This is a genomic window from Kribbella sp. NPDC056345 (assembly GCF_042262745.1).
Taxonomy (GTDB): Bacteria; Actinomycetota; Actinomycetes; order Propionibacteriales; family Kribbellaceae; genus Kribbella.
The window spans coordinates 282,345-338,253 of record NZ_JBHJQQ010000005.1; the positions used below are offsets into that span (position 1 = coordinate 282,345).

General features: G+C 67.6%; 54 protein-coding genes, 1 tRNA gene, 2 pseudogenes and 1 riboswitch (2 of these 58 only partly in view). Of the genes and pseudogenes, 20 read left to right on the forward strand and 37 right to left on the reverse strand.

The genetic code is table 11. The annotated features are described in order from the left end of the window. Nucleotides 1-373: the end of a DUF559 domain-containing protein gene (locus ACFCV3_RS20095; RefSeq protein ID WP_376031829.1), read on the forward strand. Its footprint begins 545 nt before the window's first position; the window shows 373 of its 918 coding nt (coding positions 546-918); the start codon falls outside the window, past its left edge; the stop codon is at nt 371-373. Here ACFCV3_RS20095 and ACFCV3_RS20100 read toward each other — a convergent pair. From ACFCV3_RS20100 to ACFCV3_RS20125, 6 genes are all read right to left on the reverse strand, one after another. Further along, nucleotides 370-1,245, reverse strand: a complete 876-nt coding sequence (locus tag ACFCV3_RS20100; protein WP_376031831.1) for an alpha/beta fold hydrolase — start codon at nt 1,243-1,245, stop codon at nt 370-372. The two genes, ACFCV3_RS20095 and ACFCV3_RS20100, sit on opposite strands and share 4 nt — an antisense overlap. After that, a complete protein-coding gene (surE, locus tag ACFCV3_RS20105) occupies nt 1,242-2,003 on the reverse strand; it encodes a 5'/3'-nucleotidase SurE (protein ID WP_376031833.1) in 762 nt (253 codons plus the stop codon). The genes ACFCV3_RS20100 and surE overlap by 4 nt, the downstream gene beginning before the upstream one ends. A gap of 12 nt (nt 2,004-2,015) precedes the next feature. Next, on the reverse strand, nt 2,016-5,723 hold the full coding sequence (cobN, locus tag ACFCV3_RS20110) for a cobaltochelatase subunit CobN (RefSeq protein ID WP_376031835.1): 3,708 nt from the start codon (nt 5,721-5,723) through the stop codon (nt 2,016-2,018). 36 nt (nt 5,724-5,759) lie between these two features. Continuing rightward, nucleotides 5,760-5,883, reverse strand: a riboswitch (cobalamin riboswitch). Nucleotides 5,884-5,937: 54 nt separating this feature from the next. After that, nucleotides 5,938-6,894, reverse strand: coding sequence for a DUF3500 domain-containing protein (locus ACFCV3_RS20115; protein WP_376031837.1), 957 nt, complete (start codon nt 6,892-6,894; stop codon nt 5,938-5,940). Next, the gene (locus ACFCV3_RS20120) at nt 6,885-7,568 is read right to left on the reverse strand and encodes a phosphoglycerate mutase family protein (RefSeq protein WP_376031839.1); all 684 of its coding nucleotides are present in this window, start codon (nt 7,566-7,568) and stop codon (nt 6,885-6,887) included. The genes ACFCV3_RS20115 and ACFCV3_RS20120 overlap by 10 nt, the downstream gene beginning before the upstream one ends. Beyond that, complete coding sequence (locus ACFCV3_RS20125; protein ID WP_376031841.1) at nt 7,559-8,485, reverse strand: cobalamin biosynthesis protein; 927 nt, start codon at nt 8,483-8,485, stop codon at nt 7,559-7,561. The genes ACFCV3_RS20120 and ACFCV3_RS20125 overlap by 10 nt, the downstream gene beginning before the upstream one ends. Before the next feature lie 75 nt (nt 8,486-8,560). On the opposite strand from ACFCV3_RS20125, the gene ACFCV3_RS20130 reads away from it, so the two are divergent. From ACFCV3_RS20130 to ACFCV3_RS20140, 3 genes are read left to right on the forward strand one after another with little or no spacing between them, the layout of a single operon-like run. Beyond that, nucleotides 8,561-9,355 (forward strand): serine hydrolase, encoded by a 795-nt coding sequence (locus ACFCV3_RS20130; RefSeq protein WP_376031843.1) that lies wholly within the window; start codon nt 8,561-8,563, stop codon nt 9,353-9,355. Beyond that, nucleotides 9,352-10,410: a mandelate racemase/muconate lactonizing enzyme family protein gene (locus tag ACFCV3_RS20135; protein ID WP_376031845.1), complete on the forward strand. Its 1,059-nt coding sequence runs from the start codon at nt 9,352-9,354 to the stop codon at nt 10,408-10,410. Before ACFCV3_RS20130 ends, ACFCV3_RS20135 begins: the two co-directional genes overlap by 4 nt. Continuing rightward, nucleotides 10,407-11,276, forward strand: coding sequence for an NlpC/P60 family protein (locus ACFCV3_RS20140; RefSeq protein ID WP_376031847.1), 870 nt, complete (start codon nt 10,407-10,409; stop codon nt 11,274-11,276). The genes ACFCV3_RS20135 and ACFCV3_RS20140 overlap by 4 nt, the downstream gene beginning before the upstream one ends. Before the next feature lie 6 nt (nt 11,277-11,282). On the opposite strand, the gene ACFCV3_RS20145 is transcribed toward ACFCV3_RS20140, so the two are convergent. The 3 genes from ACFCV3_RS20145 to ACFCV3_RS20155 all read right to left on the reverse strand — a co-directional run bounded on the left by ACFCV3_RS20145 (nt 11,283) and on the right by ACFCV3_RS20155 (nt 13,731). Further along, on the reverse strand, nt 11,283-12,326 hold the full coding sequence (locus tag ACFCV3_RS20145) for a TerC family protein (protein WP_376031849.1): 1,044 nt from the start codon (nt 12,324-12,326) through the stop codon (nt 11,283-11,285). A gap of 252 nt (nt 12,327-12,578) precedes the next feature. Continuing rightward, nucleotides 12,579-13,313 (reverse strand): SDR family NAD(P)-dependent oxidoreductase, encoded by a 735-nt coding sequence (locus tag ACFCV3_RS20150; RefSeq protein ID WP_376031850.1) that lies wholly within the window; start codon nt 13,311-13,313, stop codon nt 12,579-12,581. 64 nt (nt 13,314-13,377) lie between these two features. Further along, on the reverse strand, nt 13,378-13,731 hold the full coding sequence (locus tag ACFCV3_RS20155; protein ID WP_376031852.1) for an MmcQ/YjbR family DNA-binding protein: 354 nt from the start codon (nt 13,729-13,731) through the stop codon (nt 13,378-13,380). A 245-nt stretch (nt 13,732-13,976) separates the two neighbouring features. Between ACFCV3_RS20155 and ACFCV3_RS20160 the strand changes: the two genes are divergently transcribed. Further along, the gene (locus ACFCV3_RS20160; protein WP_376031854.1) at nt 13,977-14,843 is read left to right on the forward strand and encodes a nitrilase-related carbon-nitrogen hydrolase; all 867 of its coding nucleotides are present in this window, start codon (nt 13,977-13,979) and stop codon (nt 14,841-14,843) included. A gap of 97 nt (nt 14,844-14,940) precedes the next feature. Further along, nucleotides 14,941-15,525, forward strand: coding sequence for a dihydrofolate reductase family protein (locus tag ACFCV3_RS20165; protein WP_376031856.1), 585 nt, complete (start codon nt 14,941-14,943; stop codon nt 15,523-15,525). Here the strand turns inward: ACFCV3_RS20165 and ACFCV3_RS20170 are convergent. Then, on the reverse strand, nt 15,522-16,271 hold the full coding sequence (locus ACFCV3_RS20170) for a D-Ala-D-Ala carboxypeptidase family metallohydrolase (protein WP_376031858.1): 750 nt from the start codon (nt 16,269-16,271) through the stop codon (nt 15,522-15,524). The genes ACFCV3_RS20165 and ACFCV3_RS20170 overlap by 4 nt on opposite strands. Nucleotides 16,272-16,433: 162 nt before the next feature. Here ACFCV3_RS20170 and ACFCV3_RS20175 point away from each other — a divergent pair, with 162 nt between their 5' ends. Together ACFCV3_RS20175 and ACFCV3_RS20180 are read left to right on the forward strand one after the other, a co-directional pair. After that, nucleotides 16,434-16,976: a SigE family RNA polymerase sigma factor gene (locus tag ACFCV3_RS20175; protein ID WP_376031860.1), complete on the forward strand. Its 543-nt coding sequence runs from the start codon at nt 16,434-16,436 to the stop codon at nt 16,974-16,976. Next, nucleotides 16,973-17,656, forward strand: coding sequence for a hypothetical protein (locus tag ACFCV3_RS20180; RefSeq protein WP_376031862.1), 684 nt, complete (start codon nt 16,973-16,975; stop codon nt 17,654-17,656). Before ACFCV3_RS20175 ends, ACFCV3_RS20180 begins: the two co-directional genes overlap by 4 nt. A gap of 14 nt (nt 17,657-17,670) precedes the next feature. On the opposite strand, the gene uvrB is transcribed toward ACFCV3_RS20180, so the two are convergent. From uvrB to coaE, 6 genes are all read right to left on the reverse strand, one after another. Continuing rightward, nucleotides 17,671-19,776, reverse strand: coding sequence for an excinuclease ABC subunit UvrB (gene uvrB / locus ACFCV3_RS20185; RefSeq protein WP_376031864.1), 2,106 nt, complete (start codon nt 19,774-19,776; stop codon nt 17,671-17,673). A 47-nt stretch (nt 19,777-19,823) separates the two neighbouring features. Beyond that, the gene (locus ACFCV3_RS20190) at nt 19,824-20,621 is read right to left on the reverse strand and encodes a hypothetical protein (RefSeq protein WP_376031866.1); all 798 of its coding nucleotides are present in this window, start codon (nt 20,619-20,621) and stop codon (nt 19,824-19,826) included. Nucleotides 20,622-20,649: 28 nt separating this feature from the next. After that, nucleotides 20,650-21,540, reverse strand: coding sequence for a hypothetical protein (locus ACFCV3_RS20195; protein WP_376031868.1), 891 nt, complete (start codon nt 21,538-21,540; stop codon nt 20,650-20,652). Further along, the gene (locus tag ACFCV3_RS20200) at nt 21,537-22,532 is read right to left on the reverse strand and encodes a hypothetical protein (protein ID WP_376031870.1); all 996 of its coding nucleotides are present in this window, start codon (nt 22,530-22,532) and stop codon (nt 21,537-21,539) included. Before ACFCV3_RS20200 ends, ACFCV3_RS20195 begins: the two co-directional genes overlap by 4 nt. Further along, nucleotides 22,529-23,731: a PrsW family glutamic-type intramembrane protease gene (locus ACFCV3_RS20205; protein ID WP_376031872.1), complete on the reverse strand. Its 1,203-nt coding sequence runs from the start codon at nt 23,729-23,731 to the stop codon at nt 22,529-22,531. The genes ACFCV3_RS20200 and ACFCV3_RS20205 overlap by 4 nt, the downstream gene beginning before the upstream one ends. A gap of 85 nt (nt 23,732-23,816) precedes the next feature. Then, nucleotides 23,817-24,434, reverse strand: a complete 618-nt coding sequence (gene coaE, locus ACFCV3_RS20210) for a dephospho-CoA kinase (protein ID WP_376031874.1) — start codon at nt 24,432-24,434, stop codon at nt 23,817-23,819. A 71-nt stretch (nt 24,435-24,505) separates the two neighbouring features. Between coaE and ACFCV3_RS20215 the strand changes: the two genes are divergently transcribed. Then, nucleotides 24,506-25,084 carry a hypothetical protein gene (locus tag ACFCV3_RS20215; protein ID WP_376031876.1) on the forward strand — a complete coding sequence of 193 codons (579 nt, stop codon included), beginning with the start codon at nt 24,506-24,508 and terminating at the stop codon, nt 25,082-25,084. 58 nt (nt 25,085-25,142) lie between these two features. On the opposite strand, the gene rpsA is transcribed toward ACFCV3_RS20215, so the two are convergent. The 3 genes from rpsA to ACFCV3_RS20230 form a co-directional block, all read right to left on the reverse strand. Further along, a complete protein-coding gene (gene rpsA / locus ACFCV3_RS20220; RefSeq protein WP_376031878.1) occupies nt 25,143-26,636 on the reverse strand; it encodes a 30S ribosomal protein S1 in 1,494 nt (497 codons plus the stop codon). A 249-nt stretch (nt 26,637-26,885) separates the two neighbouring features. Further along, nucleotides 26,886-27,761, reverse strand: coding sequence for a phosphotransferase family protein (locus tag ACFCV3_RS20225; RefSeq protein ID WP_376031880.1), 876 nt, complete (start codon nt 27,759-27,761; stop codon nt 26,886-26,888). Continuing rightward, nucleotides 27,749-28,633, reverse strand: coding sequence for an SGNH/GDSL hydrolase family protein (locus tag ACFCV3_RS20230; RefSeq protein ID WP_376031882.1), 885 nt, complete (start codon nt 28,631-28,633; stop codon nt 27,749-27,751). Before ACFCV3_RS20230 ends, ACFCV3_RS20225 begins: the two co-directional genes overlap by 13 nt. Before the next feature lie 120 nt (nt 28,634-28,753). On the opposite strand from ACFCV3_RS20230, the gene ACFCV3_RS20235 reads away from it, so the two are divergent. The 4 genes from ACFCV3_RS20235 to ACFCV3_RS20250 are packed head-to-tail and all read left to right on the forward strand — an operon-like array spanning nt 28,754 to nt 31,820. Next, nucleotides 28,754-29,320, forward strand: a complete 567-nt coding sequence (locus tag ACFCV3_RS20235; RefSeq protein ID WP_376031884.1) for a TetR/AcrR family transcriptional regulator — start codon at nt 28,754-28,756, stop codon at nt 29,318-29,320. Continuing rightward, on the forward strand, nt 29,317-29,832 hold the full coding sequence (locus tag ACFCV3_RS20240) for an SRPBCC family protein (RefSeq protein ID WP_376031886.1): 516 nt from the start codon (nt 29,317-29,319) through the stop codon (nt 29,830-29,832). The genes ACFCV3_RS20235 and ACFCV3_RS20240 overlap by 4 nt, the downstream gene beginning before the upstream one ends. A 9-nt stretch (nt 29,833-29,841) precedes the next feature. Continuing rightward, entirely contained in the window at nt 29,842-30,642 is an 801-nt protein-coding gene (locus tag ACFCV3_RS20245; protein ID WP_376031888.1) for a class I SAM-dependent methyltransferase, read from the forward strand. Further along, a complete protein-coding gene (locus tag ACFCV3_RS20250) occupies nt 30,639-31,820 on the forward strand; it encodes an acyltransferase family protein (protein WP_376031890.1) in 1,182 nt (393 codons plus the stop codon). Before ACFCV3_RS20245 ends, ACFCV3_RS20250 begins: the two co-directional genes overlap by 4 nt. 1,138 nt (nt 31,821-32,958) lie before the next feature. Here the strand turns inward: ACFCV3_RS20250 and ACFCV3_RS20255 are convergent. Continuing rightward, nucleotides 32,959-34,224: pseudogene (locus tag ACFCV3_RS20255) on the reverse strand (alpha-(1->3)-arabinofuranosyltransferase family protein); the annotation flags it as partial. A gap of 86 nt (nt 34,225-34,310) precedes the next feature. On the opposite strand from ACFCV3_RS20255, the gene ACFCV3_RS20260 reads away from it, so the two are divergent. Both ACFCV3_RS20260 and ACFCV3_RS20265 read left to right on the forward strand, forming a co-directional pair. Further along, nucleotides 34,311-35,537, forward strand: a complete 1,227-nt coding sequence (locus ACFCV3_RS20260) for a lipopolysaccharide biosynthesis protein (RefSeq protein ID WP_376031892.1) — start codon at nt 34,311-34,313, stop codon at nt 35,535-35,537. A gap of 14 nt (nt 35,538-35,551) precedes the next feature. Then, nucleotides 35,552-36,463, forward strand: a complete 912-nt coding sequence (locus ACFCV3_RS20265) for a hypothetical protein (RefSeq protein WP_376031894.1) — start codon at nt 35,552-35,554, stop codon at nt 36,461-36,463. Here ACFCV3_RS20265 and ACFCV3_RS20270 read toward each other — a convergent pair. From ACFCV3_RS20270 to ACFCV3_RS20280, 3 genes are read right to left on the reverse strand one after another with little or no spacing between them, the layout of a single operon-like run. Continuing rightward, nucleotides 36,449-37,429 (reverse strand): ABC transporter permease, encoded by a 981-nt coding sequence (locus tag ACFCV3_RS20270; protein WP_376031896.1) that lies wholly within the window; start codon nt 37,427-37,429, stop codon nt 36,449-36,451. The two genes, ACFCV3_RS20265 and ACFCV3_RS20270, sit on opposite strands and share 15 nt — an antisense overlap. Nucleotides 37,430-37,432: 3 nt before the next feature. Further along, the gene (locus ACFCV3_RS20275) at nt 37,433-38,338 is read right to left on the reverse strand and encodes a carbohydrate ABC transporter permease (protein ID WP_376031898.1); all 906 of its coding nucleotides are present in this window, start codon (nt 38,336-38,338) and stop codon (nt 37,433-37,435) included. Nucleotides 38,339-38,343: 5 nt separating this feature from the next. Next, entirely contained in the window at nt 38,344-40,104 is a 1,761-nt protein-coding gene (locus ACFCV3_RS20280; RefSeq protein WP_376031900.1) for an extracellular solute-binding protein, read from the reverse strand. Between the two features lie 158 nt (nt 40,105-40,262). On the opposite strand from ACFCV3_RS20280, the gene ACFCV3_RS20285 reads away from it, so the two are divergent. Next, nucleotides 40,263-40,733, forward strand: coding sequence for an NUDIX domain-containing protein (locus ACFCV3_RS20285; RefSeq protein ID WP_376031902.1), 471 nt, complete (start codon nt 40,263-40,265; stop codon nt 40,731-40,733). A gap of 31 nt (nt 40,734-40,764) precedes the next feature. Here the strand turns inward: ACFCV3_RS20285 and ACFCV3_RS20290 are convergent, their stop codons facing one another. The 5 genes from ACFCV3_RS20290 to polA all read right to left on the reverse strand — a co-directional run bounded on the left by ACFCV3_RS20290 (nt 40,765) and on the right by polA (nt 45,997). Then, nucleotides 40,765-41,424 carry a hypothetical protein gene (locus ACFCV3_RS20290; RefSeq protein WP_376031903.1) on the reverse strand — a complete coding sequence of 220 codons (660 nt, stop codon included), beginning with the start codon at nt 41,422-41,424 and terminating at the stop codon, nt 40,765-40,767. Then, nucleotides 41,421-41,963 carry an RNA polymerase sigma factor gene (locus ACFCV3_RS20295; protein WP_376031905.1) on the reverse strand — a complete coding sequence of 181 codons (543 nt, stop codon included), beginning with the start codon at nt 41,961-41,963 and terminating at the stop codon, nt 41,421-41,423. The genes ACFCV3_RS20290 and ACFCV3_RS20295 overlap by 4 nt, the downstream gene beginning before the upstream one ends. 85 nt (nt 41,964-42,048) lie before the next feature. Next, complete coding sequence (locus ACFCV3_RS20300) at nt 42,049-42,558, reverse strand: hypothetical protein (RefSeq protein WP_376031907.1); 510 nt, start codon at nt 42,556-42,558, stop codon at nt 42,049-42,051. After that, nucleotides 42,559-42,963: a hypothetical protein gene (locus tag ACFCV3_RS20305; protein WP_376031909.1), complete on the reverse strand. Its 405-nt coding sequence runs from the start codon at nt 42,961-42,963 to the stop codon at nt 42,559-42,561. 316 nt (nt 42,964-43,279) lie between these two features. Beyond that, a complete protein-coding gene (polA, locus tag ACFCV3_RS20310) occupies nt 43,280-45,997 on the reverse strand; it encodes a DNA polymerase I (protein WP_376031911.1) in 2,718 nt (905 codons plus the stop codon). A gap of 85 nt (nt 45,998-46,082) precedes the next feature. On the opposite strand from polA, the gene ACFCV3_RS20315 reads away from it, so the two are divergent. Then, nucleotides 46,083-46,502, forward strand: a complete 420-nt coding sequence (locus ACFCV3_RS20315; protein ID WP_376031913.1) for a hotdog fold thioesterase — start codon at nt 46,083-46,085, stop codon at nt 46,500-46,502. On the opposite strand, the gene ACFCV3_RS20320 is transcribed toward ACFCV3_RS20315, so the two are convergent. After that, entirely contained in the window at nt 46,465-47,082 is a 618-nt protein-coding gene (locus tag ACFCV3_RS20320; protein ID WP_376031915.1) for a GNAT family N-acetyltransferase, read from the reverse strand. The genes ACFCV3_RS20315 and ACFCV3_RS20320 overlap by 38 nt on opposite strands. Nucleotides 47,083-47,210: 128 nt before the next feature. Here ACFCV3_RS20320 and ACFCV3_RS20325 point away from each other — a divergent pair, with 128 nt between their 5' ends. After that, the gene (locus ACFCV3_RS20325; protein ID WP_376031917.1) at nt 47,211-47,951 is read left to right on the forward strand and encodes a DUF554 domain-containing protein; all 741 of its coding nucleotides are present in this window, start codon (nt 47,211-47,213) and stop codon (nt 47,949-47,951) included. A gap of 18 nt (nt 47,952-47,969) precedes the next feature. On the opposite strand, the gene ACFCV3_RS20330 is transcribed toward ACFCV3_RS20325, so the two are convergent. The 7 genes and pseudogenes from ACFCV3_RS20330 to ACFCV3_RS20360 all read right to left on the reverse strand — a co-directional run bounded on the left by ACFCV3_RS20330 (nt 47,970) and on the right by ACFCV3_RS20360 (nt 54,993). Continuing rightward, on the reverse strand, nt 47,970-48,677 hold the full coding sequence (locus ACFCV3_RS20330) for an ABC transporter ATP-binding protein (RefSeq protein WP_376032437.1): 708 nt from the start codon (nt 48,675-48,677) through the stop codon (nt 47,970-47,972). Between the two features lie 32 nt (nt 48,678-48,709). Then, nucleotides 48,710-49,675, reverse strand: coding sequence for an ABC transporter ATP-binding protein (locus ACFCV3_RS20335; protein ID WP_376031918.1), 966 nt, complete (start codon nt 49,673-49,675; stop codon nt 48,710-48,712). Then, nucleotides 49,672-51,366 (reverse strand): branched-chain amino acid ABC transporter permease, encoded by a 1,695-nt coding sequence (locus tag ACFCV3_RS20340; RefSeq protein ID WP_376031920.1) that lies wholly within the window; start codon nt 51,364-51,366, stop codon nt 49,672-49,674. The genes ACFCV3_RS20335 and ACFCV3_RS20340 overlap by 4 nt, the downstream gene beginning before the upstream one ends. Next, entirely contained in the window at nt 51,363-52,220 is an 858-nt protein-coding gene (locus ACFCV3_RS20345) for a branched-chain amino acid ABC transporter permease (protein WP_376032439.1), read from the reverse strand. The genes ACFCV3_RS20340 and ACFCV3_RS20345 overlap by 4 nt, the downstream gene beginning before the upstream one ends. Before the next feature lie 3 nt (nt 52,221-52,223). Next, a pseudogene (locus ACFCV3_RS20350) lies at nt 52,224-52,679 on the reverse strand (branched-chain amino acid ABC transporter permease); the annotation flags it as partial. An 85-nt stretch (nt 52,680-52,764) separates the two neighbouring features. Next, on the reverse strand, nt 52,765-54,006 hold the full coding sequence (locus ACFCV3_RS20355; RefSeq protein WP_376031922.1) for a branched-chain amino acid ABC transporter substrate-binding protein: 1,242 nt from the start codon (nt 54,004-54,006) through the stop codon (nt 52,765-52,767). Nucleotides 54,007-54,405: 399 nt separating this feature from the next. After that, complete coding sequence (locus ACFCV3_RS20360) at nt 54,406-54,993, reverse strand: ANTAR domain-containing response regulator (RefSeq protein ID WP_376031924.1); 588 nt, start codon at nt 54,991-54,993, stop codon at nt 54,406-54,408. 70 nt (nt 54,994-55,063) lie between these two features. On the opposite strand from ACFCV3_RS20360, the gene ACFCV3_RS20365 reads away from it, so the two are divergent. Continuing rightward, nucleotides 55,064-55,136, forward strand: a tRNA-Leu gene (locus tag ACFCV3_RS20365). A gap of 35 nt (nt 55,137-55,171) precedes the next feature. Next, nucleotides 55,172-55,717, forward strand: coding sequence for a transcriptional regulator (locus ACFCV3_RS20370; RefSeq protein WP_376031926.1), 546 nt, complete (start codon nt 55,172-55,174; stop codon nt 55,715-55,717). Nucleotides 55,718-55,765: 48 nt separating this feature from the next. On the opposite strand, the gene pyk is transcribed toward ACFCV3_RS20370, so the two are convergent. Continuing rightward, nucleotides 55,766-55,909, reverse strand: the 3' portion of a protein-coding gene (pyk, locus tag ACFCV3_RS20375; RefSeq protein ID WP_376031928.1) for a pyruvate kinase. The gene runs 1,308 nt beyond the window's last position; the window shows 144 of its 1,452 coding nt (coding positions 1,309-1,452); the start codon falls outside the window, past its right edge; the stop codon is at nt 55,766-55,768.

Here is a 55,909-nt window from a genome sequence, read left to right on the forward strand (position 1 = left end):
CTTTCTGGAGTCGGTGTTCCGGGGCCTCCTGATCTCGGCCGGGTTCACGGAGTTCGAGCCGCAGGTCGTCGTGCACAACGCGATGGGTTTCATCGGCCGGGTGGATCTCGGGAGCCGGCAGCTCAGGCTGGCGCTCGAAGTCGAGGGGTACGAATTCCACGGCCGGCCGGATGCATTCGCCGCGGACTGCCGGCGGTACGACGATCTGGTTGCCGCCGGCTGGCTGGTGCTCAGGTTCACCTACCAGCAGATCCTCTGGGATCCCACCTGGGTGGTCGACACCGTGCGGGCGGCTGTGTCGCTAAGAACACGTAGTGGTGCACCCGATCAGCCCGGTTCACGCCTGGGTGTGGCTGCGCATCGGGCGGCTTAGCGACCTCTACGTGTCGTTACCGACAAGAACTCCAGCACGACCTCGGCGTAGTGGTCCGGCTCCTCGTAGTGGGGGAAGTGGCCGGAGTGGGGGAAGGTGATGGCTGGGCGGCCGGTGGTGCGGTAGGTGTGGACTGAGAGGGGGTCGGTGGCGGGGTCTTTGATGCCTTCGATGAGGAGGGTGGGTTGGGGGATGTCGGCGAGGCGGTCGAGTTTGGAGGTGTAGAGGTCGGCGAGGGTTGGGAGGTGGCTGTAGGCGCGGGACCACATCTCTTCGGTGAAACCGGCGTCGCGGCCCAGTTGCTCGAAGGCGGGGCGGCGGGACGGGTCGTACCAGGAGAGGTCCTGGAAGGCTTCGCCGAGGTCGAAGGCCAGTTCGTAGGTTTTGTCGTCGGGGGTGATGCGGCGTGGGAGGGCTGCGAGTTCGCGGCAGCGGGCGGCGGTGGCTGGGTCGCCTGCGGCGTCGTAGAGGTCGGCGAAGATGGGCAGGCGGTAGCGGTCGTTGGCGTCGAAGTCCCAGCAGGGGCAGTCGAAGACGACAGCGGTGACGGAGTCGGGATGCCGGATGGCGTACTCGACGGCGTAGTTGCCACCGGCCGAGTGACCGAGGATTGCCCACTGCTCGATGCCGAGCCGGCGGCGGAGTTCCTCGAAGTCGTCGATCAGGATGTCCATCCGGATCTCGAGGTCGGTCGGGTCCGAGCGCAGGACGCCACGCTGGTCCGGAGCGATCACGTGCAGCTGCCGGCCGAGACGTGAGCCTTGGCACTGCGTCCAGTGGTAACCACCACCATGACCATGAATGAACAGCAACGGCTGCGAACCCGGGTCGCCGTACTGGTCGACGTACAGGTTGGTGCCGTTGATCTTCATCGGTACGACGACAGTCGCTTCGCCAGTGCGTTGGCGGCGTCCTCGTCGGGGAGCGCGCGGATGCCGACCAGCGGGGTGACGGTGACGAACCCCGCCCGCAGCAACGCCTTGTCGCTGTTCGGGGGTGCGTCGGAGCGGTCCGGCTCCAGCGTGATCATCGGCTCACCCGTCGGCGCCGTCGTACTCATCAGGCGCGAGTTCTTGATCGGCGCCAGCGTCGCATGCCGTACGCCGGACAGTTCGTCGAGTGGACGGTCGGGCACGTTCAGGCTCAGCACGGTGCCGGCCGGTTCGGAGGCGATCCAGCCGAGTGCTTCGACGGCCATCGTCGCCGCGGTCGGCCAGTGCGCCGGGTCCTCGCTGTCGATGCTGATCGCGACCGCCGACATCCCCTGCCCGGCCGCCGTCAGGGCCGCGGCCACCGTTCCCGAGTGGAAGATCGGGATGCCGATGTTGTGCCCGCGGTTGATTCCCGACAGCACCAGATCCGGCGCCGGGCCGAACGCTCCGAGCGTCGCGAGCGTCACCGCGAGGGCCGGAGTGCCGGCCACGCCGCAGTACGCGATCCCGTGCTCGTCCTCGGTCACCGTCCGGATCGGGCGATCGACCAGGCCGGCCCGTGCGGAGCCGACACCGCTCTGGTCGTCGAGCGGTGCCACCACGAGCACGTCGTGCCCGAGCTCCGCGATCGCCGGGGCGAGCGCGCGGATCCCGGGAGCCTGGAAACCGTCGTCGTTGGTGATCAGAATCCGCGCCATACCTCCACCCAATCAGCCGCGGTCCTCGATGTCACCCTCCGTCTCAAGGACTGCGTTCCGCAGGGTTTCCAAAGCTTCGTCACTCGGCGAAGCCCACAACCCTCGCTGCGCGGCCTCGAGCAGCCGCTCGGCGATCCCGTGCCGGGCCCAGGGGTTGGACTTGCGGAAGAACTCGGCCATCTCCGGGTCCGCGACGTACTCGGTGGTGAGCGTCTCGTACATCCAGTCGTCGACCACCCCCGCGGTCGCGTCGTACCCGAAGAGGTAGTCGACGGTCGCCGCCATCTCGAAGGCACCCTTGTACCCGTGCCGCCGCATCGCGGCCATCCACCGCGGGTTCACCACCCGGGCCCGGAAGACCCGCTTGGTCTCTTCTTCCAGGGTTCGGGTGCGAACCTGCGCCGGTACGGCGGAGTCGCCGACATAGGCCTTCGGGTTGGAACCGGTCAGGTGCCGGACCATCGCGATCATGCCGCCGTGGTACTGGAAGTAGTCGTCGGAATCCATGATGTCGTGCTCGCGGGTGTCCGCGTTCTTCGCGGCGACCTGGATCCGCGCGTACGCACGTTCCATCGACCCGCGCGCCTCGGCGCCGTCGAGGTCCTTGCCGTACGCGTACCCGCCCCAGACCGCGTACACCTCGGCCAGCTCGGCGTCGGTGCGCCAGTTCCGCGCGTCCACGAGCGGGAGCAGGCCGGCGCCGTACGAGCCGGGCTTGGAGCCGAAGACCCGAGCCGTTGCCGACCGTACGTCGTTGCCCGCGGCAACGTCATCGTTGACATGAGCCCGTAGATAGTTGTCGGCGGCATCTTCGTCGAGCGCGGCCACCGTCCGGACCGCTTCGTCGAGCAGCTGAACGACGTGCGGGAAGGCGTCCCGGAAGAAGCCGGAGATCCGGATCGTGACGTCGATCCGCGGCCGGCCCAGCTCTTCCAAACCAACAACTTCGAAGCCGGTGACACGTCGCGAGGCTTCGTCCCAGACCGGGCGGCAACCGAGCAGCCAGAGCACCTCGGCGAGATCGTCGCCCTGGGTCCGCATGGCCGACGTACCCCAGACCGTGAGGCCTACCGAGCGCGGCCATTCCCCCGTCTCCGTCTTGTGCCGCGCCAGCAGCGAGTCGGCCAGCGCGACGCCGACGTCCCAGGCGTTCCGGCTCGGGATCGCCTTCGGGTCCACGGCGTAGAAGTTCCGGCCGGTCGGCAGCACGTTCACCAGACCACGAGTCGGCGAACCCGACGGCCCCGCCTCGACGAAGCGGCCGTCCAAGGCCCGCAACACGTTGGTGAGCTCGTCGTCCGTGCGATTCAGACGCGGCACGACCTCGGTCGCCGCGAAGGTCAGTGAGGCCTCGACGCCGACCGACGATCGGCCGATCACCTCGGCCACGACGACCGGGACCTTCGCAGCGTCCCAGCTCAGGGTCTCCATGGCGACGACCAGCTTGCGCGCGACCGCCTCCAGGATGTCGACGCCATCGGCGCCACTCACCGCGGGAAGATCGGCCAGCGTCGCCAACGAGGTCAGCTCAGCGGCGAGACCGGGGTTCGCGAGCAGCTCGGCCTCGTCGACACCGAAGGTCTCCCCCAGCGCGGTCCGCAGGCCGGGGATCGAGTACGAACCGCCCCACAGCTGCCGCGCCCGCAGTACGGCGAGGACCAGGTTGATCCGGGCCTCGTCGGCCGGGACCCCACCGAGGATGTGCAGCCCGTCGCGGATCTGCACGTCCTTGATCTCACACAGGTATCCGTCGAGGTGCAGGACGAATTCGTCGAAGGCTTCGTCATCAGGCTTCTCAGAAGTGTGCAGATCGTGGTGCAGTTGCGCGGCCTGGATCAACGTCCAGATCTGCGCCCGCAACGTCGGCACCTTCTCCGGGTCGAGCGCCTGGACGGTCGCGTACTCGTCGAGCAGGTACTCCAGCTTGGCCATGTCGCCGTACGTCTCGGCCCGCGCCATCGGCGGCACCAGGTGGTCGACGACGACCGCGTGCGCGCGCCGCTTGGCCTGCGTCCCTTCACCCGGGTCGTTGACGATGAACGGGTAGACCATCGGCAGGTTCCCCAGCACGGCGTCCGGCGCACAGTCGGCCGCCATCCCGATGCCCTTGCCGGGCAGCCATTCGAGCGTCCCGTGCTTACCGAGGTGTACGACGGCATGCGCTCCGAAGCCACCGTCGGCCGGAGCGTTCTCCAACCACCGGTACGCCGCCAGGTAGTGGTGCGACGGTGCCATGTCGGGGTCGTGGTAGATCGCGACCGGGTTCTCGCCGAAGCCACGGGGCGGCTGGATCATCAGTACGACATTGCCGAACCGCAGCGCGGCCAGCGCGATCGCCGGCTCGGGTCCGGAGTTGTCGACGTACAGCGAACCCGGCGCCTCACCCCACGCCTCGGTCATTGCCTCCTGCAACGTTTCCGGCGTCTTGGCGAACCAGGTCGAGTACGTCGACAGCGGGATGGTCGCCACCGCGGAGGCCAACTGCTCATCGGTCAGCCAGTCGACGTCGTGACCGCCGGCCGCGATCAGCCGGTGGATCAGCCCGTCGGCGCCGTCAGCTCCCTGCAACTCGCTGAGGTCGAGCCCACCGAGGTCGTACCCGGCCTCCTCGAGCTTGCCGAGCAACTGGACCGCCGAGGCCGGCGTGTCCAGCCCGACGGCGTTGCCGATCCGGGCGTGCTTGGTCGGGTACGACGAGAGCACCAGCGCGAGCTTCTTCTCCGCCACCGGGACGTGCCGCAGGCGGGCATGCGCGACCGCGATCCCGGCCAGCCGGGTGCACCGCTCGGGGTCCGGCGCGTAGCGGGCCAGCCCATCTGCGTCGTACGACTTGAAGGAGAACGGGATGGTGATGATCCGGCCGTCGAACTCGGGGATCGCAACCTGGGTGGCGGCGTCGAGCGGGCTGATCGCCGCGTCACTGGCCAGCCACTGCTCATGGGTCGAGGTCAGCGCGAGCCCTTGGATCAGCGGGATGTCGAGCGACGCGAGCGCACCGGCATCCCAAGCGTCATCCGAACCACCGGCGCTGGCGTTCGCGGCGACGGATCCACCGGCCGCGAGCAGCGTGGTGACCAGTACGTCGCACTTCCGCAGTAGCTCGAACAGACCGGCGTTCTCATCGCTCGTGGGGTCGAGCCCGCGCAGGGTCCCGCAGTACACGGGCAGCGGTTGCGCACCAGCCGCCTCGACTGCGGCCGCGAGCGTGTCGACGAACGCCGTGTTGCCCGCGATCTCGTGCGCGCGGTAGTAGACGATCCCGACCACCGGCCGGTCGTCTTCGGCAAACGTCCCTCGCACCCCGTACGCCGGGAGCGCGGCAGGCGGGTCGAATTCGTCGCCGGTGAGCAGGATGGTGTCGCTCAGGAAGCCGGCCAGGTTCCGGAGGTTGTCCGCGCCGCCCTCGCGTAGGTACGCCAGCGCCTCGGTCACCGCACCCGCGGGCACGGTCGACAGCGACATCAGCTCCGCGTCAGGCGCCGCCTCACCACTGACCACCACCGCCGGCTTCCCGGACGCGAGAACCGCGTCCAGCCCGTCCTCCCACGCCCGCTTACCACCCAGCAGCCGCACCACGACGATCTGGGCGGCCTCCAGCAACGGGGCGAGCTCGTTCAGCTCGAGGCGCGCCGGGTTCGCGACCTTCCAGCCGGCCCCCGCCTCCGCCGCGGCCAGTAGGTCAGTGTCGGCAGTAGACAACAGCAAAAGGTTCGCAGGCACGCTGAACCGGTCCTTCCTCGAGGTATCCACGCCCCGGCCGGAGGTGCGGCAGCAGCAGTTCCTGACTCCCCAATACCTGGGTCACAGTGGCGGGACCGCCCCGGACTCACACCGGGTTCCTGCACAGCTGACGCTTGACGCCTGCACCCTATCCGACGCCCGACCCGGCAGGATGCGGAACACATCACCTACCGGAGCGGCGGGTCTGGTGAGGTTAGGGGTGGGCGGCGTAGTGGGCGGCTAGGAGGTCGGTGCCCCAGTCGGAGCGGTGGGAGCGCCAAACGGAGTGGATGTGGTTGGCGTTGTCCTGGGTGTTGTCGTACTCGGCCAGGAAGGTGGGGGCGGCCAGGGAGTAGTAGTGGCGGTGGCCGAGGCCGGGGGTGGTTTCGCCGGCCCAGGCGAAGGTGAGGTTCTCGATGCCTTGTTCGGTCAGGTCCTGCCAGGTCTGGAGGCCGATGGGGCCGGCGGCGCGGCCGACGTACTGGCCGACCAGGAGGCTGAGGATCTGGCGCTGGTCGGCGGTCATGTCGCCGTATGCGAGGCCTCGGTGCAGCAGGGACGGGTCTGCGACCGGGTCGTGGCGGGTGAGGATGTCGTCGGGTGCGTCGGGTGAGACGACGGCGACCGCGCGCTGGCTGTCGTCGAGGGCGTGCAGGAGCTGGAAGCCCAGGTCGCCCTCCCCGGCCAGGAAGCGGCGGCCCGACGGGGTGACGGCTGGGTTGGAGCCGATGAACGACGGTGTGAAAGAGATCGCACCGTCGACCAGTGTCAGGTGGATCGCCAGGTGGTGACCGTTCAGCCGCCAGGCCCACGGCTCGAAGGTGGCGGGGTCGCCCAGGATCCGCAGGTAGTAGCGGCCACCCAGGACAGTGCCCTCCCAGTCCCCCGACTCCGGTAGCGCCGGGATACCGCGCAGGAGCACCTCTGCGTCCAGTACGGCGAGTGAATCGGCCAGTCCGCGTTCGCTGCAGCCCACTGCGATCAGCCGGAGCGCCAGCTGCTGCTGTGCCGGTGTCAGCGCGGACAACGGCAGCCCCGGCCGCTCCCCCGGCAGATAGGTCCACTCCTGGTGGTCCGGGGTGTCGAAGGCCGCCTGAATCAGCTCCCGCTGCTCCGGGTTCAGACTCCGCAGCAGGTCGATGGCCGCTTCCCGGGTCTGCTCTACAACCACGCCGATCGCTCCAAGTCCGTGGGCTCATGTGCGGTCGTCCAGCGCTCGAACGGCCGATCCAGCTTGTAACGGTAGTCGGGCTGCCGCAGCAGGACGCGGGTTTCCGCGTTCGCCGGGTTCCGCAGCGTCTCGAAGTACTTGACCGACCAGTGGAACCAGCGCATGCAGAACAGCCGCATGGTCAGCCCGTGTGACACCAGCAGCACGTTGCGGGGCGCATCCGCCTGCTCGAAGTCCCGGTGCATGGTCTCCAGGAAGCTCGATACCCGGTCGTACACATCCGACCCCGACTCACCATGGGTGAACCGGTAGAAGAAGTGCCCGTACGAGTCCCGCAACCGCTCCTGCCGCTCGATGTCCTCGGTGTCCTGGAAGTTCGCCCAGTCCTGCTCCCGCAGCCGCGGTTCCTCGCGCGCGATCCCGATCAGGTCGTCGAGCTTGAGTCCCTTGAGCGTTTGAAGTGTGCGCAGGTACGGCGACACGTAAACCCGGATCGGCTCGTTGTCGAACAGCTCCCGCAGCTCCTGCCCGGCCTTGGCCGCCTGCTCCCACCCGTGCGCCGTCAGCGCGACGGAGTGGTCCGGGACCCGCTCGTAGACCGACTTGTCCAGGTTCGCCTCGGACTCGCCGTGCCGGATCAACGCGATCCGCACCGGCCGTCGACTCAGCCCCATAACCGTCCTCTCGCCACTGCCAGGATCGCGGCCGCACCAGCCGCGGCGACTCCGACTCGCCGAGCCAGCGTCGCCGTCCGCCGCACATCGGCGACCGTCGGTGTCGGCCCGTCCCCCAGCGTGCCACGGTCTTCGGTATAGGACCCGTAGTTGTTCGTCCCGCCCAGTGACAGCCCGAGTGCACCTGCGAAGGCCGCTTCGACCGGACCGGCGTTCGGGCTCGGGTGCTGCGGCGCATCGCGCTTCCACACCCGCCGCGCGTCGCCATAGCGGTTGGAAACAACCCCAGTCAGTACGGCGCACGCCCGCGCCGGCAGGAGGTTCACCAGATCGTCCAGCCGCGCGGACGCCCACCCGAAGTTCGCGTACTTCGGCGACCGGTACCCGACCATCGCATCCAGCGTGTTGATCGCCCGGTACGCCAGCAGCCCCGGCACCCCGAGCACTCCGCCCCACAGCAGCGGTGCAACACACGCATCCGAGGTGTTCTCGGCGATCGACTCCACTGTCGCCCGGGCGAGCTCATCAGCTTCCAGATTCGTCGCATCCCGCGCACAGAGGTGACTGAGCCGATCGCGAGCCGCTGGGATGTCCTTCTCCTCCAGCAGCCCGGCCATCGTCTCCGCCTCACGCTCCAGACTCCGAGCACCCAGTACGGTCCAGGTGGCCGCGGCCGTGAGAAGCGTGTGCACGATCGGCCGATCCCGGGTCAGCCGCTCGACCGCGACTCCCACGAGCGCCGTCGTACCGACCAGAGCAGTCGTGTACGCCGTCCCGGCCGCCCGCGAGTCGGCGTACCAGCGCGACTCCAGCCGGGCCGCGGTCTGGCCGAACCCGGCGACCGGATGGAAACGCCGCGGATCGCCGAGCACCCGGTCGGCGGCGAACCCGAGCAAGAGCCCGAAAGTTGTGGACACCCGGAGAAGTTTGCCAGGTAATAAATGTGCAGGGCCGAGTGTGGCCCAGGAAAGAAATATGCGAGGCTGGGCGGCATGGGTATTGCGGAACTGCTCCGGGCGGTCGACGGCAGCGGCGAGTTCGGGGTCTGGCTCGGGCGGGCGGATGGCACGCCGGTGTTCGAGCACGAAGCGGGGCGGACGCACTACTCCGCGAGCACGATGAAGCTGCCGGTCGCGATGGCGATGCAGCGCAGGATCGATGCTGGTGAACTGACACTGGACCAGCCGGTGCTCGTGCACAACGACTTCGCTTCGCAGGCCGGCGGCCGGTTCGGCGTGAATCCGGATGAGGACGAGGCGCCGGCCACCTGGACCAAGCTCGGCACGAAGGTGCCGCTCGGCTGGCTCGCCACCGAGATGATCACCTTGTCCAGCAACCTGGCCACCGACCTCGTCCTCGAACAGGTCGGCATCGACGCGGCCCACGCCGTACTGGCCGAGTACGGCGACGGCGCCAGCGCGATCCGCCGCGGGATCGACGACCGCGCGGCTCAGGCGGCCGGGATCAGCAACGAGATGAGCCCGGCCGGGCTGGCCGGCGTACTCGTTGCCGTGAGCAACCAGTACCTTCGCGACCTGCTCGCCGGTAACCAGTGGAACGGCGAGATCCCGGCGCTGCTCCCACCTGGTACCCGCGTCGAGCACAAGAACGGCTGGGACCGGCGGATCCGGCACGACGGTGGCATCGTCCGACCTCCGGACGCGGATCCGTTCGTCCTGGTCGTCTGTACGACGTCCGACCTGCCGGACGCACGGGCCCAGCAGCTGATCGCGGAGATCGCCCTGGAAGCCTGGAACCACCGGCACGACCTGGGAGCGATCCGATGAAGCTCACCACGCACCTCATCTCCGCTCCCCTGCACACGCCGTTCATCACCGCACTCCGGACGGCGACGCACGCCGACTCGCTGCTGGTCGAGCTGAGCGACGGCGTCCACAGCGGCTGGGGTGAGGCTCCGCAGGTCTGGAAGGTGACCGGCGAGTCGCTCGCCGGCGCGCAGGCCTGTGTCGAGGGGCCGATCGCGGCCGCGCTGGAGGGCCTCAGCCCGGACGATTTCACCGAGGCATTGCGTCGGGTGCAGAACGCCGTCGCCGGGAACTTCGGCGCGAAGGGCGCGGTCGATGTCGCCCTGCACGACCTGGTCGCGCGGCGACTCGGGGTCAGCCTGCACGGCTTCCTCGGCTCGACGGTCGACACAGTCCGGACCGACGTGACGCTCTCGGTCGGTGACGCGGACGCGCTTGCCGCCGCCGCGAAGGCACGGGTCGCCGACGGGTTCGACGTACTGAAGGTGAAGGTCGGCACCGATGCGGTCGCCGACGTGGAGCGCGTCCGCCGAGTCAGGGACGCCATCGGTCCGGGTCCGCGGTTGCGGCTCGACGCGAACCAAGGCTGGTCGAGGCGGGATGCGGTGACCGCGATCCGCGCGCTGGAGGACTGCGATCTCGAGCTGGTCGAGCAGCCCGTCGTGGCCGCCGACCTCGAAGGGATGACGTGGGTCACCGATCGGGTCGAGACACCGATCCTCGCCGACGAGTCCGTGTACGGCGTCCGCGACCTGGTGGCGGTGATCCGCCATGGCGCCGCCGACATGGTCAACGTGAAGCTGGCCAAGTGCGGTGGGCTCGCGCCGGGCCGGACCCTGCTGGAGCTCGCCCGCGAACACGGTATCCGGACGATCGTCGGCTCGATGATGGAGAGCCACGTCGGGGTCGGCGCCGCAGCCGCTCTGGTCGCGGCCTATCCGACGTCGGCGGTCAACGATCTCGACGCGGCGTGGTGGTTGCGTGACGCACCGGTCACCGGCGGAATCCGGTACGACGGCGCGCTGATCCGTCTTCCGTTTGAGCCTGGTCTCGGCGTGACAGGCTTGTCGGTATGAAGCTTGTCGCTGCCAAGGTCCCGATCAGCACGGTGTGGACCGGACCGGACGCGCCCCGTGACGTCGACGCGCCCGCCACCGCCGAACAGCCCGATGTGGCTGCCTGGGCGAAGTCGATGGACCGGGAGAGCCGCCTCGGCCTGCACGACCGGACGCTGTCCCAGTTGCTGTTCGCGGAACCCGTGCTGGTCCGCTCCGAGCGCGGTGGCTGGTCAGAAATCAGCGCACCGTGGCAGCCGTCGTCGGAGGACGAGCTCGGCTACCGGGGCTGGGTGCCATCGAGCCATCTGGGTGAGCTACCGGGCAGTGCGACCGATCCGGTCGCTGTGACGGTGCCGACCGCGCCCCTGCTCGCAGAGCCGACGGTTGCTGCACCGGTGATGACACTGTCCTTCGGCACGGTGCTGGCGTCGATCGAGCACACCGACGGGTACACGCGGGTTGCCACTCCGGATGGTGGGTCAGGCTGGCTGGCGAACGACGTACTGCGCGCAGTGGCTGAGCCGTCGACTCCGCAGGACCGGTTGCGGCTCGGTGCGCAGTTCCTCGGACTGGAGTACCTGTGGGGAGGCACGTCGGCGTACGGGTTGGACTGCTCCGGGCTGACGCACACCGTCAGCCGCGTGCTCGGTCTGCGGATCCCGCGCGACGCCCACGACCAGGCGGACACGCTGGAGCACATCCCGCTCGACGAGGCACGGCCCGGCGACCTGTACTTCTTCGCCCGCCCGGAGAAGCCGGTGCATCACGTCGGGTTCGTCTCCCCGACCGGGATGCTGCACGCTTCCGAGACCGGGAAGCGGCTCGAGGACGAACCGCTTCCCGACGAGCGCCGCGCGATGCTGGTCGCCGCCGCGCGCTTCTGACCTGACTCAGGCCTTGTTGGCGTCCGAGGCCTCGGGGGCCGGCACGTCCTGTACGTCGTCCTGGACCGGCTCGACCGCGGCCGGGGTGTTGCGGGACTTGCGCAGGCTCAGGACCGTGGTGATACCGAGGGTGACGATGATGAAGCCGAGCGAGAACCAGATCGGGATCTCCGGGGCCCACTCGATGTGGTGACCGCCGTTGATGAACGGCAACTCGTTCACGTGCATCGCGTGCAGGACGAGCTTCACACCGATGAAGGCGAGCACGACCGACAGGCCGAGCGACAGGTAGACCAGCCGCCGCAGCAGGTCGCCGAGCAGGAAGTACAGCTGCCGCAGACCCATCAGGGCGAAGACGTTCGCGGTGAAGACCAGGAAGGGCTCCTGGGTGAGACCGTAGATCGCGGGGATCGAGTCCAGCGCGAAGAGCAGGTCGGTGGTACCGAGCGCGATGATGACGATCGCCATCGGGGTGACGAAGCGCTTGCCGTTCTGGACCACGGTCAGCTTGACGCCGTTGTACTCGTCGGTCGCCTTCAGCCGCTTCTTCGCGAACCGGATGACCGCGTTCTCCTTGTAGTCGTCATCGTCGTTCTCACCCTGCTTGGCCAGGTGGATCGCGGTGTAGACCAGGAACGCGCCGAACAGGTAGAAGATCCAGGAGAACTGGTTGATCGCGGCCGCGCCGACGGCGATGAAGATGCCGCGGAAGACCAGCGCCAGGATGATGCCGACCAGCAGAGCGGTCTGCTGGTACTTCCTCGGCACCGCGAACCTGGACATGATGATCAGGAAGATGAAGAGGTTGTCCACGCTCAGGCTGTACTCGGTCAGCCAGCCGGCGAAGAACTCACCGGCGTACTGCCCACCGGAGAAGACCCAGACGCCGAGCCCGAAGACCACGGCCAGACCGACGTAGAACGAGATGGCGATCGCCGACTCGCGGGTGGTGGGTTCGTGCGGACGGCGGCCGATCACGAACACATCGAAGGCCAGCAGTGCGAGCAGTAGACCGACCGTGATGTACCAAACATAGTCAGCGACGTGCATACGTAACCTCCGGAGCGCAGACGAAACAGGACTCCGAAGGTCTCTTCCGCCGACCACGTGGCCGACCGGCGGCACCGGGCATGGGATCGAACCCACGGCCGTGATGACGATGCCGCCGCGAAGGAATACTCCCCTTCTTCACCCCTAGTCTGACGGGTCGCGGACCAAGACTCCAAATCCAGGACAACATGTCCGCCTGTCGAAATGATCACAGGGCGGTTCGGGAATAGTCACGGACAGTGTCCGCACCGCCTAAGGAACGCTGTACCCACCATCCGCGACTATCACCGCGCCGGTCACGAAACTCGACCGCGGGGACGCCAGGAACAGCACCACCTCGGCGATCTCCTCCGGCGTTCCGATGCGTCCCAACGGCGCCGGAGCACTGCTCACCTGCAGGGCCTCCTCCGGCATGATCGCCAGCAGCGCGTCCGTCCGGACCCCGCCGGCACAGACCGCGTTCACCCGCACGCCCGGACCGAACTCCACCGCCCACGACCTGGTCATCGACTCCAGCGCCGCCTTCGTCCCGCTGTACGCGGCGGCGACCGGCAGGCCGATCCGGGCGCCGATCGAGGACGTGTTCACGATCGTGCCGCCGCCGTTGGCCACCATCCGCGGCGCGATTGCCGCGGTCAGGAAGTAGGCGCTGCGGAGATTCACGTCGTAGATGCGCTGGTATTCGTCCGGGGTGAGCGCGACGGTCGGGACCATCGGGTAGTACCCGGCGTTGTTGGCCAGGATGTCCACGTCACCGACCACCTGCGCCAACCGCTCGACCTCGGCGATCTCGCCGAAGTCAGCCTGCACGTACGTCGCCTCTCCCCCGGCCGCGGTGATCAGTGCGACCGTCTCGGCCCCCTGCTCGGCGCGCCGCCCGGTCACCACCACCTCTGCCCCGGCCGCCGCAAAGCTCTGCGCGATGGCCCTCCCGATCCCCGACGTCGCCCCCGTTACGAGCGCCTTCTTCCCCCACAGCTCAGTCATGCCCCGAGGCTAGATTCGCCTCATGCCCGCTGCCCCGACTCGCCGAGCGCGGCCGGCAAACTGCTCACGTTCGGGCAGGCCGACGGCTCTTGGGGAGCTTCGAGACCACGGTGTCGTACGACGCGTCGATCAGTTCGAGGACCTCGTCGTCCGGTACGGCGCCACCGAACCGGACCGTGTTCCACCCCGACCGCCCGATGTACGGCATCTTCGAAACGTCGTCGGGATAAGCGGCCACCAGCTCATCGGCCTCGTCACGGTTGGCACCACACTTCAACCCAACGCTGTCCGTCCCGAGAAACACGAAGATCTTCTCCGCAACCTTCGCCACCACATCCCCGTCCCACGGCTCGTCCCGCCAAGCCCCCGCCTTCCCCAAGCAGTACTCCAGCACCTCGTCCCGACTCAACCCACCCATCCACCTCTCCTCCCATCCACATCCACCTAACCACCTCCGTCGACCACCCCGCCAGCACAACCCCGCCGCCCCCGCGCCCGCCGCAGCCGACGTTCGGGATCGACTGGAAGTACCGTGCTGCTGGATATCGATTGCCGACGACAATCTCCTTCCACTCGTCGATGATCGCGAGCCCTGCATGCGCGAGTGGCGCCGGTGTGCTGCGCGGGGCGGGTGAAGGGTGGGGTGGAAATAGGGTGGTTGGTATGGGCTCAGTGGTAGTGGCGGCGGTTCAGGCGGGGTCGGTGTTGTTCGATACGGCGGCGACCTTGGTGAAGGCGGAGCACTACGTGCGGGAGGCCGCGGCGGGTGGGGCTCGGCTGGTGGTGTTGCCGGAGGCGTTCCTGGGTGGGTATCCGAAGGGGATGGACTTCGGGGTGACCGTGGGATCGCGGTCGGCGGAAGGGCGCGAGCAGTTCCGGCGGTACCGGGAGGCGGCGATCGCCGTACCGGGGCCGGAGACTGCGCGGCTGGCGGAGTTGGCCGCCGAACTGAAGGTGGATCTGGTGGCTGGGGTGATCGAGCGGGACGGCGGGACGCTGTACTGCACCGCGTTGTTCTTCACGCCCGGTCTCGTCGCCAAGCACCGCAAGCTGATGCCGACCGCGGCCGAGCGCTACCTGTGGGGACAAGGTGACGGCTCGACGATGCCCGCGGTACCGACCGGGTACGGCGTACTGGGGGCGGCGATCTGCTGGGAGAACTACATGCCGTTGTTCCGGCAGAGCATGTACGCGAAGGGCGTCGAGATCTGGTGTGCCCCGACCGTCGACGACCGCGACCAGTGGCAGGCGACGATGCGCCACGTCGCCCTCGAAGGCCGGTGCTTCGTGATCAGCGCCAACCAGTACCTCACCGGCGCCGACGACCACGTGCTCATCAACGGCGGCAGCACGATCATCAACCCCCTCGGCGAAATCCTCGCCGGCCCGGCCCGCACCGGCGAGACCGTCCTCTTCGCCGAACTCGACCTCGCCGACCGGGACCGAGCCGTCTTCGACTTCGACTCGACCGGCCACTACAGCCGCCCGGACATTTTCACGCTGACGGTCGACGAGACCCGCCGCCCCTGACTGGTCCTCTCCGTAGGCGCCGAACTGGTCCTTCAAACCGGACCGGTCCTCGTCGAGGATTGAGGAACAACCAACCACGACAGGAGGAGACTCTCCGATGACCACCGCGCTTCCGGACACCGAACCCCAGACCGCCGCCGGCAAGGTTCTCTGGCACTTCACGATGTCCCTCGACGGCTTCATCGCCGGCCCGAACCACTCGATGGACTGGATGGGCGGCATCACCAACGGGCGCCCCGACATCGCTCAGGAGTACATGAGCACCACCGGCGCCATCCTCGGCGGCCGCGACGGCTTCGAGGCCTTCCCCGACGCCGACTCGACGTACGACGGCAGCTGGCAGGCACCCGTCTTCATCCTCACCCACCACCCCGAGGACGCCCCGCCCACGCCGAACACCACCTTCCTCAACTGCGGCGTCGCCGAAGCCATCCGGCTCGGCCTCGAAGCCGCCAACGGCAAGAACCTGGAGATCCTCTCCGCCTCCATCGGCCGCCAAGCCCTCGCCCTGGGCCTCATCGACGACATCGACCTCCACATCGCCCCCGTCCTGCTCGGCGACGGCATCCGCCTCTTCGACAACCCCGGCGGCACACCGATCAAGCTCCAACTCCTCAACGGCACCAACCCCACCACCGAGATCAACGTCCGCTACCGCCCAACGCCTACAGGTGCGGTCTAGATTCCGCAGCTCGGAGCGCGCCATACGACGGCCGGGTTGATGCCGTCGTCGTCGTTCTCGAATCGGCTGTCGACATGGGTGTGGTCGTCATGGCCCGGGTAGCCGGGACCGAAGATGCCGCTGAAGCCTGCGTCGCGGGCGGCCAGTGCAATAGTGCACAACGAGGCGGTACTGGAGTCCAGGTCGGCTGCGTTGCCGTAGTGGTGCTGACTGTTGTTGTTGTCGCCGCAGCCGGGTGTGTGCCGGAAGCCGGATGTCACAGTGAGCGGCCGGTCGCCGAGCTTCTTGCGGAGCGCTTCGAGCTTCCACATGACGCGCAGCGCGTTGTCCTTGGCTTTCGCTGCCGGGACCCGGCCGCCGTCATAGCCGTCGCCACAGTCATCGTCCATCTCGGTGAACGAGAAGTGGGCAGGCGTGCAGTCAGCGTCTTGCAGCTCGTAGATCTTGCCGAACGTCTGTGGTCCCGCGACGCCGTCCGACCCCAAGCCGTAGCCGGTCTGGAAACGTTTGACCGCATTCTCGGTGAGAGGCCCGAATTTGCCGTCGGGCAGCACGACCTGCTGGCCCGATGTCCAGCCCGCCACTCTGATCTGCAGCTGCCGCACGTCCTCCCCGGCCATTCCCGAGCGCAGCGTTCGCGGCCAGGTGTAGCACTCATCGGCGTACGCCGGTGTCGCCGGGACGGCCAGAATCGCGCCGGCCGTCACCAGGGCGAGTAATGCCGCCAGTAGTTTTCGGAGTCTCATGTCGTCCATACCTTTCGTCTGGTTGTCGTTACGGACGAAGAGGCAGCTCAGGTGGCGAAGGTTGGCCGCAGAAACCGCGGACGGAATACCCGTGACGCATGCAACCTTTCCGGTGAGAATTGCCTCTTGTCGGTCATGACGCCCAAACCCGTTGCTGGTGAGGTGGACAGACTGCAGCTGAGTCGCGGGACCGTGCTCCGAGCCGACTTCGAGGCGTTCGTCGCAGCTCGGTACGGCGCGCTGCTCGGGCTGGCGTACCTTCTCACTCAGGACCGCCAGCTCGCGGAGGACCTGGTTCAGACCACGCTCGCTCGGTGCTGGCTGGCCTGGCCGCGCATCAACTCCGAGGATCCGGCAGCCTACGTACGACGTGTCATGGTGAACGCCCGCACCGAATGGTGGCGCCGCAAGCAGCACGGTGTCGAAGTACCTATCTCCGACATCGGTGAGGTCGCCGTCTCGCACCGCCATGTCGGCAGTGGTTCTCCCGATCTTGTCGAGCAAGCGGAGCTGATCGCCGCTTTGCGGACCTTGCCGAAAAAGATGTGCGCTGTCGTTGTCCTTCGCTACTTCGAAGACCTGACCGAAGCCGAGACCGCGCGGGTCCTGGGGTGCTCGATCGGAACGGTGAAGAGCCAGACCCACCGGGCGCTGGGCAAGCTCCACCACGAGCTCGGACTGATGCGTTCAGTGGAGGAACGATGACACCGGATGAACTCAGCACCCTGCTGAAGCGTGCCGGCCGGCCCGTCGACTCACCGGTCGATCCTGTGCCGCTGATCCGTCACCGGGCTCTCGCCGTACGCCGCCGCCGCGTGATCGCGACGGCCGGAACGCTCGCCGCTGTCGTGATCGCCGGGTTGGGGATCTACGGCCAAGATCGTTCGACGGGTCTGCCGGACCCCATCGCCCCGACCACAACGGACCGATCCCCCAGAGCCCAAGGGCTTCTACCGGAGGAGGCTCAAGGCGCTTTGCTGCCGGAGCGACTGGGAGACCTGACCAAGGTGGCGGATCTCAAGGTTCCACCGCTCGACACCAACGATCCTGACGAAGGATCCGGCCCGACCCAGCCGGGCGACGAGGTCCGCATTGCCTATATGTGTAAGGGGACGAATGCCCCGGCGGGCGCTCAGCCCTACGTTCTGGTGCGCGCCGAACGCGCGGGCGGCAAGACAACCCAGGACCCTCTGAGGATCAACTTGCCGCACTGTCTGCTCGACATACCGCAGGTTGCCAGCACCCAGATCCCAGCAGGCTGGCCGTCCCGGAAGCTCTACGTGGCAGCGTCGCATCGGGGTGGCCGGAAGCACCCCTTGGTCCGTCGACGCCATGGGCGCGGTCTATCGCAAGCCACCTCGCTGACGCTTCGAGTGGCTGGCTGACGCTCTGGCGAGCGCTACTTGGCGCCGGCGTTGGTCATTTGGCGGAGTTCCTTCTTGAGTTCGGAGATTTCGTCGCGGTAGCGGGCGGCTACCTCGAACTGGAGCTCGGCGGCGGCGTTGTGCATCTGGTCGGTGAGTTGCTGGATGAGGTCGGCCAGGTCGGAGGACGGGAGGCCGCCGGCCAGCTCGCGGGCCTTCTCGCCGACGCGGCCCTTGCCGCCGCCGGGGGTCGGGGCCTTGCCGCGGGACTGGTTGCGGCCGGAGCCGAGGAGCTCGGCGGTGTCGGCGTCCTCGCGGGCGAGCATGTCGGTGATGTCGGCGATCTTCTTCCGCAGGGGCTGCGGGTCGACACCGTGCTCGAGGTTGTAGGCGACCTGTTTGGCGCGCCGCCGGTTGGTCTCGTCGATCGCCATCTCCATCGACGGCGTGATCTTGTCGGCGTACATGAACACCGCACCCGACACGTTCCGCGCGGCGCGGCCGATGGTCTGGATCAGCGACCGCCCGGAGCGCAGGAAGCCTTCCTTGTCCGCGTCCAGGATCGCGACCAGCGACACCTCGGGCAGGTCGAGACCTTCACGGAGCAGGTTGATGCCGACCAGTACGTCGTACTCCCCCATCCGCAGCTCGCGGAGCAGCTCGACCCGGCGCAGGGTGTCGACCTCGCTGTGCAGGTATCTGGTCCGGATGCCCATCTCCAGCAGGTAGTCGGTCAGGTCCTCCGACATCTTCTTGGTCAGCGTCGTGACCAGGACGCGCTCGTTGCGCTCGGTCCGGAGCCGGATCTCGTGGATCAGGTCGTCGATCTGGCCCTTGGTCGGCTTGACGATCACCTCGGGGTCGATCAGGCCGGTCGGCCGGATGATCTGCTCGACGAAGCCGTCGGACTTGTCCTGCTCGTACTGCCCCGGGGTCGCGGAGAGGTAGACCGTCTGGCCGATCCGCTCCAGGAACTCCTCCCAGCGCAGCGGCCGGTTGTCCATCGCCGACGGCAGCCGGAAGCCGTGCTCGACCAGGGTCCGCTTGCGGGACATGTCACCCTCGTACATCCCGCCGATCTGCGGGACCGTCACGTGCGACTCGTCGATGACGAGCAGGAAGTCCTCGGGGAAGTAGTCGAGCAGGCAGTGCGGCGCCGTCCCGGGCTCGCGGCCGTCGGTGTGCCGGGAGTAGTTCTCGATCCCGGAGCAGGTGCCGATCTGGCGCATCATCTCGATGTCGTACGTCGTCCGCATCCGCAGCCGCTGGGCCTCCAGCAACTGGCCGGCGCGCTCGAGCTCGGCCAGCCGCTCGGCCAGCTCGGCCTCGATCGAGGTGATCGCGCGCTCCATCTTCTCCGGCGCGGTCACGTAGTGCGTCGCGGCACCGATGTAGAGCTCGTTCTCCTCGCTCAGCACCTCACCGGTCAACGGGTGCAGCGTCATCACCCGCTCGATCTCGTCACCGAAGAACTCGACCCGGACGGCCAGCTCCTGGTAGACCGGGAAGACCTCGAGCGTGTCGCCGCGGACCCGGAAGGTGCCGCGGGTGCCGGCCAGGTCGTTGCGCGCGTACTGCACGCCGACCAGCTTGCGGAGCAGGCCGTCGCGATCCATCTCGTCGCCGACCTTCACGTGGATCATCCGGTTCAGGTACTCGTCGGCGGAGCCCAGGCCGTAGATACAGGAGACGGTCGCGACCACGATGACGTCGCGGCGGGTCAGCAGCGACCAGGTCGCCGAGTGCCGGAGCCGCTCGACCTCCTCGTTGATCGAGGAGTCCTTCTCGATGTAGGTGTCCGTCTGCGGGACGTACGCCTCGGGCTGGTAGTAGTCGTAGTACGAGACGAAGTACTCGACCGCGTTCTCCGGGAAGAAGTGCCGCAGCTCGGTCGCGAACTGCGCGGCGAGCGTCTTGTTCGGCTGCAGGATCAGCATCGGGCGCTGGATCTTCTCCGCCAGCCAGGCCATCGTCGCCGTCTTACCCGTACCGGTGGCACCCAGCAGTACGACGTCCTGCTCGCCGGCGTTGATCCGCCGCTCGAGCTCCGCGATCGCAGCCGGCTGGTCACCGGCCGGATCGAAGTCGGACACCACCTTGAGCGGCGCCACCATACGCTGGAGATCCGTGACCTGTCTCATGGGTCCAACCGTACGGGGCGCCGCCGACAAAAACTTAAAACCGCAGGTCAGAAGCTCTTTTCCACGCTGGCGTTCATCGACTGGAGCTGGTTGTAGCGGCGCTCGTAGACCCGCGCCTCGAGCCCGGCGTCGGTGGCCGTGACGCGGTCCCACTTGTCCGAGTACGCCGTCACGAAGCCCTTGTAGTCGATCAGGCCGTTCTTGCTGGTCTTGATCTTCGCCGTGTAGTTCAGCGCGTAGCAGGTCTTGATCGCCGGGTTGGCCGGCTTGCACACCTCACCCTTGCCGATCACCACGTTCTGCATCCCGTTCGACTCGATGTCGACCAGGTGCTCGGCGAACCCCTTCGCGTCGTACAACTCGGTCTGCCGGACCCAGTAGTACCCGTCGATCAGGCCGCGGACGTTGAACTGCTGCAGGATGTAGTTCCGCCCGGACTTGGACCTCGGGTCCGGCAGCCAGCCCTTGGCCGGGGTGAACCAGATCCCGCGGCCGACCTCGACACCGACGTCGTTCGCGCCCTTGGAGTCGTCCGGCTTCGAGCCGGCCGGCGGCGTGTACAGGGTGCCGGGCGCGTCCGGGGTCTGGACCGCGGCCGGCTTCTCGTCGCCACCACCGGTCACCAGCAGGACGACGCCGACCGCGACCAGGACGATCGCGAGCGCCGCGCAGCCGATGATGATGAACTGCGACCGGTTCGACTTGGCCGGCCGGCCCGGCGGGCGGCCAGGACCCGGCCCCCAGCCGCCGGGACCCGCGGGTCCCGCGCCACCGGGACCGCTGCCCCAGCCACCGGGTGCGGCGGCCGGCGGCGGGCCCGGAGGTGGTCCGTACTGCTGACTCATAGCTTTTCCTCGTGGTGTCGGGGGTTCGTCACAAGCTGTCGAGAACCGACGTCTTCATCTGGGCGGCGTCCGCCTCGGCCTTGGGCGCGAAGTCGGTGCGGGTCCGGAAGTCCAGCGCGGTGGCCACCTTGTCCTTGCGCAGGTAGACCTCCACGTAGCCCTGGACCGCGACGTCCTGACCGGCCTTGTCCTTGGCCGTGGAGGTGTAGCTCATCGCGATGCACTCCTCCAGGACGTCCTTGGGGCACGGCAGGTTCCGCTCGTCACCGAGCTTGGCGATCTCGTTCTCGGTCTCGCCCTCGATGATCGCGAGCAGGTACGCCTTCGCGGTCACGTTCTCCTTCTGGCGGACCCAGAAGAACGCCCGCGCCTCACCGTTCGGTGCATAGGTGACGAGTTCCTTGCCCTGCTTCTCGGTCTCCAGCACACTCCAGCCCGGAGCCGGTACGACGGAGACACCGAACGCCACCGGGATCGCACCGGCCGGCGGCGTGTACGACGTCGTCGGCGTACTCGCGCTCGGAGTCGTCGACGGGATCGGGTCGGCGCTCTTGCCGCCGCCACCGGACAGCAGCACCAGAGCCACCGCGACCAGCGCGACGACGACCAGACCGGCACCGATCGGCAGCAGCACCGGAGGGATCCGCGGCCGCTTCTTCGCCGGCGGCGGGCGGCGCAGCGAAGGCGGTCCGACCTTGTCACCCCACGCGGACGACGTCTCGGTGGCCGGACCGTCACCCTGCTCAGGCCCCGGCCCGGACCACGGCGACGCCGTACCGCCGGGTGCCGGTGGTACTTCGAGGTTCCACGGGGACGGCGGCAGCGCCGGTGCCGGCGCTGCCGCTGGGTCCTCGTCGGGGCCGGGTTTGCTCACCCACGGGTTGCTGTCCCCGGCCCCCTTGTCACGTTTCCCGGTCACTGGCTGTTGAGCACCGACTTCAGCATCGCAGCGCTGTCCGCCTGTGCGGTCGTGACCTTGTCCTTACGGGCGAGCACCCGGACCAGGGTGATGACACCGTCCCTGCGCTCGATCACGCCGACGTAGCCGACGATCTCGGTGCTGCCCTGCTGACCGGTCGACAGACCGGAGTAAGCCTGGGTGACGGCGGTCTTGATCTTCGACTCGGCACCCGGCGTGGCCCGCACCGGCTCCTTGGTCTTCACGTCCTTCACCGACTTGGTCTCGGCGGTCAGCAGCTTCGGCAGGACGGTGTCGGCCGTCTCACCTTCGGCCTTGAACACCTGGACCATGAAGTAGGCCTCACCCGTCTTGAGCAGGTAGACGCCCTTGAAGTCCTTCAGTTCCTTGCGGACGTAGCCCGCGGCCGGCTTCACGAAGACGCCTTCGCCGACCTCGATGCCCTCGTCGGTGTTGGCCGGCTGCTCGGGCTGGTTGGTGCCGTTGTCACCGCCACCGGTCTCCGGAGGCGGTGATACCTGCTTCTTGTCGTCACCGCCACCGAAGATCAGCGCGAGCACGATGCCGATCACCGCGACGACGACCAGTCCACCACCGGCCAGGTACAGGACCTTGTTGTTGCCCTTGCCACGCGGGGCTCCGCCGCCGTACTGCGGCTGTCCCGGGTACCCCTGCTGCGGGAACTGCTGCTGCCCGGGGTAGCCCTGCTGCTGCGGCGGCGGGTACTGCTGCTGCCCGTACGGCGGTTGTCCCGGCGGCTGGCCGTAACCAGGCGGCGGTCCCTGCGGGGGCTGCTGGCCATAGCCAGGCGGGGGCCCCTGCGGAGGCTGCTGCTGAGGCGGCGGACCGTACCCCGGCGGCGGTCCCTGCGGAGGCGGACCGTACCCAGGCGGCGGCCCCTGCGGAGGCGGACCGTAGCCAGGCGGCGGACCCTGCGGCGGCTGGCCCTGCGGAGGCTGACCCTGCCCGTACGGAGGTTGCTGGTTGCTCATGCCTGCGTCTCCCCAGTCGTCACGTCGTACCCACTCGCTGTCGCCGGTGCGGTCACGCCACGGGCCGACTTCGGCACCGAGCGGACGGAGTTGCCACAGGCGGAGCAGAAGTCCGAGTGCGGCAGCAGCGGCATCTCACAGCGCGAGCAGAAGGCCTGGTCGCCGGAGGCGTGGTTGGAACCGCCGCGTGCGGCCGACTCCAGTGCCGCCTCGAGCAGGCCCTTGTGCAGCACGGTCCGGACCCGGATGATCAGTGCGCCCAGGAGCAACAGGCCCCAGAGTGCACCGAGTACGGCGCCGATCGTCGAGCCGTGACCGCCGACGAAGCCGAGCAGGTAGACACCGCCCTGGAACAGCGCGTTCACCGCGATGGCCTGCAGCAGGGCGCTCACCCAGCGGGGCGTGAAGCCGTCGTACCCGGCGCCGAGGCCGGAGAACTCCGCACCGGCCAGGCCGGTCGCCGAACCGTAGATCAGCGGCTTGATGAAACCGTGCAGCACCACGATCGAGATCCAGGTGCCGGCACTGCTGCCCGGACCGGCGAAGCCGCCGCTGATCCAGCCCCAGTGCAGCACGAGCGTCTCGAAGCAGGCGAAACCGACGCCGGCCACCACACCGAAGGTGAAGCCGTCCATCAGGTCGTCGTACCGCGGCCGCGAGGCCAGGTACAGCGGGCCGATCTGGCGGATCAGCTCCGACACGACCGGCACCAACAGGAGCAGGATCAGCAGATCGCGCCCGGACGGACCGACGTCGTTCGACCCGATGGTGTCGGTGGTCAGCGAGATGCTGTCCGACCACAGCCAGGTGAAGACGGCCGCCAGTATGCCGGTCAGCACGAAGGCTGCCGCGACGACCGGGATCGGCTCGTCCTCCCACAGGTTCACGTCGTACAGATAGAGGATGTAGACGATCGGTACCGAGAAGGCCGCCACCATGATCGCCACCGGCAGCGCACCGAGTGCGGCCGTCACGACGGTCAGCAGCAGCGCGATGCCGAGTGCGACCTTGTACGTGTAGGGCTGCTTACCCGAGCCCTGCGGCATGATTGTGGAAACCAGCTTGAACGACGCGACCGACTCGTCGGGCCTCGCCGCGTACGCGTTCTTGCGCTCCGTGTCCCCGGACCGCAGGTCGTTGCCACAGTGGTGGCAATACCGCGAGACCTCGGGGACGTCAGAGTTGCAGCGCGGACACACCACGCCATCCTCCCTACTTCGGGGCTTTCGGACCGGACAGATTGTCGTACAACCGATCCCGGAAACATCATTTACCGCGCAGGGGTCACGCTTTCGTGTCCGGACCGTGCCCTGCGCGCTGCCGCAGAGTGGTCCACACCTCATTGACCCGGGTGTCCAGCTCGGCCAGCGTTCCGTCGTTCTCGACCACCAGGTCGGCAACGGCCAGCCGCTGCTCACGCGTGGCCTGGCTGGCGATCCGCTGCTCGGCCTCGGCTTCCGCCATCTTTCGTTGCTGTGTCAGCCTTTCCAGCTGGACAGCAGCCGGTACGTCGACCACCAGCACCACGTCGAATCCGCCGGCCTGGCCGGTCTCGACCAGCAACGGAATGTCGTGCACCACGATCGCATCGTCCGGCGCCGCGGCCTCGATCTCAGCAGCCCGGGCGCGCACGCGCGGATGAATGATCGCCTCCAGCCGGCGTCGCGCCTCGGCATCACCGAACACGATCCGCCCGACCGCGGGACGATCCATCTCCCCCTCGGCTGTCAGCACCTCGGGCCCGAACGCGGCCACCACCTCGGCCAGTCCGTCGGTCCCCTTGGCCACCACCTCGCGCGCCAGCACGTCGGAATCGATCACGATCGCACCTCGCGCCGCCAGCCGCGACGACACCGCACTCTTACCGGATCCGATTCCGCCGGTCAGTCCAACTCGTAGCACGGGACCTACTATGGCTTATGGGGTGGAGAAGACGACGCCAGGACCTGCGTGAGTTGAAGCATGTCCGGCTGATGGCGGAAGAGGACGCCATCGTTTTCGGCGAGGAGCTGACGCGGTTCGGGGATGCTCATGAGGTCGGTGCCGATGCGCGGCACGACTACCAGACCGCACTGGACGCCTACGAAAGAGCCAAGCGGCTCGTCGACAAGCTGAAGACTGTCGAGTCGATCAGCGCGGTGATCGACACGTTGACCGCCGGGCGCTACGCACTGGCCTGTGCGCGAGCCCGGGTCGACGGGGTGCCACTGCCAGAGCGCCGTACGCCGTGCTTCTTCAACCCGCAGCACGGACCAGCGAGCGTGGACGTGGTGTGGACGCCGCGCAGCGGCCCGACTCGCAAGGTGCCGGCCTGTGCGCAGGACGCCGCCCGGATCAAGGCCGGTGAGGATCCACCGGTGCGCCTGGTCCGGTACGGCGGACAGCAGGTGCCGGCCTGGGAAGCGGGTGCTCCGAACGAGCCGTACCGTATCGGCTTCTTCACCTCGAGTACGGCGCGCGCCGTGGTGATCGAGCTGAAGACCCGGATGAAGGGTGAGGGCGGCGGCGACTGGGGCAACGGCTTCCGCACCTCCAAACGCCGCGGCCCCTAGACGTGCGAGACCCCCGCACCCAGAAGGATGCGGGGGTCTCGGCGAACTACTGAGCTGATCAGCCCTGGCCGGTCAGCTTCTCGCGCAGAGCCTGCAGGGCCTCGTCGGAAGCGAGCGCGCCCTCGGCGGGAGCGTCGTCCTTCGGAGCCGCAGTGCCACCACCGGTGGCCGAGGAGTACGTGGAGGCCTCGCCGGCCTCGACGTCCGCCGTCTTGGCGTCCTCGATCTGCTTCTTGTGGGCCTCCCAGCGCAGGTGGGCCTCGGCGTACTGCCGCTCCCACTCCTCACGCTGAGCATCGAAGCCCTCGAGCCACTCGCCCGTCTCCGGGTCGAAGCCGTCGGGGTAGATGTAGTTGCCCTGCTCGTCGTACGTCGCCGCCATGCCGTACAGCGTGGGGTCGAAGTCGTCGGAGACCGGGTCGACACCCTCGTTGGCCTGCTTCAGCGACAGCGAGATCCGGCGACGCTCGAGGTCGATGTCGATGATCTTGACCATCACATCGTCGTTCACCTGAACGACCTGCTCCGGGATCTCGACGTGACGCTCGGCCAGCTCGGAGATGTGCACCAGACCCTCGATGCCCTCCTCCACGCGGACGAACGCACCGAACGGCACCAGCTTGGTGACCTTACCCGGGACGATCTGGCCCATCTGGTGGGTCCGGGCGAACTGCTGCCACGGGTCTTCCTGGGTCGCCTTCAGCGACAGCGAGACGCGCTCGCGGTCCATGTCGACGTCCAGGACCTCGACGGTGACCTCCTGGCCGACCTCGACAACCTCGGTCGGGTGGTCGATGTGCTTCCAGGACAGCTCCGAGACGTGCACCAGACCGTCGACGCCGCCGAGGTCCACGAACGCACCGAAGTTGACGATCGAGGAGACGACACCCTTGCGGATCTGGCCCTTCTGCAGCTGGGTGAGGAAGTTCATCCGCACCTCGGACTGCGTCTGCTCCAGCCAGGCGCGACGCGACAGAACCACGTTGTTGCGGTTCTTGTCGAGCTCGATGATCTTGGCCTCGATCTCCTGGCCGACGTACGGCTGGAGGTCGCGGACGCGACGCATCTCGACGAGCGAGGCGGGCAGGAAGCCACGGAGGCCGATGTCCAGGATGAGACCACCCTTGACGACCTCGATGACGGTACCGGTGACGACACCGTCCTCTTCCTTGATCTTCTCGATCGTGCCCCAGGCCTTCTCGTACTGGGCGCGCTTCTTGGAGAGGATCAGGCGGCCTTCTTTGTCCTCCTTCTGGAGAACCAGGGCCTCGACGTGATCGCCGACGTTGACGACCTCGTTCGGGTCGACGTCGTGCTTGATCGACAGCTCGCGGGAGGGGATCACGCCTTCGGTCTTGTAACCGATGTCGAGGAGGACCTCGTCCCGGTCGACCTTGACGATGGTGCCCTCAACGATGTCGCCGTCGTTGAAGTACTTGATGGTCAGATCGATCGCCGCGAGGAAGTCTTCCTCCGACCCGATGTCATTGACCGCTACCTGCGGGGTGCTGCGTACTGCGGGGTCGAGAGGTGCCTCGATGCTGGCCGTCATGTGGTGGGTTGCTCCGTGGACTGGTGGTCTAGTCAGGTGCGTATGAGCCGTTGGATCGCATCACACCGCTGGACTGCCCGAAGAGCACAGATTCACCACCGACAAGCTGCGAGCACGAGCCTGCTCCGTCCGAGGTCGCGCAGGCCCATAGCGCATCTCACAGAATACCGGTCTTGACGGAGGCAGCACAACCTGGGGCACCCGGTCGCCACCGGCCGCCCGCCGAGGTTTCCCGACGTGCCACTCAGCTCAATGTACGACGTCCAGGTCAGGACGGTCCCCGGACAGGGTCAGCGTGTCCGCCATCCGAGCAATCAGGGCGGCCGCGGCGGCCGCTATCGGGTTCTCCACCGCCCGCGACGCGAGGTCGAGCAGGGCCCACAGATCGGCCGCCCGGCCGAGCTCCACGAGGGGCTCCGCGAGCCCGACACCGCTCCCCCGGAGCGCGCTCAGGACCGCGCCGGCGAGCACCGGGTCGGTCTCGAACCGCAGCAGGTTGCCGAGATCGGCGTACGGCGAGCCCGCGTGACTGAACTCCCAGTCGATCAGACCGGTGATCCGGGCGGTTTCCGGATCCACCAGGAGGTTCTTCGGGTTGAAGTCGCTGTGGACGAGGCAGAACCGGTTGCCGGCGCCGTCCAGCAGGTCTTCCGCCTGCGCAAACACCTGCAGGAGTCCTTCGCGGACGACACCGAGACCGGCGGCGTACTCCTCGAGATCGACCGCACCGAACGGCTCGACCACCAGGTCACCGCCGCGGAACATCCCCGCGGTCAGGAACGGCATCCCGCTCAGCCGGGCGAGCAACTCCCCCAGCTGAGCTCCGACCTTCCGTCGTTCGTCCGGACCGGCCGTCTCCAGATAGACCTGCAGGTTCACGCCGGGCAACCGCTCCATCAACAGGTACGGCGGGTCCTCCCACGACCCCTCGCGCTTCAGGTCGAGGATCCGCGGTACCGGTAGCAGTCCGTGCACCAGTTGGAGCAGCGCCGCGTCGACAACAGCCCGGTCCGGGTCCTTCACGTACAACTTCAGGACGGCGTCCTCGCCGCCGGCGGTCACCGCGAAGGTCTGACCCTGGTAACCACCGGTCAGCGGAACAGCGCTTGCTTCTAGTGCTTCCACCCACCCGATCCTGCCATCGCGGCCAAGACCGTCGGTACGGCGTTCCGCAGCCCGGCCGCGTTCGGGTGCAGTGGCACCAGGCCGTTCGTGGTCACGCTCGGGATCAGACCTTCGATCCACCGCGTCCCGATGGGCTTGCACATGTCGTGACCGACGCTCGGTGTGGCCAGGTCGACGTACGTCGCACCGTGCGCGCTCGCCTGCTCGGCCATCCGGCGGTTCAGCCGGGTCAGCGCCGACTGCAGGTAGTCGGCATCCGCGCCCCACACCGGCACAACCGGCCAGCAGCCGCCCTTCCGGATCCCGGTCGGGTAGCCGACCATCAGGATCTTCGCCTGCGGCGCCCGGGCCCGGATCTGCTCGATCACCGTCCCGTAGGTCGGTGCGAACGCGTCGATCTTCTGGGCCAGCTTGTCCACGCCACCCGCGGTGTTGGTCGCCTTGCACGAGGTCCCGGCCGGCTGCGGCAGCAGGTTCACGCAGGAGAACGCGAGCCCGACCAGCCCGATGTCGTTGCCGCCGATCCCGACCGAGACCAGCGTGGTGTCGGCGCTCAGAGCGTCGTACTGCGGTGCCGCCGTCCCGAGGATGATGCCGGGCTGCGGGTTCGCGAAATGCGCGGTCGTCGCCGCGCCACAGGTCACGTCACGGAACTTCGCGGGCTTCAGCTCCGCTGCGATCAGGGACGCGTAGTTGATCGCCGAGCGCGCACAGGTCAGCACTTCCTTGGCCGGCAGCACGAGCGAACCCGCGGCGAACGAGTCGCCCATCGCCACATAGACCAGCGGCGGAGCAGCCATCGCCGGCAGCGGCGTCAGCCCGCTGGCGAGCAGACCGGTCGTAGCCGCCACCGCTATCAACATTCTCTTCATGCCGCCGCCTTTGACGTTAAGTGACCAACCAGTAACAGTCCACGATGAGCAGCTTTCACCTTTTCGGCAAGACCTCGGCGCTGTTTGACCTATTTACGCTACCGCCGTAGCGTAATGGCCATGACCAGGGGACGACCGAGAGACACCGCGATCGAGGGCAGACTGCTCGCCGCCGCGGCCGAAGAGCTGCGCCGCGGCGGGTACGAAGCGCTGTCGATCGACCGGGTCGCCGAGCGGGCCGGGGTCGCCAAGACCACGCTGTACCGGCGCTGGGCCTCCAAGGCCGAGCTCGTGGTCGCCCTGATCGCGTCGATGCGTGAGGAGATCCCGTTCGAGCCGTCCGACGACCCGCGCGGCGACCTGACCACGCTGGTCGTCACGATCGCCGCCGGTCTCAGCTCGACGCCGACCAGCTTGATCGCCGACCTGGCCGCCGCGTCCGCTCGCGATCCGCGAGTCGGCGAGAGCGTCCGCGCGCTCTGGGCGGACCGCCACGGAGCCGTCACCGCCGTCGTCGCCAAGGCGCAGCAGGCCGGGCTTGTGCTCGCCCATGTCGCGCCCGCCGTACTGGTCGATCAGCTCGTCGGCCCGCTGTACTACCGGCTCCTCGTCACCGGCGAGCCACTCACCCCTGACTACGCCCGGACGCTGGTGCTCAGCGTCCTTGGACCTGAGGAGTCCCCATGATGCGTCGCCTGCTGGTAGGCCTAGGTGTTTTCGTCCTGCTGCTGATCGGATACACCACCTACACGATCGTCCGGCCGACCGTGCTGCACACCGAGGTCGAGATCGACGCCTCCCCCGACCAGGTCTGGAAGGTCCTCACCGACCGCGAGCACTACCCGGCCTGGAACCCGTTCATCGTCGCCTCGACCGGTGACCTGATCGTCGGCGCGACGATCACCAACGTGCTGCGCGACACCAAGGGTGCGGAGACGACCTTCACGCCCAAGCTGCTGGCCGTGCAGCCCGGCCGGGAGCTGCGCTGGGTCGGGCGGATCGGATTCGGCGGGGTCTTCGACGGCGAGCACGCCTTCCGGATCGAGGCCCTGCCCGACGGGCGGTCGAAGCTGATCCAGGAGGAGATCTTCCGCGGCGCCGCCGTGCCGTTCACCGCCGGCATGCTGCGCGACACGATCGAGCCACAGTTCCACGCGATGAACCAGGCGATCGCGACGCGGGCGGCCCAAGCTCGCTAGGGTGACCCGGTGGTCGAGCCGCAACGTATTGAGCTGACCGAGGCCGAGAGCTCGCAGGCCAGCCGGACCTACTGGGACTCCGCCGCCGCCCAGTACCTCGAGGACCACGGCGACTTCCTGGGTGACGACCGGTTCATCTGGGGTCCCGAGGGCGTCGACGAGGAGTCCGCGCAGCTTCTCGGGCCGGTCCGCGGCAAGCGCATCCTCGAGGTCGGCTGCGGTGCCGCACAGTGTGCACGCTGGCTTGTCGGTCAAGGCGCGAATGTCGTTGCCTTCGACATCTCGCTCGAGCAGCTGCGGATCGCGCAGCAGCTCGACGCCCGGACCGGGACCGCGGTCCGGACTGTCGCAGCCGATGCGACGGCGCTCCCCTACGCCAGTGCCACCTTCGACATCGTGTGTTCGGCGTTCGGTGCGCTGCCGTTCGTGGCCGACGCCGGGACCGCGCTGCGCGAGATCGCCCGCACCCTCAAGCCTGGTGGCCTGCTGGTCTTCTCGGTCACCCACCCGTTCCGCTGGACGATGCCGGACGACCCCTACGCGGGCGGTCTGCGGATCGACAAGCCGTACTTCGACCGGACGCCGTACGTCGAGGTCGACGACGCCGGTACGCCGGTCTACGTGGAGCACCACCGAACGATCGGTGACTGGATTCGGGCGCTGACCGAGTCGGGGTTCGCTGTCGACGATCTGCTCGAGCCGGAGTGGCCCGCCGGTCACACGCTGGTCTGGGGCGGCTGGGGCCCGCATCGCGGTCGCTACGTGCCCGGTACGGCGATCTGGTCGGCCCGCAAGGAGGACTGTGCATGAGAAGACTGGGGATGACGACGCAGCACAGGTTCCCCGCACTGGACGGTCTGCGCGTTCTGGCCGCGCTGGCGATGCTGACCGCGCAGGTCGCTCTGCACAGCGACGCCGGAGCGCTGTCCGGTCTGCTGTCGCGGCTGGATGTCGGCGCTGCGGTCTTCTGCGCGATCTCCGGCTTCCTGCTCTACCGGCCGCACGTGGTGGCGTGGTTCGAGGGCACACTGCCGCCGCTGACCCTGCCGTACCTCCGGAACCGGGCCGTGCGGATCCTGCCCGTGCTTTGGGTCGCCGTACTACTCGCCGCCGTTTTGCTGCACTCAGCCGACTGGTCGACGTACCTGCAGCACGCGACGCTCACCCAGGTGTACTTCGAGGGTCCGCCAGCAGCTGGTCTCACGCAGCTCTGGAGCCTGGCAGCGATCGCAGCGTTCTACGTGATCCTCCCGGCGCTGGCCAAGCTCTTGACCGGGTACGAGCGTCCGACTCGACGCAGTGTCCGGTGGCGGCTCAGTGTGCTGGCAGGACTGACGGTAGTCGGCCCGGTGTGGCTGACAGTGATGTCCGCGACGCACCACCCGAACGCCGGCCTCTGGCTGCCCGGGTACATCGGCTGGTTCGCGGTCGGCATGGGCCTCGCACTGTGGCAGGTCGCTCGCAGCACAGGCCGGCTCGGCTCATCGGCCCTCGACATCCTCACCACGATCCCCGGGACCGTCTGGGGTGTCGCGGCCGCGCTCCTGCTGCTGGCCGCGACTCCGCTGGCCGGTCCGTACGATCTGTCGACCGCAACCCCTGGCCAGACCGCAGTGAAGAGCCTGCTCTACACCGGCATCGCAGCCTGCGTGCTGTTCCCAGCCTTGGCCCCGAGTGCACGCACTGCGAACTACCTGGGCAGCAGGACCGCCCGGCTGGCCAGCAACCTCACGTACGGCGTGTTCGCGTACCAGCTGATCGCCCTGACTCTGCTCGCGCGCATCAGCACGCAGTTCGTGTTCCTGTTCTTTACGACGCTTCTCGCGTCCATCGGGCTCGCTGCAGCCAGCTACTACACCATGGAGCGGCCTTTAACTGGTGTCCGGACCGACGGGTCCGGCGGCGGTAGAACACAGCCATCGCCATCACGGCGAGCACTGCAAGCGAGCCGACCAGGAGACCCGCCCGATACACCCGGTCCGGCATGAACCGTGCGTTGACGAGCTGTTCCTCACCCGCGGGCAGCACCCAGCCCTGCTGCCATCCGGCGACCCGGATCGGCGTCAGCTTCCGCCCACTGCCGTCGTACGCGACCCAGCCCTTGTTGTAGTTCTGCGCGACGGTCAGCACCGATGGCTTACTCGATGTCGGCACTTCGAGTGTCAGCGCGGCCGGGTTCGGCCGCCACACGTTCACGCCGTGCACCGGCGTGACGGACACGTCACCGAAGCCTGCCTTGGTCAGCGTGACCTCGGTCGGGACCAGACCGCCGTTCGTCAGCACATCGACCTCGTGCCGACCGGCGTGCAGTACGACGGGCCCCGGATCGCAGCTGGTGAACGCAACCGGACGCCGCTGCAGGAGGTCCCGCATGGTGCCGGTCACTCGGGTCATGGTCAGCTTGCCGTCCACCTTGACGACCGGGCCGGATCCGCAGGACTCACCGACCCGGCTGTCGAGTCGCAGCGCCTGCCGCAGTTCGTCGGCACCGACGACGCGGATCTCCGAGACCGCTACTGGCTTGTCCGTCCGGCCGAGGCCCACCTCGACTGTGCGTGCCATCCGTTCCCCGAAGCGCACGTAGCCGTTCGCATCCAGCTTGCTGGCCGTGGCCGGGCCGCCGTCGAAGCTGAGCGTGACTTCGGTGGGTGCTGGGAGCGTCGAGTCGGTCCGGAATTGCAGTCCGCTCAACTTCCTTGCCGTCGGCAAAGTCAGGGTCAGGCTCGGGTCACGATCTGCAGCGTCCGCGACCCAGCTGGTGGTGATGTCCTGGTCGACGACCGCGCCCGGCCGTCCTTCCGGCGCAGCGACCGCGCGGGACGAGGCTGTGACCCCGATCGGTCCGGAGAGCAGTCGTTCGAGCGCAGGCCCGTCCTGCGGCAACGCCGTACCTTTCAGCTCGTACGACGCGGTCCGCGGCAGGTGCACCGTTCGCAGCAGTCCACCCGGCTCATCGGCATCGCGCGCCGTACTCGCCTGACACAACGACCGACTGGCCACGTGCAGACAGGCAGAGCGCCCGATCTGCGGATTCCTGAGCACCAGTGCACTGGGCTGTCGATCGGCCGCAGGAACCTCGACCCGCTCAGCCCGGCTGCCCGCCGGCTGATCCACACCAAGCTCCCGACGCTGCAACCCGTCAGTCTGGATCAACGGCAACTGCCCGTGCGCACCAGTCACGTCAGGACCGGTGATCGCCTCCCGGTCACCGCCCAGGGCCGACAACACCGCCGGTACGTCGCTCGCCGTGCCACGCACCTCGACGAACCGCGACTCCGGGATCAGCCGGGCGACACTCGCGCCACCGACGTCATAAATCTCCACACTCGGGTACTCGCCGACCGGCCGACCGAAATGCGCGACCCGCCTCAGACCCGCCTCGTCCAGCGTCTCGTGGACGACCGCAGCAGGCGGCACCCCGGCAGCACGGTCGTTCCGGATCACGACGTACCGGACACCGGCGTGCACCAAGGCCTGCTGCAGCGTGCGGTCGCCGACACCGGAGGCGAGACGGCGCTCCACCTCGTCGTCCAGCCACTGCGGGTGTGCTGTCGGTACGACGAGCACGTTGCCGCTCTTGTTCTGCTTGTCGATCCATGGGCGCCACACGGCGGCATCAAGATCATCCGCCTCACCACGTGGCTGAACGAATGCAGCCGAGCGGTCAGCTGGGGTGCCGTACTGCACGACCAGGAGCAGCGGGACGACCCACCAGACCGAGACGGCGAGCACGCAGCCGAGCCAGCCCGCGGCGACCTTGAGCGTCCAGCGGTCGCGACGCCGGGTGAGCAACCAGACGATCGGGAGGACGAGTGTCAGTCCGGCCGCGACCGGGTCAGCCCCACCGATCAGTGCGAACGCCATGGCAGACCAGCCGACCCGCCACCAGCCCGACCGGGCACGCGGCGTCACCAGTGGCAGCAGCACCCACGGGGCCATGGCCAGCGGCCACACCTCGGCCGAGGTGATCGACATGCCGCTGAGGAGCAGTGGGCTCACCGCGTACAGCAGTGCGACGGCGAACCGCATCCAGGGCACGCCGTACTGCCAGGCGTTGGCCAGCTTCCACACGCCAAGGAACGCGACGCACAGCACCACACACCACCAGAGCCGTTGCCCGGCCCATTCCGGCATCGACACTGCATGCATCAGCCATTGGAACGGACCGATCGGCAACAGGTAGCCGAAGGACTGACTCTGCAACTGCCCCAGCGCAGTGTCCGGGTCCCACAGGTGCAGGGCGCCCCGCAGTAACGCAGTGGGATCGTCGACCCTGGAACCGGGGGCCACTGGTCCCGGTGCGCGGTGGAAACAGAGTGCCGACAGCAACAGACAGCCCAGCACGAGCCTCGCTCGCCAGACCACCTGCTCGGACGTTCCTGCCTTCAGCACAGGCGGACCTTAACGGATCAGAGGCACTCAATCGCTGGGCGTGGCCATAGTGATATCGAACTTCCAGGCCCGTACGGTTGGGGGCGATGAATTCCGTCACAGAGCCGAGGCTCAGCTTCCTGCGCAGTGCCACCGTCGTCGCGGTCGGCATGGCGATCATGAACGTCGCCGCCTACGGCTTCACACTGATCGGAACGCACCGGCTCGTGCCGGAGCAGTTCGGTGCGATCACCGCGCTCCTCGGACTACTGCTGATCGGTAACGTCGCCTCGCTCGGGCTGCAGGCCACCGGCGCGCGCCGGCTCGCCACCCACGCCGACGACGGGTCCCTGGCCCACGCCATGCTGCAGGCAGGTCGCCGTACTGCGGTCGGGCTCACCGTCGTCTGTCTGCTCGCCACACCGCTGCTCATGTGGCTGCTGCACATCGACTCGATCGTCGCGGTGGTCCTGCTGGCGCCGACGCTCGCTGGGCTGACTCTGATGGGTTCACAGCTCGGCGTCCTCCAGGGCAGCCACCGCTGGACCGAGCTGGCCGCGGTGTACACCTCGGTCGGTCTCGGACGGCTGGTGCTCGGCGGTGGTGCACTACTGATCCACCCGTCGCTGGATTCGGCGATGATCGGGCTCGCGCTCGGCGCCGCCGTACCCGCCGTACTGGGCAGTGTCCTGCTGCGTGGTACTGCGGGTGGGACACCTGCGCTGGTCAAGGAGGTACTGCGGGAGACCGCGCACGGCACGCACGCCCTGCTCGCGTTCTTCGTGATCGCGAACGCCGACGTCCTGCTCGCCCGCGGCCTGCTCGACGGGCAGCACAGCGGCTACTACGCCGCCGGGGTGATCGTGGCGAAGGCCTGCCTCTTCCTCCCCCAGTTCGTCATCGTGATCGTGTTCCCGTCCCTGGCCAACTCCCCCGGTGACACGGTCAAACTCCGCCGCGCGATCCTGGCGGTCGCCGGTCTCGGCGTCTGCACCGTCGTGGGCACGCTCGTGCTGCCCGACCTGGTCGTCGCGGTGATCGGTGGACCGGAGAAGTACGCGTCCCTCGGCCCGTTCACCTGGATGTTCGCGATCGCGGGCTCGGCGTACGCCGTACTGCAGATGGTCGTGTACGCCGCCATCGCGCAGCAGGAGAAGCGCGCGGCCCTGCTCATCTGGGCCGGCCTGATCGTGCTCACCCTCACCGCCGTCATCGTCCTCGCCAACGGCATGACCGGCGTCAAAACCCTGGTCGCCCTCACCAGCGGCTGCGCCCTCCTCCTGTCGGCACTCCTGGCCGCCGGCCTGCACCGCCAGCAGTCGACCGTTCACTAGTCATACTCGGGACCATGACGAGCGACACCCCGACACCGGAGACGGTCTTCGCGCCGGAGGTGCCGCAGCGCGACCGGAAGATCCTGCTCAAGGAACCCAAGGAGATGATCCCGGCCGCCGGCCCGATCCCGAAGGCCGTCTCCAACTTCCGGGCCGCGCCGGGAGCCGCGCTCGGCGGTATCGTCTTCGTGGCGGTGGTCGACGCCGTCGTCGTGGCGCTCGCCGCCCGGTTCCTCCCCCGGATCCTCCCCGCCCTTGCCGCCGAAGTGGCCTTCGGCCTGGTCGCCGGGATCGGGATCCTGGTGATCGTGGGGTTGATCTGGGGGGCTACCTTGACCTCGCTCGAGAGCGATCTCGCCCGTAAGCATCACGGCAAGTACCTGCAGGCTTCGGACTGGGACGCCGATGCGCAGCAGTTGATGCTGCGGGCGCAGGCAGCAGTCCGGGCGGTAACAGCGGCCGAGGTCACCCGACGCGGTCTGCTCGACGACATCCAGAACGACGTCGTACTGCCGGAACAGCTGTGGGACATCGGGCAGATCCTGCAGAAGCTGACCGTACTGCGGTCCCGGCACCGGGAGATCGATGCGGCCGCAGCATCAGTGCTGAGCGAGACAGTCACTCGGCAGGCTGACGCGCTGCAGCGGACCGAGGCGGCGATGGAGCGGAAGGTCGCCACCTTGGAGAAGTACGCCGACCAGGTGCGCTCGGCGGACGCACTGCTGCGGGCCGAGCGCGCGGTGGAGCAGGTACGCAAGGACGACGACGCGTACGTCGAGCTGCTGGCGAGCGCGGAGCCGGCGGCCGGGACCGCGCTCATCGAGGACTTGAGTGAGGACGCCATCGACCTCCACCAGCAGCTGGCGCTGCGCCTGGCCGCCATCCGCGAGACCAGCCAGGCGCTCACGCCCTCACCAGAGGCTTGATTTCGCGAACTTGCGGGCCAGGGTGTTGGCGATGACCAGCAGCACCAGGCCGATGACCGAGCGGAAGAGGCCGATCGCGGCGGCGTAGCTGAACTGCGGGACCTCGGAGGCGAAGCCGAGTTTGTAGACGTAGGTGTCGAGTACTTCCGACGTCTGCAGGTTCAGGGTGTTCTGCAGCAGCAGGACCTTCTCGAAGCCGGCGGTCATGATCGTGCCGATGTTCAGGATCAGCAGGATCACCGCGACCGGGCGGATCGCCGGGAGGTCGATGTGCCAGACGCGGCGGAGCCTGGACGCACCGTCGACGATCGCGGCCTCGTGCAGCTCCGGGGACACGCTGGTCAGCGCGGCCAGGTAGATGATCGCCGAGAAGCCCATCGTCTGCCAGGAGCTGGACCAGACGTAGAGGTGCCGGAAGTAGTCCGGGTTGTTCAGTACGTCGATCGGCCCGGCCCCGAAGATCCCGAGGAACTGGTTCAGGACGCCGGTGTTCGGGTCGACCAGGACCACGATGATGCCGACCACGACCACCGTGGAGATGAAGTGCGGGGCGTAGGTGATCAGCTGCACCGACCGGCGGTACCACTTGCGGCGAGCCATGTTCAGGCCGAGGGCCAGCAGGATCGGCGGCCAGAAGGTCGCGAACAACTCGTAGACCTGCAGCACCAGCGTGTTCTTGATCAGCCGCCCGAACTGGTAGGACTCGACGAAGCGCTCGAAGTGTTTGAACCCGACCCACCGGCTGCCCAGGATCCCGTCGATCACGTTGTAGTCCTTGAACGCGATGATCGCGCCGTACATCGGCCAGTAGGCGAAGATCGCCAGCCAGACCAGCGGGATCGCCAGCATCGCGTACAGCTGCCAGTTCCGCCGCATCCGCGTCCCCAGTGACACGGCTTGCTTCCGGGGCCGCGGCTGAGCGCCGCTGCGCGCGGGAGTCCGTCGTACCAAAGTGTCGATGGCCATCTTTTAGCCCTTCAACGAGCCGACCATGGCCCCCTTGACGAAGTGCTTCTGCACAAAGGGGTAGACCAGCAGTGGCGGAATGGTGGCGATCACGATCAGCGAGTACTTCAGCTGCTCCTGGAGTTCCTTCATCCGGATCAGCTCGGCGGTGTCGCGGACCTGGGACGGGTCGAACTGGTTCTGCAGCAGGATCTGGCGCAGCACCAGCTGCAGCGGGAACAGGTGCTCGTTGGTCAGGTAGATCAGCGCGCTGAACCAGGAGTTCCACTGGGCGACGGCGTAGAAGAGCAGGTTGACCGCGATGATCGGTTTGCTCAGCGGCAGCACGACCCGCCAGAAGAAGCCGAAGTCCGTACAGCCGTCGACCTTCGCGGCCTCGACCAGTTCCTCGGGGATGGTGGACTGGAAGAAGGTCCGGGTGATGATCATGTTCCAGACCGCGAGCGCGGCCGGCAGGATGATCGCCCAGCGGGTGTTCAGGATGCCGAGCCGGTCGGCCACCAGGTACGACGGGATCAGGCCGCCGGAGAACATCATCGTGAACACGAACAGCGCCATGATCAGGCCCTTGCCCGGCAATCCCTTCCGGGACAGCGGGTACGCCGCGAACAGGGTCAGGACGGTCGCGAGCACCGACCCGCCGACGGCGTACAGGACGGAGTTCGAGAAGCCGCTGACGATCGAGTCGTAGTCGAAGACCGCTTTGAACGACTCGATGCTGAGGCCGACCGGCCAGAGCCAGACCTTGCCGGAGACAACGTTCTTCGGATCGCTCAGCGAGGCACTGAGCACGTAGACGAGCGGGTAGAGAACGGCGAGCGTGAACAGGCCGAGAGCGGTGTAGTTGCAGATCATCACGATCCGGTCGGACCGGGTCTCCTGGACCGGAGCGGGTGTCGCGGTGGCCATCGCCATCACCCCTGGTAGGTCTCGTAGGCGGCCTGCTGGATCTCCAGGTACGGCGTCAGCCCGATCTTCTGGACGCGATCGGTGAAGTCGTTCCACTGCGCGTCGTCGTTCGGGTCGAGCCTGCCGGTGACGAACCGGGCCATCGAGGTGGTCACCTCGCTGCGCAGGTTGAGGCCGATCTCGGCGTCGAGCGCGGCCTGGTCGGCCTCGAGGGTGACCGGCGGGAACTGCCGCTCCATCGGCTGCTTGTACGGGAACAGGTGGTCCCGGGTCTGCTCGTACAACGGCGATTCGAAGGTCGGCTTCTTCGGGTTCACCCGCTCGGCCAGCCGGAAGTCGCCGGAGCGGTACATCACGGCGTACTGGTCCCAGGTCTTGCCCTTGGTCTCATCGGTGTTCCAGGACTCCATGCCGAACACGGACTGCTCACCGTTGATGCCCTTGTCACCCTTCGCGGACCAGCGGAAGTCGGGTCCGGCGTACGAGCGCAGGATCGCCTCGAGGTCCATCTGGAAGTCGGCCCACCGCACCAGCAGGTCGGGACGCTTGCACTTGCGCGTGACCACGAGCGTCGAGACCTCGACGCCGACGCTCAGGTAGTTCCAGGGCGCGAACTGTACGCCGTTCGGTCCTTTCAGCGGCGTCATCGTCTCGTACTGGCGCCACCGGGCCTTCGGGTCGTCCAGGTCCAGCGTCATGAACGTGCCCCAGTAGTAGACCCGCGCACCGCCCATCACCGGCCCACCCGGGTTGTCGCCGTACCGCTTGATCTGGTCCTCGGTCGCGGTGAAGATGTCCTTTGCCAGCAGGCCGTCGGCGTACAGGCCGTGCAGGTACTTCAGGCCTTCGCGCCACTCGTCCTTCACGAAGTTCGCCTCGACCTTGCCGTCGGTGACGGCCAGCCAGGGCCGGTCGCCGCCGTTGACGCTGTAGCTCGGGTTGTAGAGGAACGAGTTCATGAAGAAGCTGTCCAGCGGCGCGTCCTTGTAGCCACCGAACGGGATCGTCTTGCCCCGGCCGCCGAGCTCGTCCTTCTTGAACGCCGTCAGCACCTCACGGAACTCTTCGGTCGTCGTCGGCACCGCCAGCCCGACCTTGCGGACCCACTCGGTGTTGATCAGGGCGCGGCCGCCCGAGGCGCGGCAGTGATAGCAGTCGTTGAAGTCCGGGAAGCTGTAGACGCCGTCGTCCGGCGACTTGATCAGCTTCGGCGCTTCCGGGTAATCCTTCATCGCCTGCTGCAGGTTGGGCGCGTAGCGCTCCAGATACGGCTTCAGGTCCACGAACAGGTTCTGGGCGCCGTACAGATAGAGCTGCGAGCGGGTGAAGGTGATGCCGAGGAACGCGTCCGGGATGTCACCGGCCGCCATCATCGCGTTGACCTTCGTCATGGTCTCCGGGTCGTTGCCCTTGCCGGCCACCTGCCGCCACTGGATCCGGATCCCGGTCTGCTGCTCCATCCAGCGGGTGAACTCGTTCGTCGACCAGTCACCGACCGTCAGGCTCTGCGGCACCACGACCGTGAACGTCACCGGTTCGGTCACGATCGCCTGCTGCTTGCGGGCCTTCGGGCCGATGTACCCCGGTGGGTAGTTGACCCCGGACTTCAGCGGCCCGAGCTCCACGGGCGGCTGGGTCAGACTCTCCGGCGCGGCACCCGCCTCCGCCGTACCGGAACCACACCCACTCAGCACGCCGCTGCCACCGGCCGCGGCGGCCCCGAGGGCCCCCGCGACGAACGTCCTTCGCTTCACCACTTTGCGCATCCCGCCTCCAGCTACGGATTGTGAGATATCCGATAGGATCTACGATCGACTGACCGGCAGAATGGCAGAGATCGGACCTCTTCGAAAGGGGTCAGCGAGTACCGCCCGCAACTTTCCTACGGAAAGAAAGGGGTCCACGGGTTGGTTAGGGTCGACCCATGCCAACCCCGAAGTTCATCCTCGAGCTCCGCGAGAAGATCGGTCACGACCTGCTCTGGCTCACCGGCCTGACCGCCGTCGTCCTCGACGAGCACGACCGGATCCTGCTCGTCCAGCGCGTCGACACCGGCCGCTGGTCGCTGCCCGCCGGCATCCTCGAACCCGGCGAACAACCCGCCGTCGCTCTGCGCCGCGAGATCTACGAGGAGACCGCCGTCGAGGCCGAGGTGGAACGCCTCCTCAACGTCGAGTCCTTCCCACCTGCCGCCTACCCGAACGGCGACCAGGTCCAGTTCCTCGACCTCTGCTTCCGCTGCCGCCCCATCGCCGGCACCCCCCGCGTCAACGACGACGAGTCCCTCGACGTCCGCTGGTGGCCCCTCGACAACCTCCCACCGCTACGCGCCGAGGAACTCCGCTTCATCGAACGAGCCCACTCCCCCGGCGAGACGCCGTACTACCTCACCTGAGTGCAGGCGACGATGCCCTGGCGCGCCGGGGCTAGCGGGCGGCCGCCGAGTACAGGTCGGTCAGCTCCTTGAGGTGGGCTTCGTCAGCGGCGCGGCTGGCACCGTACGGGCCGGGGGCAACGGTGTAGACATCCTCGGCGACTTCGTGATTGGTGGCGAACAGGTACGTACCGCCGACCTCGACCAGCTGCTGTTTGTCGATGATGTGGGTCGTCCCTGATTCGTCGACATAGCCACGTTGCCGCATCCGCACCTCGGCCGGCGCCGCGCCCTTGATCGACTGCAGCACCTGCACGCGAACCACAGTCCAGCCACCCGACTCGTCCCGCGCCGTGATCGCGAGCACCTTGCCGGAGACGACCGTGCTGGTGTTCGCCATCACAACCGGCAGCTTGGTCACGTCGTACGCATACCCCTGCTGGATGACTTCGGTTCGTCCGTTCGACGGCCGCACCGAGACGTCGTCCCCTGATCGCACCATCCGGAAACCAGCCACACCACCAACCGCCACGACCACCACCACAGCAGCCACCGCCACCAACCGGCCTCGGCGGCGGCCCGCCGGCGGGGACGGCTCCTCGACCGAACTGTTGAGCACTCCCTCCAGTACGGCGCGCCCCTCGGCACCACCGGCCCAGCCGGGCCGGGGCTTCTGTGCACGGATTCTCCGCTGCAGATCATCGTCGTTCATGGTGAATCCTCCGTCGCAACGCCCGTGTTCGGGATCTGTGGGGCGCCGTCCGCACCCACGAGCAGCCCCCGCAGATGCTTGCGCGCCCGGTGCAAACGGACGGTGAGAGCGTTCACCGAACACCCCAGCACCTGCGCACCCTCTGCCGGGCTGAGATCGAACCAGGCAACCAGAAGCACGGCATCGCGCTCCAGGTCACTGAGTTGATCCAGCGCTCGCCAGACCTCGTCATCGATGTCAACGGGAGCTGCCGGCTGCGATTCGGTGGCGGCCAGCCCGGCCACCCGATCAATCAGCCGCTCACGCCGTCGCATACTCCGCCGGTGCGTGGCGGCGACCCGTCGCGCGGTCGCCAGGAGCCAGGGCAACGCCTGCTCAGGCACCACATCGAACCGCCGCCACGCAACCAGGAACGTCTCCGACACGACATCCGCCGCGAGCTGTGTCCCTACCTGGACCACCGCATAGGCGTGGACGGCATCCGCATGCTCGGCAAAGGTACGCGTCATCCGCAGATAGCTCGCACTCTGCTCCGGCATCGCGTCGTCCCATCACTCGTGGCCACCCGTCTCACCAGGTAATGGCCGGTACCAGCTTGTTTCTTACACACGAGCCGCGCCGACGCTACTCAAGCGCCGATTGATACTCCTTCGTGACCTGCGCCTGCCGCACGGAGTCACCGACATCAACACTGGCCGCCGGGCCGGCGAGCAGCGTTGCCGGTCCCCCGTCCGCACCTCCTGTTGTGACCAGCAGCCGCCGGCCGCCCGGCACGAGCATCGGCTGCTCCTCGGCGGCGTGAACACGGCGAGCGGAGTCGACGTAGCCGAGCTGACGTACCAGGATCTCGCCGGTCCGGGTTCCTTTCAGGGATTGCACCACGCGTACCCTCCACACCGTGCTGGCGGCGGACTCGTCCGTGCGCTCGGCGCCGATGATTTCGGCGACGAACACGGCGCTGGCGTGATTCAGCAGCGTCCGCTTGTCCTTGACGTCAAAGGCATAGGACGTCTTGATCGATCCGATCCCAGCAGCGTCCTCGGCCTGCATCTGCTTCCCGGGCGTGAATCCGGTGCCCAGCGCCAGCACCGCAGTTGCCGCAGCAACGAGAATTCTTCTGCGCGTCATCAGCACTCACCACAAGTGGTCGTAGTCGGATCTGTCATGCGGTCGCGGCTCGTTGTAAACAGATCCGCAGGAACTGACCGGGCAGTCGTCCATGGCCTGGTCGTCGTAGGAATGGTCCAGTCCATGAGCATGACCCCATTCATGGAGCGCGCAGGCGCGGCGGTCGATCGTGCCGTAGCCGTTGTAGAAATGGTCGTTCAGCTTCAATACGTCGGCGCCGCTCCGTCCGTCCCAGAAACCGCACAGGCCGTCGTTGGCGTTGTAGTCGCGAATCTCAAGATCTGTGACGCTGCCCGCCGTATCCGGGGCAATGTTCACACCACCGGGGAGCTCCTCCCAGCGTGCCTCACCGGCACTGCGCGCGTCGTCCCACTTCGTGTAGTCCTCGTAGCGGATCTCGGTACCGTCCACCGAGTCCTCACCTAAGAAATGCGCCCCAGCCACCCCCACAGCGCCGAACAACAACACCCACACCGCCACACAACCTGTCGTGGCCAGACGTCTCAGTACCGTCGGTAGGGCCTGCGCCTTCACACCCGCTCGAGGTCTCGAATCCGTTCTCCACATCTCCTGTGCCTTCCTCCGAAGGAAACACCTGCATCTGCTGCATCGGAGGCCGGGCACAGGAGTTACAGATTCTGCAGCAACGTGCAGAAAATTGGCCATCTGGGGCAGGGAGCTTCGTCGGTCGGGCGCGCCCGTCGTTGGCCGGATCGCCTCCTGTGAACTAGTGGGCGGCTTCGTGCCAGGTTCGGCCTACGCCTACGGAGACGTCGAGGGGGACGTCCATCTCGACGGCGGCGCCCATGTCTCGCCGGACCAGTTCCTCCAAGGCTTCGCGTTCGCCGGGGGCTACCTCGAAGACGAGTTCGTCGTGGACCTGGAGGAGCATCCGGGACTGGAGGTTGGAGGCCTTGAGGGAGGTGTCGACCTTGAGCATGGCCATCTTGATGACGTCGGCGGCCGAGCCCTGGATGGGGGCGTTCAGGGCCATTCGCTCGGCCATCTCGCGGCGCTGGCGGTTGTCGCTGGTCAGGTCGGGGAGGTAGCGGCGGCGGCCGAGGATGGTTTCGGTGTAGCCGCTCTTACCGGCCTCGAGGACGATGCTGCGCAGGTAGTCCCGGACACCGCCGAAGCCCTCGAAGTACTCGTCCATCAGACCCTTGGCCTCGTCGACGCCGATCTTCAGCTGCTGGCTCAGTCCGTACGCCGACAGGCCGTAGGCGAGACCGTAGTTCATCGCCTTGATCTTGGCGCGCTGCTCCTGGGTCACCTCGGCCGGCTCGACCGAGAACACCCGCGACGCGGTCACCGAGTGGAAGTCCATACCGGAGTTGAAGGCCGCGATCAGGCCCTCGTCCTTGGAGACGTGTGCCATGATCCGCATCTCGATCTGGCTGTAGTCGGCCGACATCAGCGACTCGTGGCCTTCGCCGACGACGAAGGCCTGCCGGATCCGGCGGCCCTCCTCGGTGCGGATCGGGATGTTCTGCAGGTTCGGGTCGGTGGAGCTCAGCCGGCCGGTGGCGGCGATCGTCTGGTTGAACGTCGTGTGGATCCGGGCATCGCGAGGGCTGATCGTCTTCAGCAGCCCCTCGACCGTCTGCCGCAGCCGGGTCGCGTCGCGGTGTGCCAGCAGGTACGCCAGGAACGGGTGCTCGGTCTTCTCGAACAGCGCCTGCAGCGAATCCGCATCCGTGGTGTAACCGGTCTTCGTCCGCTTCGTCTTCGGCATCTGCAGCTCGTCGAACAGCACCACCTGCAACTGCTTGGGCGACCCGAGGTTGATCTCCTTGCCGATCACCTCGTACGCCGCCGTCGCGGCCTCGCGGACGCCGGTCGCGAACCGCTCCTCCAGCTCCTCCAGATACGGGCGGTCGACCGCGATCCCGTCCCGCTCCATGCCCGCGATCACGTCGATCAGCGGCAACTCGACATCCGCCAGCAGCGCCGTACCGGCCTGCTTCTCGAGCTCGGCGTCCAGGGTGTCGGCGAGGTCGGCGATCGCGCGCGCCCGCAGCATCGTGTGGTCCGCAGCCGGACCACCCTCGATGTCGTCGAAGCTGAGCTGACCGTTCTCGACCTCTTCGGTGCGGAGCTCACGCTTCAGATAGCGCACGGTCAGGTCGGCCAGATCGTAGGAACGCTGATCCGGACGCGCCAGATACGCACTCAGCTGGGTGTCCGAACTCAGACCGGCCAACGACCAGCCGCGCTCCAGGAAACCGAGCAGCGGCCCCTTCGCGTCGTGCAACGCCTTCGGCTGCTTCGGATCCGCGAGCCACGCCTTCCAGGCGGTCTCGTCCTCCGGAGTCAGCGCGGTCGGATCGAACCAGGCCGCAGCGCCTTCGGTGTTGGCCAGCGCCAGCCCGGTGATCTCACCTGTGCCACGCCCCCAGTTGCCCTGCACTGCAACGCCAACGCGCTCACCGGCGCTCACATGCTTGGCCAGCCAGGCCGCGACCTCGCCCGGCTTGAGCTGCACACCGTCCAGCTCGAAGCCCTGCTCGACGGTGGCGTCGACCTCCTCGTGCTCCGCGACCAGCCGCTCCCGCAGGACCCGGAACTCCAGGCTGTCGAACAGCGTGTGCACCTGCTCGCGGTCCCACGGCACCCGGACCAGGTCGTCGACGGTGACATCCAGCGTCAGGTCCCGGATCAGCTCGTTGATCTGCCGGTTCCGGATCACGTCGGACAGGTGCTCGCGCAGCGACTCACCGGCCTTGCCCTTGATCTCGTTGACGCGGTCGATCACATCGTTCAGCGAACCGAACTGGTTCAGCCACTTCGCCGCGGTCTTGTCACCGACACCCGGCACACCGGGCAGGTTGTCGCTCTTCTCCCCCACCAGCGCGGCCAGATCCGGATACAGCCGCGGCGGTACGCCGTACTTCGCCTCGACCGCGGCCGGGTCCATCCGGGCGATCTCGGAGACGCCGCGCTTCGGGTAGAGGACTGTGACGTTCTCACTGACGAGCTGGAACGCGTCCCGGTCACCGGAGCTGATCAGCACCTCGAAACCCTGGTCCGAGGCCTGGGTGGCGAGGGTGGCGATGATGTCGTCGGCCTCCCAGCCGTCGATCTCCGTGGTCGGGATGCGGAGCGCGTCCAGCACCTCCTTGACCAGCGACACCTGGCCCTTGAACTCGTCCGGCGACTTCGACCGGCCGGCCTTGTACTCCGTGTACTGCTCGGAGCGGAAGGTCTTGCGGGACACGTCGAACGCGACACAGATGTGCGTCGGCTGCTCGTCGCGGAGCATGTTGATCAGCATCGAGGTGAACCCGTACACCGCGTTGGTGTGCTGCCCGGTCGAGGTGGAGAAGTTCTCCACGGGCAGTGCGTAGAACGCGCGGTAGGCCAGCGAGTGCCCGTCCAGCAGCAGGACGCGCGGGCGCCCGGTACCTGCCGCGGCAGCAGTGCTCTCCTGCTTGTCCTCGGTCATCGTCGAAGTGTCGGTATCTGGAGCCACGTACCGACTCTAGTGCTTCCCTGGGACAGTTTCCGAACACGGCAGTTAGGCTGCTGCGGTGACAGTTAACAACACGCTCCCGCCAGGCATGGACGTCGAGGGCAGCCTGCTGCAACTCATGGGCATCGTCGTCAGCGAGGCCGCACCGGAGCGGGTCGTCGCGACCATGCCGGTCAAGGGCAACACCCAGCCGTACGGGTTGCTGCACGGCGGCGCGTCCTGCGTGCTGGCCGAGAGCCTCGGCTCGATCGGTTCCGCGCTGCACGCCGCGGCGTACGGGAAGGTCGCGGTCGGGGTCGACATCAACGCGACCCACCACCGGGCCGTCCGCGAAGGCATGGTCACCGGGGTCGCCACCCCGATCTACCTCGGCCGGACCACCACGTCGTACGAGATCGTCATCACCGACGACCGCGACAAGCGGGTCTGTACGGCGCGGATCACCTGCCAGCTGATTCAGGCTCCGGCGGGTAGCTGAGCGGATCGGTCGCCAGCGGCCGGGCCAGCTGGGCCCGGCGGGCGATCACCGAGCGTCGCGAGGACAGCAGGGCCAGCAGATTCGGCGCGTGCTCGGCGGCGAGCCGGCGGGCCACCGTGTGGGTGTTCGCGAACCGCAGTACGCCGGCCTGTCCGAGCCCGAGCCGGGCGAGGAACCGGTTCGCCTCGCGGGCGATCGCGGGCGCGACCACGGCCAGGTGCGGGCAGCTCTCGTGCTCGGCCCAGGCGACCGCCTCGGCGATCATCGCCTTGCCGACACCGTGCCGGCGCGCGGCGTCACTGACGTGCAGATACTCCACCGTGAGCGTGGTGTCGTCGTGCAGCGGACTGACCGCGGCCCGGCGCAGATAGGCCATCGCGTGCACCTGACCGTCCAGCTCACCGACGATCAGGCGGCCCCACGGGTCGGCCAGATGCTTGCTGACGGCAACCTCTACGGCGGGGACCGTGGGCACGCCCGGAAGGCGGCCGGCACCGGTCGTGGTCAGCTCGCGCCAGAGCGCGACCAGAGCGGCTGCATCCCCCGTCTGGGCGTCCCGCACCGCGATGGCAGCTGCCACAGCGACCTCCTGGTCTGGTCCACCCCCGAGGTGAACGGGACGGGCCCGATACGCTCGTCCTCGCGCAACAGTAGGCCCTCCAGGGTCACTTGCAAAGCTGCGCCCAGGTCATTGAGCGGAGAGCTGCTTTGTTCGTCGGAATCGGCACAGTTGTCAACGTTGCAACGGTTCTGATCGGGTCGACACTCGGTGTACTCGTCGGGCATCGGCTCAGTCACCGGACCCGCGATCTGGTCACCGATGCGCTCGGTCTGGTCACGCTGCTGATCGCGATCACCTCGGCACTCACCGTGGGCGCCAAGGCGCTCAGTGACGCAGTGGGGACCAGCGCACCGGTGCTGATCGTGCTCGGCGCGATGCTGATCGGTGGCATCACGGGATCGCTGCTCCGGATCGAGCAGCGGCTGGAGGGCTTCGGCGCCTGGCTGCAGCACCGGTTCCGCCGCAGCGACGGGGAGAGCACCTTCGTGGAAGGTTTCGTTACCGCGTCGATGGTCTTCTGTGTCGGACCGCTGACATTCCTCGGTGCGTTGTCCGACGGGCTCGGGCGTGGTGCGGACCAGTTGTTCCTCAAGGCCGTGCTGGACGGGTTCGCCTCGATCGCCTTCGCCGCGTCACTCGGCTGGGGCGTGATGGCGTCGGCGCTCGTCGTACTGGTCGTGCAGGGCCTGATGACCGCGGTCGGCGCCGTCCTGGGCGACGTACTGCCCGAGGCCCACGTGACCGCCCTCGGCGCGACCGGCGGCGTGATGCTCATCGGTGTCGCGCTGCGCCTGCTGAAGATCAAGCAGATCGCGGTCGCCGACATGCTGCCGGCGTTGATCGTCGCGCCCCTCCTCGTCCAGCTGCTGGTAGTAATTCGCAGCTGAACGAGGAGGTTGAAGCGATCAGTCCTCGCCGAGGTACGCCTTGCGTACGTCGTCGTTGACCAGGAGGTCGCGGCCGGTGCCGGACAGTTTGATCTGCCCGACCTCCAGCACGTAGCCGTAGTCCGCCCGCTTCAGGGCGGCCTGGGCGTTCTGCTCGACCAGCAGGATCGTGGTGCCCTGCCGCTGCAGCTCGGTCACCGTCGACATGATCCGCTTCATCATGATCGGCGACAGACCCATCGACGGCTCGTCCAGCATCATCAGCTTCGGCCGGCTCATCATCGCCCGGCCCATCGCCAGCATCTGCTGCTCACCACCGGAGAACGTCCCGGCCGGCTGCTTGCGCCGCTCCCCCAGGATCGGGAACAGGTCGTACGCCGAGTCCAGGTCGGTGCGGACACCGGCCGGGTCGCGGCGCGCGAACGCACCGAGCAGCAGGTTCTCCTCGACGGTCAGCCGCGGGAAGATCCGCCGCCCTTCCGGCGAGTGCGCCAGCCCGCGGGTGACGATGTCATGAGCCGCGACATTGTCGATCCGCTCGCCCTGGAACCAGATCTCACCCTGGGTCGGCCGGAGCAGCCCCGAGATCGTCCGCAGCGTGGTCGTCTTACCGGCGCCGTTGGTGCCGATCAGCGACACCACCTGCCCCTGCTCGACGCTGAAGCTGATCTGCTTCACGGCCACGATCTTGCCGTAGGCAACTTCCAGGTTCCGGACCTCGAGCATCGCCGAGAGCGGCTTCTCCTCAGTGCTGTCGGTCATGACTTCCCCTCCTCAGGCGTGACGTCCTGCGGACGGTCGTCCTCGTCGTCCTCGTCGTCGTCCTCACCGGTGCCGATATAGGCCTCGATGACGCGCGGGTCGGACTGCACCTCACCCGGGCTGCCCTCGACCAGGGCCTCGCCCCGGACCAGGCAGAGCACCCGGTCGCAGAGGTTGAAGATGAACCGCATGTCGTGCTCGATCACCACGACCGACAGGCCCGAGTCCCGGATCTTGAAGATCAGGTCCATCGCCTGCTTGGTCTCCTGCGGGTTCATCCCCGCCGTCGGCTCGTCCAGCAGGATGAGCTTCGGGTCGGTGGCCAGTGCCCGCGCGATCTCGAGCCGCCGCTGATCGCCGTACGGCATGTTCCGGGCCAGGTGCTCGGTCGACCGGCCGAGACCGACGAAGTCGAGCAGCTCCTGGGCCCGGGCCCGGGTGGCTGCCTCCTCGCGACGGAACTTCGGCCCGTGCAGCACCGAGGTGAACGCGCCCGCGCTGGTCCGGCTGTAGCGGCCGACCATCACGTTCTCCAGCGCGGTCATGTTCGCGAACAGCCGGATGTTCTGGAACGTCCGGGCCATCCCCGCGCGCACCACGGCGCGTGGCTTCGGCGGCAACGGTGACAGCTTCGGCAACGCCGGCACCTGTACGGCGGGGGCCGGCGCGGCCGGCTGTCCCTTCCTGCCCCGCTTCGGCCGGAACGGCTTCGGCGCCTTCCGCGGGACACCGGCGAACCGGACCTGCCCGCTGGTCGGCTTGTAGAGGCCGGTCAGGCAGTTGAAGAACGTCGTCTTGCCGGCCCCGTTCGGGCCGATCAGACCGACGATCTCGCCCTCGCGAACGGTCAGGTTCACGTTGTTGACCGCCAGCAGACCACCGAACCGCATGGTCACGCCGGAGGCTTCGAGTACCGTTCCGCCGACCGCGGGTGCGGCCGGACGGGATTCCGTGACGGTCATTTGGCCTCCTCGACGAGCTGGTGCTCGACCTCATCGGCGAGATTCTCGTCCTCTTCGTGGAACTCGAGCTGCCGCCGCCTGCTCGCCACCAGACCCTCGGGCCGGAAGCGCATCATCAGCACCAGCGTGATGCCGAACAGCAGCAGCCGGTACTCCGAGAAGAACCGCAGCTTCTCCGGCAGCAGTTTCAGGATCGTTGCTCCCAGCAACACACCGGCGATGGTGCCCATACCGCCGAGCACGATCGCGGCGAGCAGGAACGCCGACTCCAGGAACATGTACTGGTCCGGGCTGACCGCACCGTCCTGGTGCGCCTTGATGGTGCCGGCCAGACCGGCCAGGAACGCACCGACCGCGAACGCGAGCAGCTTCAGCCCGAAGACGTTCACACCCATCGCCTCGGCGGCCTTCTCGTCCTCCCGGATCGCCACCCAGCCACGCCCGATCCGGCTGTTGTTCAGCCGGGAGAAGACCAGGATGACGCCGCCGGTCAGGATCAGCAGCAGGAAGTAGTAGTTCGAGAACCGGCCGAGCTCGATCCCGAACGGATGGTGCACGTCACCGAAGTTGAACCCGCCGATCTCCAGATCCGGAATACCGGGGATACCGTTCGGGCCGTTGGTCAGGTTCGGGCCGTTGTTGCCGTCCAGGTTGAACATCGCGAACCGGAAGATCTCACCGAAGCCCAGCGTCACGATGGCCAGGTAGTCACCCGAGACGCGCAGCGTCGGCGAACCGATCACCAGACCCAGCAGGGCCGCGACCACGGCACCGACCAGCACGACCACCAGGAACGGCGGCTTCCAGCCGATCGTCGCGAACGCCGACTGCGACATCGTCGCCGCGACGTACGCACCCGAACCCAGGAACGCGATGTACCCGAGGTCGAGCAGACCGGCCAGACCGACGACGATGTTCAGGCCCATCGCGGTGGCCGCGAAGACCAGCACCGAGGTCGCGATCGACATGTTCGCGTCCGACCCGTCCTGGGTGAACGGGAACAGGAACGCCACCGCGAACGACGCCAGCGTCAGCACCTTGCGGTGCCGCTGCCCGGCGTGGCCGACCCAGCTCATCGCCCCGGTCCGGAACAGCGCGAACGTGATCGTCGCGATGAAGACCAGGCAGATGATGAACAACCACGCGTCGTCCAGGCCGAGTGCGTACGCCGCCGTGAACAGCAGCGCCGCCATCAGCAGCGCGATCGCCGTGATCTCGGCCCAGGCCGGTGACTTCGCCTTGCTCATGTCGTGCAACTGCCGCAACGGCATCAGCCAGGCCGCCACCGTGATCAGCAGGGCACCCACCAGCGAGATGTACGCGCCGGGGTTGACGTTGATCAGACCGTCGGACTCGACGCTGATCGCCGCCAGCACCAGGACCATGAACAGCGACAGCCCGGTCCCGAGCGACCGCAGACCGGCCGTCACATCCAGCCACTGACCGAGCTTGCCCTTGTCGAGCACCAGCAGGACCAGCGAGACCACGGCGACGATGATCGCCAGGACCTGCAGGCCACCGGGGTACAGGTTGATCGACAGGTTGTTCAGGATCGTGCCGTCGTAGCTCCAGGAAAGGAACGATCCGACGATCACCAGCACCGCACCGGCCAGCCCGAGCGGCCAGGCGATCGGCCTGTTCTTCGGAGCAGCCGCCGGCGTCACCGGGGTTTCCGTCTGTACGTCGGTCATGCGCGGTCCACCACCCTCGCGCCCAGCAGGCCCTGCGGCCTGAACACCAGAACCAGAATCAGGATCACGAACGCCCAGACGTCCTTCCAGGTGCTACCACCGAACTGGCCCGGGATGTACTGCGTCGCCATCGACTCGATCACTCCGAGAACGAGACCACCCACGACCGCACCGTAGATGTTGCCGATACCACCCAGCACCGCGGCGGTGAACGCCTTCAGACCGGCCAGGAAGCCCATCCGGTACTGGATGTTGCTGTTCTGCAGTCCCTGCGATACACCTGCGATCGCAGCGAGCACAGCGCCCAGGGTGAACGCGACCACGATGATCCGGTCGACGTTGATACCCATCAGCCGGGCGGTGTCCGGGTCCTGCGAGACGGCCTGCATACCGCGGCCGGTCCGGGTCCGGTTGATGAAGAACCAGAGCAGGATCGCGCAAATGGCCAGCGCCGCCATGGTGAAGACCGCGGACCGCTGGATCGTCACGCCGCCCACCTCGAGCGCCGTACCGGAGACGACGTCGATCTGCGGGAACGGGATCCCCAGCTTGGCACTCGGCCACTCGACGTGCGTGATCAGTGTGCGCCAGAGCACCCAGCCGATCTCGGCCGTCGCGACCGAGGTCACCGCGGCCAGCACGATCGGCTGGATACCGATCTCGACCCGGGCCTTGTTCCGGACCGCGATCGAGAGCAACCAGCCGGCGAGGGTTCCGACCGCCGCGCCGACGATGAGGACGCCGGGAACGAGCAGCAGGCTCAGCTCCCGCTCGACCAGCCGGGCCACGATCCAGAGCAGCAGCGCACCGGCCGCGGCACCGAGCAGCGGGGCCCGGTCGAGCCACTTGGTCACCGGGTGGTCCAGGTTCGGACGGCCCGGCCGCGCACCCACGAAGTATCCGAGCGCCAGCGCACCGGCGGCGAACACGACGACGGTCCACGCGGGCTGGTCGTACATCAGCCGGATGAACTCCTGCAGGAACACCGAGATACCGATCGCGGTGATCAGTGGTGCCAGCCGTGGCGCGTTCCGCAGGGGACGATACGCGACACGTTCCATCAGCACCGCCGTGCCGACCGACGCGATGATCGCGCCGATGATCATCACCGGCAGGATCCAGACGGCCGTCTTGCCGTCGAAGAACAACAGATAAGTGGTCAGTGCGCCGAAGGCACCGACCATGAACACCTCGCCATGGGCGAAGTTGATGAGCTGCACGATGCCGTAGACGACGGTGTACCCGACGGCGATCAGGGCGTACAGCGATCCCAGAGTCAGCCCGTTGACGAGCTGCTGGAAGAACTGGTCCACGTCGACCTCCCAACTACCTCTGTTCCGACATGCCTCGGGGGCGGGAGGATCACTCCCACCCCCGAGCACATGAGGTCGACCTTGCTTACTTGGTCTCGAACGCCTTGGTCTCCACGGTGGCCCACGCACCCGCGTCGACCTTGTAGACGGTCAGCACCTTGGAGGTGCTGTCGCCGTACTGGTCGAACGCGACCTTGCCGGTCACACCGTCGAAGGAAACCTTGCCGAGGGCATCGATGGTGGCCTGACGGGCCGACTCGACGTCCTTGGCGTCCTTCAGCGACGTCTTCAGGGCGTTGATGATCGCGTTGGCCGCGTCGTAGGAGTAACCGCCGTACGCCGCGGAGTCCTCCTTGTAGCCGGCCGTCTTGTAGTCGGCCAGGAACTTCTTGCCGGCCTCGGTCGAGTCGGTCGGCGCACCGACGGACGTCGAGAGGTCGTTGGTGCTGTTCTTACCGGCCAGGGTGATGTACTTCGGGTCCTTGATGCCGTCGCCGCCCATCAGCGGGACGTTCAGGCCGGCGGCCTTCATCTGCTGCGAGAGCGGCCCGGCCTCCGGGTACTCACCGCCGTAGTAGACAGCCTGCGGGCCCGACGGCTTGATGGCCGAGATGACCGCGCTGTAGTTCTTGTCCTCCGGGTTCACCGTCTGGGCCGCGACGATGGTGCCGCCGAGCTTCTTGAACTCGTCGGTGAAGGTGCCGACCAGACCCTGGCCGTAGGCCTTCTTGTCGTGGATCGTGGCGACCTTGGTGATCTTCGCGGTCTCGTACAGGTACCGGGCCGCGAACGGGCCCTGGACCGCGTCCGTGGTGCAGGTACGGAAGTAGTTGGCGTACGGCCGCTTCGGCTCCGTCTGCCACGCCGCACCCTGGGTCAGGCCCGGGCCGGTGTTGGCCGGCGAGACCTGGACGATGTTCTTCGGTGCGAGCACCGGCTGAACCTGCTGGGCGACGCTGGTGTTCAGCGTACCGACGACGCCGATGACCTCCTTGTCGCCGGCGAGCGCGGTGGCCGCGTTCTTGCCCGGCTCGGTCTTGCCCTCGTCGTCCTTCGGCACGGCCTCGAGCTTCCAGCCCGGGATCGCGCCGGAGTCGTTGGCCTGCTTGATGGCCAGCTCGACGGAGTGCTGGATACCGAGGCCCAGCGCCGAGAGGTCACCCGACAGCGGCGCAATGATGCCGATCTTGGCGACCTTGGTGCTGCCGCCAGTCCCCCCGGCGTTGTCGCCGCCACTGCGAGAACCGCAGGCAGTCAGGGCCAACGACGCAACGATCAGCGACGCGCCGACCCTTACTACGGAACGCTGGTGCACTGTTCCTCCCATGTCTGGATAGTCCGGCCGATCCCCGGACTCCCGCGTTTGCCGCGAGCATCCGCAGGTTAGACCGCCTGATGCTCCCAAGCGAACAGCGCACTGCCTGTGTTGTGAGGTCGTTACAGCTGTAAGTACCATCTTGCAATCTGAGAACTGTCCCAGCGGGGACTTGATGACACAGCGTCAGGTCGTCATCCCGTTTGCGTGAGGAATCGCCGGTCCAGGAATGCCGTGCCCGGTACGGTCCGTGACAAATCTTCACCAGATATCACCTTCGGGTGACAATCCGTGCCCGCCCGGGGCCTCACACCACCGGTACGCCGCCCGTCCGCACCCGCAAGCGCCCGCCCCGACGGGCAGTTCCCCGATGGATGCCATCGGCAACCAGCTCGCGGAGTTGTTGCTCCGTCAGCTGTCTCCGGCCTCGTCCACGACGAGCTCGGCCACCTGACGCATCGACACCCGCTTGTCCATCGCGGTCTTCTGGATCCACCGGAACGAGTCCGGCTCCGACAGCCCGAACTTCGTCTGCAGCACCGACTTCGCCCGGTCCACCAGCTTCCGCGTCTCCAGCCGCTCCGCCAGATCCGCGACCTCACGCTCCAGCTCCGCCAGCTCGACGTACCGCGACGCCGCGATCTCGATCGCCGGCAGCAGATCCGCCTTGGAGAACGGTTTCACCAGATAAGCCATCGCCCCCGCGTCCCGCGCCCGCTCCACCAGCTCCCGCTGCGAGAACGCCGTCAGCATCAGCACCGGCGCGATCCGGTCCCCCGCGATCTTCTCCGCCGCACTCAGCCCGTCCAGCTTCGGCATCTTCACATCCAGGATCACCAGATCCGGCCGATGCTCGGTAGCCAGCCGAATGGCCTCCTCACCGTCCCCCGCCTGCCCGACGACGTCGTACCCCTCCTCGGCCAGCATCTCGGCCAGATCCATCCGGATCAACGCCTCGTCCTCAGCGATCACCACACGCTTAGCAGTCACAAGGGCCACTGTATCGACCGCCACCCGCAGCCCGATGCGCAGTCACCCCGTGGCGATGAGCTAGGATTTTCTTCCGTTGGCCCTGGTACTCCAACGGCAGAGAGAGTCGCCTCAAACGCGATACAGTGTGGGTTCGAATCCCACCCAGGGCACAGTTTCTGTCGGTAGGGCCTGCGAATGTCGTCTCGTGTACGACGAGCAGGTGCGGATCGAAGCGCTGGATGCGATGGCGCGCGGTGAGAGCCTCAACTCGATCAGCAAGTGGCTCGGGGTGAGCCGATTGGCATTGCGTGCATGGCGCGACAACCCAGAGCCACGGTCCAACGGCTGCCCTCGATGCTCGATCAGCTCGCTGGACAGGTCGTCGTACGCGCATCTGCTCGGGTGGTATCTGGGCGACGGCTGTCCGTCGGAGCATCGGCGGCGGATCGAGTTGGCGGAGTGGCAGCGCGAGGTCGTTGCCGAGCACCCGGAATTGCTTCTGCGGGGGTTGTTCAACTCCGACGGCTGCCGGGCGGCGAACTGGGCTACGCGCACGGTCGGTGGTGTGACCAAGCGGTACGAGTATCCGCGGTACCAGTTCTCCAACGAGTCCGTCGACATCATGCAGTTGTGTCAGCAGACCCTCAGCGTGCTCGGCATCCCCTGGCGGATGCCGAGGCGTAACGCCCTTTCCGTGGCTCAGAAGGCAGGCGTCGCCCGGCTCGACGAGTTCGTCGGGCCGAAGACATGAGTGAGGCGGCCGACCACCTGGTCGTCCGCCTCAGTCACAGCACTCTGGTTACGGGTTGGGGGTCCGGTACGCCGGGGCGATGCCTTCGATGGCGTCGCCGATTCGGTGGACTCGGAGGGCGTTGGTGGAGCCGGGGATGGAGGGCGGGGAGCCGGCGACGATGACTACCAGGTCGCCCTTCTTCAGCTTGCT

Coding starts and splice junctions, on each gene's coding strand:
- ACFCV3_RS20145 (WP_376031849.1), bottom strand. CDS start 12,326: ATGCACGTCGCTGACTATGTTTGGTACATCACGGTCGGTCTACTGCTC.
- ACFCV3_RS20270 (WP_376031896.1), bottom strand. CDS start 37,429: ATGGCCATCGACACTTTGGTACGACGGACTCCCGCGCGCAGCGGCGCT.
- ACFCV3_RS20200 (WP_376031870.1), bottom strand. CDS start 22,532: ATGAGCAACCAGCAACCTCCGTACGGGCAGGGTCAGCCTCCGCAGGGC.
- ACFCV3_RS20100 (WP_376031831.1), bottom strand. CDS start 1,245: ATGAAGATCAACGGCACCAACCTGTACGTCGACCAGTACGGCGACCCG.
- ACFCV3_RS20250 (WP_376031890.1), top strand. CDS start 30,639: ATGAGAAGACTGGGGATGACGACGCAGCACAGGTTCCCCGCACTGGAC.
- ACFCV3_RS20230 (WP_376031882.1), bottom strand. CDS start 28,633: ATGAAGAGAATGTTGATAGCGGTGGCGGCTACGACCGGTCTGCTCGCC.
- ACFCV3_RS20235 (WP_376031884.1), top strand. CDS start 28,754: ATGACCAGGGGACGACCGAGAGACACCGCGATCGAGGGCAGACTGCTC.
- ACFCV3_RS20155 (WP_376031852.1), bottom strand. CDS start 13,731: ATGGGTGGGTTGAGTCGGGACGAGGTGCTGGAGTACTGCTTGGGGAAG.
- ACFCV3_RS20290 (WP_376031903.1), bottom strand. CDS start 41,424: ATGAACGACGATGATCTGCAGCGGAGAATCCGTGCACAGAAGCCCCGG.
- ACFCV3_RS20130 (WP_376031843.1), top strand. CDS start 8,561: ATGGGTATTGCGGAACTGCTCCGGGCGGTCGACGGCAGCGGCGAGTTC.
- rpsA (WP_376031878.1), bottom strand. CDS start 26,636: ATGACGGCCAGCATCGAGGCACCTCTCGACCCCGCAGTACGCAGCACC.
- ACFCV3_RS20160 (WP_376031854.1), top strand. CDS start 13,977: ATGGGCTCAGTGGTAGTGGCGGCGGTTCAGGCGGGGTCGGTGTTGTTC.
- ACFCV3_RS20190 (WP_376031866.1), bottom strand. CDS start 20,621: ATGAGTCAGCAGTACGGACCACCTCCGGGCCCGCCGCCGGCCGCCGCA.
- ACFCV3_RS20215 (WP_376031876.1), top strand. CDS start 24,506: ATGGCGGAAGAGGACGCCATCGTTTTCGGCGAGGAGCTGACGCGGTTC.
- ACFCV3_RS20135 (WP_376031845.1), top strand. CDS start 9,352: ATGAAGCTCACCACGCACCTCATCTCCGCTCCCCTGCACACGCCGTTC.
- ACFCV3_RS20150 (WP_376031850.1), bottom strand. CDS start 13,313: ATGACTGAGCTGTGGGGGAAGAAGGCGCTCGTAACGGGGGCGACGTCG.
- uvrB (WP_376031864.1), bottom strand. CDS start 19,776: ATGAGACAGGTCACGGATCTCCAGCGTATGGTGGCGCCGCTCAAGGTG.
- ACFCV3_RS20340 (WP_376031920.1), bottom strand. CDS start 51,366: ATGACCGACGTACAGACGGAAACCCCGGTGACGCCGGCGGCTGCTCCG.
- ACFCV3_RS20240 (WP_376031886.1), top strand. CDS start 29,317: ATGATGCGTCGCCTGCTGGTAGGCCTAGGTGTTTTCGTCCTGCTGCTG.
- ACFCV3_RS20260 (WP_376031892.1), top strand. CDS start 34,311: ATGAATTCCGTCACAGAGCCGAGGCTCAGCTTCCTGCGCAGTGCCACC.
- surE (WP_376031833.1), bottom strand. CDS start 2,003: ATGGCGCGGATTCTGATCACCAACGACGACGGTTTCCAGGCTCCCGGG.
- ACFCV3_RS20165 (WP_376031856.1), top strand. CDS start 14,941: ATGACCACCGCGCTTCCGGACACCGAACCCCAGACCGCCGCCGGCAAG.
- ACFCV3_RS20265 (WP_376031894.1), top strand. CDS start 35,552: ATGACGAGCGACACCCCGACACCGGAGACGGTCTTCGCGCCGGAGGTG.
- ACFCV3_RS20170 (WP_376031858.1), bottom strand. CDS start 16,271: ATGAGACTCCGAAAACTACTGGCGGCATTACTCGCCCTGGTGACGGCC.
- ACFCV3_RS20180 (WP_376031862.1), top strand. CDS start 16,973: ATGACACCGGATGAACTCAGCACCCTGCTGAAGCGTGCCGGCCGGCCC.
- ACFCV3_RS20120 (WP_376031839.1), bottom strand. CDS start 7,568: ATGGGGCTGAGTCGACGGCCGGTGCGGATCGCGTTGATCCGGCACGGC.
- ACFCV3_RS20295 (WP_376031905.1), bottom strand. CDS start 41,963: ATGCCGGAGCAGAGTGCGAGCTATCTGCGGATGACGCGTACCTTTGCC.
- ACFCV3_RS20335 (WP_376031918.1), bottom strand. CDS start 49,675: ATGACCGTCACGGAATCCCGTCCGGCCGCACCCGCGGTCGGCGGAACG.
- ACFCV3_RS20285 (WP_376031902.1), top strand. CDS start 40,263: ATGCCAACCCCGAAGTTCATCCTCGAGCTCCGCGAGAAGATCGGTCAC.
- ACFCV3_RS20330 (WP_376032437.1), bottom strand. CDS start 48,677: ATGCTCGAGGTCCGGAACCTGGAAGTTGCCTACGGCAAGATCGTGGCC.
- polA (WP_376031911.1), bottom strand. CDS start 45,997: ATGACCGAGGACAAGCAGGAGAGCACTGCTGCCGCGGCAGGTACCGGG.
- ACFCV3_RS20355 (WP_376031922.1), bottom strand. CDS start 54,006: ATGGGAGGAACAGTGCACCAGCGTTCCGTAGTAAGGGTCGGCGCGTCG.
- ACFCV3_RS20280 (WP_376031900.1), bottom strand. CDS start 40,104: ATGCGCAAAGTGGTGAAGCGAAGGACGTTCGTCGCGGGGGCCCTCGGG.
- ACFCV3_RS20140 (WP_376031847.1), top strand. CDS start 10,407: ATGAAGCTTGTCGCTGCCAAGGTCCCGATCAGCACGGTGTGGACCGGA.
- ACFCV3_RS20275 (WP_376031898.1), bottom strand. CDS start 38,338: ATGGCCACCGCGACACCCGCTCCGGTCCAGGAGACCCGGTCCGACCGG.